The following is a 52760-nucleotide window of genomic DNA, read 5'->3' on the forward strand; positions in this document are numbered from 1 at the left end:
GAGTTAAGGTTTAAGGGTAACATAATGAATCTGTTTAAGTTTGTTAGCAGAGGTTATCGGAAAGAAAAAGCCATAGCGTAGAGGTAAAACAGCTAATAAACCGAAAGAAGAAACTTATAAAAATTATTCAACAGAGCAGCGGATAGTATACCTATATCATACAGATAGTATGCCTGTATCATGCGGGTAGTATGCCCGCATCATACGGATAGCATGCCCATATCATGGTGATAATATGCCCATACGATATGGATAGTATTGGTGTACGATACGGGCGGCATGGGGGCAGATAGGGGGTGCCACCCACCCCCGTATGTCAGGCTAGAAAGTGTCCAAAATCAGCCAAAAACCGGTTGAATCCCAATTTATTTGACTTTCAGCCCGGCTTTATATACAAAAACAGGGTGAAATTAAGTGATTTTAGAGGATAAGTGGAAGTTAACATATTTCAAAAAGGAAGATAACATTTCACTTTTATGGGACGCAAACTCGCTTTTGTCATTCTTTCGGACGATGAACTGAAGGAATTAAAAGAATTGATGAGGGATTTGGCGCTCAAGAAAAAGTTCCGCATGCGCCTGCGTTGCAATGCTCTATTCATGTCCAACCAGTGTAAAACTGTCCGGCAGATTTCACATGAGTTAAACCGTTCAACCAGAACTGTTTACCAGTGGCTCAAGCGCTATCGCCAAAAAGGCATTGCCGGAATCATGCCCCGGGACTATTCCAGAAAGCTGAACAGGGAACAGTTGCATGAATTATTAAAGGAAAGCCTTTGGTATTTGGTCGGCGCGCATACCAAGGAATTCCATAAGCGCTGGACTTTTCGCGAGATGTCCGAATGGGTTTACAAAAGATGGGATATCACCCTCTCCCCCAACCGCATGAGGCAGATAGTCCGTGAGGCATTGGAAAATGCCGATATGCCGAAAGTGGATAAGAACAGGCATGGCTAAAATAATATCAAAAGTAATTATTTTTGCCTCGGAATTCCGGGAACTGCCCCACTGGCTGACGGATAAACTCCGTTCGTGGAAACCCGAGGCACGCGATAATTTTTTTAACCGTATTCTGCCGCTGGTGGGATACAAGCACGCCGGCAAAGGGATTGCCGGCTTGGGCGCGATGTGGCTATGCGGGGAGAAAGTTGCCGCGACATACCTCAGGGAAAACGACCGACTCATCAAAGGCGGATCTGTCCAAATCACTTCACTGGATAATAAAATGGTTTTTAAGAGCCTTATCAGGAATAAGATTGTTGAATACGGCACGAAGATACTGGATAGCACCTATGACCCGGCAATAATCTCCGAAGGCTCTTATAAACTTAATGAAGCGGTAAACCAATATCTCCTGCCGGAATTTGCGCCTTTCAAAACCGACGGGGAGTCACATATTGATTTTATTACGGAAAAACTACCATCCCCCGCCCAACCTGATAATGCCATCCAATCCTTAGGGCTGGATATTCAGGTTAGCAGGATATAACACGTGTCTCGCGGGAGACTCTGCCCAGCGCCCCCGGCGTAAAGTCTGGTCTCTACTTCGTTTCGTTTATCAGATATTAGGAAGCAATTTTCCCTGGTTTACTTAAGTTAATCAACGATGCAGAATAAATTTTATTTAGCCTTTAACGCTCGCCTTTACCGCGCCCCGGTAATAACCAGCCGGAAGGCTCATTCTTAATTCCACGCATAAAAAACCCGGCTTTACCTTTCGATAAAACCGGGTTTATGGTTTCAGGAGTTAGGGTTATATTTTGCTTCTAAGAGCAAGCACCTTTTTCCACGCCCGTTTTCTCAGGGATTTAAAGAGCACCTCAAACAGCCCAATCAGCATGAGCAACACAATCAGCTTCTCGATAAGGCTGCTCTGGAGCATAAATCCGGCAAACCAGATAAAGGGAGACAGGAACACCCTGGTAACGCCCTTTAAAGTGCTGTTGCCGGCAATCACCGAGGCGACTGACGGGCTATAAAAATAATAAGCATTGACGAACGCCCTGCCTAGGGAATTAGTCTTAAGGTAGTTATCACGGAAGCTCCTTAAGGTGACGAGTTCCTTTGACATCGGCGTTCCATAAGCGGCTGTGGCGATGAAGCATCTTAAGTCGTTATCACTGTCATCTTCATCCAGCCAATCAAGTCCTAGCCCCGGAGCAGAACTTCCGGAAGCGGCTGTCCCGGCGGCGCCAAAGACGCTGAAGCCCGGTGTATCCGCCACGATAATATTGGCATCCGGCACGACTACCTGACTTAAAAGGAGTTCCCATTTTGCGTCTGTTGCGTCGTAACGGTATAGCTTAAGGGTTTCTTCCTCAATAGTAGTGCCATCAACCGTCCCGTCATTATTAGTATCAGCATAATAATAAATAATTTGGGCAGGCTTTAAGAGCGTATAACCGCCGCTTAAGGTTATTTCATGGTATGTGGAAAGGAAAGTTAAACCACCGGCAGAAGGAGCAGCGGCCGGCACCCCAACAGTCACTATAACATCAGTCAGAACCCCGCCATAGGGAATCGTTAAAGTAACTAGTTTATTCCGATTAAGTTTAGCAGTTAAAGACGAACTTATTGGGTTAGTCTGGTAATTGGTGGTTTCTTCTGTTTCCGGCGTTGTCGCTTCAATATAGATGAACACCCTCTTATTTGTCTGCGAGGCATTCCAATCGTCATAGGTAACCACCCCATCGTAATTGGCAAGTGCGACGATTTCGTACCAATGCGCGGCCGTAAGCTGGGTAGCATCTAATTTGGTAATGAAGCCTTCTGCGCCGGCATCCGCCGTGGCAAACGAGGTTATGGCAAGAGCGGTTGTCACCCATTCCGCATTGTTAGGGGCGGTAAGAGCCGGGAGTCCGGTATCCGGCAGCACAATGGCGCCGAGATCACGGTATTTTAGATGTAATGTCGTCGTCAAGGATGTAGGTACGCTGGTTACCTTGACGGTAATATTGCCTTTAACAGTTCTTCTTAAGCCATCCTTATTGCTTCCCGGCACGCCCGGCTGGATAATCGCGACTTTAGGCGTGGGAGAGGCCGTCACGTTTATGGTAACCGTGTCTTCGCCGACCAATCCGGAAACGTCTTCCGTGACGCGGAAGGTTGCGGTATACGAACCTGCGGTTAAATATGTAAATGAGGTGGTCGTTACGACAGGAGAACCGAAATCAAACACGCCATCGCCTTCAAAATCCCATTCGTATTTGGAAATCGTGCCACTCTCGGCAACGGCGCCGGTTCCGCCAAAACTGACCCCTTCCCCAACTTTGATATTCTGGGTGGCCGCCGGGATGGTTATATTGGCGGTCGGTGCGGTGGATAACGGAGCCTGCGCGGTTATGGTAACGCTTGATTTAGTGACCAATCCTGCGCTATCCTGCACCATGACTGTGGCAACATAGGTGCCCGCTTTCGGATAGATATAAATCGCGGTGTTTGTTATCGCAGAAACTGCGGAAACATAGTCATTGACTCCATCAGTATTATAATCCCACAAATATGCTTCAATTTGTCCGGCGCTTGCCGTGGCCGTGGCCACGAAAGTGACAGTAACCGGGGCCGTATCGGTCGGGCTATATGCGCTTAAACCGCTGATGGTCGGAACGCCGGCCGCAGCGGCAACGGTAATAGTAATATCCTTGGTTATCGTTGAACCGTCCGCATAGGTAATCTTCAGCCTGGCGGTATAAGTCCCGGCTGTATCGTATGTGAAGGTGGTATCACCGCTTATATTACTGACAAAATCCGGCCGGAACGTGGTTCCATCATAATTAAAGTCCCATTCAAACTGGACGATCGCACTGCCCGTGCCTAATTGGGCGGTGAAATCAACGCTCAGAGGGCTGGTACCTGTCGTAACGTTTGCGGCCGGTTCGACTATGGTTTTGGCTCCGCCGGCAACGGGGGCACCAGATGGAGTAATCGCCCGTGTGCTCAAAGCGCCGAGAATCGTGACATCGGCATTGGCGGACACCTGGGAGGAGAAAGTTTCGCCGGTTGAGGCACTGCCATTCAGGTTATAAACCACCAGCCAGTTTTCGCTTCCGGCAATCGCAATGGTGCGCGGAGAGCCAAGGGTCATGGTAATTGCGGTATTATCGGTTGCAAAGGTACTTGAGACCAGGATGGTATCACCGGTATCCGATATTCCGTTATCATTGGCGTCCAAGACGAGCCTGACTGCGGCGATATCAGTATTATCATTGGCCGTCCCCGAAGGTGTTACCTTTACTGCGCTGATTGTTGCGTTTTCGGTGCCGGTTGTGACAGATATCTTAAGCTGTAACATGGTCAGGTTAGTGGTTGTGGTAACTTCGCTGGAAGCCGCGGGGTTATAGGTGCCGGCGCTCAAGATGACGGTTGCACCGGAAATCGCGGTGGTCGCCGCACCGACAGTATCTTTCTTTGAGGTATCACCACTGGATGTGGCCACCATAATCAATGTTTTAACAGTGCCGTTGGTAATGGTAGCGTCGGGCGTAACCTCAACCCGTATTATTTTTGTGGCTGCCGAGGCCAAAGACGCGGTCGCCCAGCCTGCACCGGTTACATTTGCGGTAATATCGGTTCCCGCGGCTGCGTCATCGTAATATGTCACAAACCAGCCTGAGCCCCCGGCTGTGCCGGTCAGTGTGAAAACGTCGTTAAAGTTGCCGTCGTTTTCTATGGTGATAAGATAGGTAACAATCTGTGTATTATTGACATTCTGGCTCTTGGTCTGGTTTGTTCCGTCAAGGTTATAGATGCCATTCCCGATATAAGCGCCGTCAGTGCTATTCTTAACCTGCGAATCGACGGAATAAGCGGCATTTACCGTAGTGGTTGCCTTGACCAAATCTTTCTGCGTTAAGCCTGTTTCGGAGGTGGCGCAAATTTCCAGGGTGTTGGATCCGCCTCCGGCAACCGTGCCATCGGGTGTGACTTCGACCCTGATTTCTTTTGAGGCATTCATGGCTAAAGATGCGGTTGCCCAGCCAGCGCCGACGACATTAACGGTTATGTTATTGCCTCCGGCAACGTCATCATAATATGTAATAAACCAGCCGCCGCCTGAAGCCGTGCCGGTAATAGCAAAGGTATCACTGAGATTGCCGTCATTTTGCACCTTGATAAAATACGTTACAACCGCATTATTGTTTACGTTTTGTGCTTCGGTCTGGCTTGCACCGGTCAGGTTATAAACGCCATCACCTGTATAAGTCGCGCCGATAGAGGTCTTAATCTGCGAATCAGGCTTATATACGTTATTTACGGTGGTCGTAGCTTTTACGACGTCCATTTTTGTGGCGTTATCAAAGGAAGTCGCCCAGACAAATGAATTCAGCATCGTAGCGCCGGCTAACGTAAGGTCCGGGGTTATTTCGACGATAATTTCCTTAGAAGCGGTCATTGCCAATGAACCGGTAGACCATCCTGTCCCGACGAAAGCGTTGGTAAGATTGGTGTAGGTAGGTGAATCGTAATAAGTTATATACCAACCCGACCCGCTGGCTGTTCCGGTTAGCGTAAAGGCATCCGAAACATTGCCATCATTTTGAATCTTGACATAATAGGTAACGGTCGCCATATTATCCAGCGCTTGCGCCTTGGTTTGGCCGGTGCCATCAAGATTGTAAATATCATCACCGATATAAGACGGGTCACCATCGTTTTTAATCTGGAGATCTGTTTTATTAGTTTCATTTACCGTTGTGGTTGCTTTTAGAACATCTTTCTTACTGGTATCCCCCAAAGAGGTTAACCACATTAAGGTGTCCAAAGAAGTTCCGCCGGCAACGGTTAAGTCCGGGGTTACTTCCACCCTAACTTCTTTTGAGTTATCACGCGCCACCGGGCCGAAATTCCAGCCTAATCCGATTACGCTTGCGGTAATATCATTCCCGCCGGTTGTTGCGTCGTAATACGTAATCCACCATCCCGCACCACTTGCGGGACCTGTTATGGTGAATCCATCAGCGGTATTCCCGTCATTTTCCATTTTTAGCAAATAAGTTACAATCTCGTTGCGCTCAACCGCCTGGGCTTTGGTTTGTCCGGTTCCATCCAGGTTATAGAGATTGTCACCCGCATAGGCAGGGTCACCTATCTCACCATCAACCTTATACATATTGTTAACGGTTGTGGTGGCAACGACCATATCGCAAATATTTGTCGCAGTGCTTGCGCATGACCACACTGAAATAGCTTTTAAATCTCCACCGGCTACCGTGGTTATAGGTTCCACTTCCGCCCTGATTTCCAAAGCCTGGCCCTTTGCAATAAGATTATACCATCCGCCGGCAATTATATCAGCCGTAATGGGATTGCCATTAGTTTTGGCATCATAATAAGTCACCCACCATCCCGCACTGCTGGCAGTCCCGGTTACGCTGTAGCCATAATCACCATTACCGTCATTTTCGATTTTTATATGGTATGTAACAATCTCGTTATTATCGACACTCTGCGCAACGCTTTGAGAACCGTCAGTAGTATAATCATCATCACCGACATAGCCCGGTGCTGATTTCTTTTCAATTTGATTATCAACGGTGCTTAGTGCATTTACTGTGGTGGTACAGACGACTACATCGCTAAAATTTGTGGAAGTACTTGCCGTGGTCCAGATTGTAATGACCTTTTCTTGTCCTCCCATCAAGGTGCTGTCAGGAGTAACTTCAGCCCTTATTTCCATATAACCGCCTGCTCGCGTAATAATTTCATAAAGCCCGATACCGGTTATTTCAGCCGTAATATCGGTCCCTGTCGGGGCGTTATAGTATGTAATCCACCAACCATCACTGCCATCACCCGTTGTTCCGGTAACACTGTAGGCATAATCTCCGTTGCTGTCGCTTTCGACTTTAAAGTAGTATGTAACTATGTCGTTATTGTCTACTCCCTGGGTCGTCGTCTGTGATGTTCCGGTAGTATTATAAGTTCCATCACCCGTATATGAAGGATCACCGCTGTTTTTAATCTGGGCATCCGGTTTTACCACGGTGTTTGCGGTTGTAGTTGCGATAACCCAATCACAAATATTTGTGTCAGTTGTTACCATAGCCCAAAATATAATATCTTTTTCTTCACCACCAAGAACTGTTATATCATGAGTAACTCCGACAGTAACTGTGATTGAACTGCCCTGGGCAATAGACGGAGTTAACCAACCGCTGGGATTGTTGATATTTGAAGTAATATCTCCCGTGCCTGCTTCATAATAAGTAATCCACCAGCCGCTGCCGCTGGCCGCAGAACTGCTAACACTGTATTGATAGTCACCGGTTATGCCATCATTTTGAATTACTATGTTATACGTTACCACGCCATTATAATCCCCACTTCCGGTTACGGATTGTTCAGTCGGATAGGTTTGCCCATCGCCGACAGGACCGGGAAAAGCAGCGTCTTCTATTTGCAAGTCAACATCAGCCGCCCAAACATTTCCGGCAAAGGCGCCTGTTATTAATAGTATTATTGCGATGCCTACCGCAGTGCCCAGCGTCTGTTTCGTACGTGTTAAAATCATAATACTCCTCCTTTTAAGCATATATTAAAACTGAGTAAATTGCATTATCAATATATGCTGATTATAAAAATGTGTCAAATAAAAACAAATAATGTTTAGCTTTTTTGTGCTATACAACCACTTGAAATTATAGTGAGTAAGAAATGACCAGGAAGAATTTATATAAAAGAAACATGCTATTTTTGTTCGCCGGCGAGTATTTTAAAATAGCGCTCCAGCCATTCCTGGTATTCAATGGTAAAATCCTGCGATTTGGACAGCAAAATAGCGTCACGAACTTTGGGAGGCAGAGTCCCCCAGCGGTCAGTTTCCCCGCCGACGTGTTGCCCGACTCCGGGAGGAGGCGCACTTGCTTCATACGGCTGTGTGGCCGGGTTGGATGCCTTCGGCTGCGGTTTATTCTGTTGCTGTTGTTGCTGTTTCTTTTGCTGTTGCTGGCTGGATTGGCTTTGCTGCTGCATTTCACGAGCCAGCTTAATGAGTTTGGTGATATCATCTATCGCATTTTTCTGTTTGGTTTGGATTCCCTTAAGCATTTTCTCAAGATTCTCAACTGCTTCCTTTTGTTTTTTGATTATTTCATCAACAGTTAGTTTGGCTTCTTCCTGTTTTTCAATTGCTTTCCAGTCGCTTGTTGTTGAAAGACCATCTGCCGCATCAAGCATTTTATCCTGTATTTTTTTCAATATATCAAGAACATCGGCTTCTTCCGACAATGTTTCCGGTTTAAGCTGGTTGTTGAGTTCGTCAATATTTTCATCAATTTCCTTCTTTTTGGTTTCAATATCGCTCTCAGCAAAGACGATTCCGGCTGACATGCATAAAATCAGTAGAATCGTGAAGCGTGTTTTTAACATATTTATTCTCCTTCTTCTTCCTTCGGCATTTCGCGTTTTTCTTCCTCGGCGGCTTTAATAAGCCGTTCGGTAAAGCCTTTGGTTAATTCATATAGATGTAACTGTTCGGCGCTCAGGCGCTGGGCAAGTTTTTTCTGAAGTATATCAAATTCCTTTGTCCCTTCTTTGACGTTTTTCCCGTAAAAATCCCTAGTCCTGTTCAAAAGATGCTCTTCCATAGTCCTGAGCATTTTAAGTTCGGCGACATCCGGCAAAAGCTTCGGCTTACCGCCGCCTCCTCCACCGCCGCCCCCGCCGCCCGATTTCATCTTGGATTTTTCCGATTTCAGGGCATCAATCAGTTCTTTTAATTTATTTACAATGTCCTGTTCAATTCCCTGGGTATATTCATCGGTGCGTTGCTCATTATCCAATAATGTTTTAACCGTGGACATGTCGTCGACGACCGTCTTTAAAACCCAAGAAAATACCGCCGAATCTTCCTTTAGCAGCTTTTCGATTACCTCCGATGTTTCTTTAACCAGCTCATCCTGGCTTTGGGCTACTTTTTTGAGGTTGATTAATTCGGCTCTTGATAATTCCTTCTCCTTTGTTTTAACATCCTCCAGTCGGATTGTTTCCGCGTTGATTTCTTCCTGTTTGCTGATAATCCGCCCGAGCATCTGGTCTATTTTTTCAAGGAGTTGTTGTTTTTGCTGCTGGGCAAGCGCTTCTTTTTTACGCGCTAATTCTTCATACATTCTTTCCAGTTCTTCAATAGCTTCCTGCTCTTCTGACTGCGCCTGTTGGGGAGAACTTTTGGACATGCTTTCGGATGCAGATTTCATTTGCTCGGAAGCTTTTTTAGCCTGCTCGCTTGCCTTTGGCTCATTTTTGGATTTGGCATCCTCGGCAAGTTTCTTGGTTTGCTCTTCAATTTCCTGCTGGCGGCGTTTTAGTCTTTCAAGCTGGCGTTTTTCCTCGTCGGTTAAGGTGCGATTTTTAAGTTTTTCCAGTTCATCCTTGGCTTTGGCAAGTTCGTTTTCGGCGTTTTTCTGGTTTTCCTGGGCTTCTTGTTTTTGCTCCCGGCTTGATTCCGGTGATTTAGAGCCCTGCTTCAAGCTATCCGAAGCCTTTGACATCTGCGACGATGCATTCTGTGAATTTTCGGAAGCCTTGCTCATTCCCTGTTTAGTCTGCTGGCTTGCATTAGGCTGGTTTGAAAGCTTCTGAAGCTGTTTAGAAAGCGCATCAGCCTGTTCGGACAGCTCTTTTTGCGTTTGGGCCAACTCGTCAAGCTTTTTCGTATCATCAAGCTTATCAAGTTCTTTAAGGAGCTCCTCCAATGATTTCTCCGCATTTTTTAACGAATCAATAGATTTTTCCTGTTGATTATTTGCCTGATTGGTGTTATTTTGAGAAAGGCTTTGTTTTGCCTGGCTCATTTCCTGCGACGCCTGGTTAGTCTGCTGTGCGGCATTTTGAGACGATTCCTGTGTTTTGGGCGGATAAAATGGGGATGATTGCATCTGCTCGGAAATCTTTTTTAGGTCATCATGCAAACCATTTGCCTGGTCATTGAGTTTTTCCTGTTTGTCGGCGACATTCTGGAATTTTTCATGTTCCGGATTGGCCAGTTGTGTTCTCAAAGCATCCAGCGTTTCTTTGGCATCTTTCAAGTCATTCAAAGCTTTGACTTGTTCCGGTTCGGCGGTTTTGGAATCGTCCGCCTTAAACTTTTGCTGGGCGCTATTCATGTTTTGCGCAGCTGAACCGGTTTGTGCCGAAGATTTCGTCAACGCCTGTTTCATAGCCGGTTGTCCGGAAGATTGCCCGCTTGATTTCATTTCCTGGGATAATTTATTCGTTTCTTCCTGAAGTTTATTCTGTATTTCGGCCAGGCGTCCTGACTGGTCTTCTGTGTTTTTAGCCAGTTCCTCAGACATTTTTTGCATGGCATCGCGCACTTTTTCCATGTTTTTTAAGGCGTCACCCTGATTTTGCATTGCCTGATCGTATGATTCATCATTCAAGTTTTGCGCAGCCGAATCGGTGTTTTCCAGGCTTTTATTCATCGATTCAATTGCTTTGTTCTTATCTTCCTTGGGCAAAGGAAGCTTGTTAATTAGTGAACTGATTTTATCGGCATGCTTTGTTATATTTTTCTGCTGTTCGGTTAATTCTTCAGGCTTTGCTTTGTTTGGATTGCCGGAAGCCTTTTCGGTTTCATTCATTAGTGATTTTTGTGCCTGCATAAGGTTATTTAACTGTTTCAGCGCATCATCAAGCCCATGTTCGGTTTGTTGCAACGCCTTGTTTTCATTGAGTGCCGCAGCCTGTTGGTTGACAAGTTTATCAAGTTTATTTATAAAATTGGTCAATTCTTTCAAGTCGCCCTGTTCTATGTTTTTAGTTTCATCAAGAAGTTTTTCCTGTTCCTTTATTAAATCAGCGATTTTCTGTTTGGCTTTTTCAATATCCTTCTTGTTGTCTGAAAGCGTTGGCTGGAGGACTTCCTGCCTTAATTTTTTTTGCTCCGCCATCAAGCGCTCGATATTCTGAATTGCATCGTTTATCTGCTGATCCTCCGCCGGATTAGTTTTTTTTGTATCATCAAGTATTTTTTGTTCTTCGCTTTTCAGGCGGTCCGTTTCTTTCATCAAAGATTCAAGCGCTTTGATTTTTTCCTCAATATCCTTCGCGCCCATTTTATCTTCCAGGAAACCAAGTAATATTTCCAGTTCACCGGTCACTTCCTCGCCTTTTGAAATGGCCTTGCCGACCAATTTATTTTCCAGCAAGGTGAGTATTTCGTTAACATCATCAGCGACAAGGTCTTTTTTGAGTATCTCGATTGCCTGAAGCAGTTTTTCTGCATAGTATGGCTGAATTTCTTTCAATTTGTCCGCAATCCGGCGCATCTTGGCTTCAAGGTTACGTAAATCATCAGCGGCCTCCTTTTGCCGGTCAATAGCGCTTTTAAGTTTGCCTTCAGGGGACTGCGCATAAAGCAGCGGGCTCAAAAGGAGCAGAATCAAAAGACAGGTGATTTTCTTCATAAATAAGTCCTTTTCATTCTTTTAATTCCTGGATGATTTTATTTTGTTTCTGAAGTAATTCTCGAACTACCCGTACTACTTCCTGGTAATCTTCCCATTCCTCCATTTTGGCAAGAGCTTCCCCCAAGTTTTGGATAACTTGTGACTGGAAATCGAGCACGCCGTTGTAGATAGTTTCGCGACGTGAAGGATCCGGCAAATTCGCCAGTTTGCTGATTGCATCGGAAGCCTGGGTGGATTTGTTTTCACCGGCATCTTTGATAAGCCCGTTTATTAATTTCAGCTTATCTGAAGTAGTCGTATCCCATAATTTATTTATGACTATATCGCTGATAATTTCGTCAAATTCCTTGCCAACCCGATCCAGGATTTGGACAATTCTGCGTTGTTCGGTCTGGTTTTTCTGAAGGCAGCGTTTTTCAGGCTGGCTAAATGCTTCGTTATCAAGCAAGGTGTCTTTGCTTTTAACAAACTCATCTTTTATTTCTGTCTGGAGCTGCAGCGTTTTTTTGACCTCTTCTTTAATCCGCAACTCGATTTCCTCTATTCTTTTCTGCAATTGGGCGGCGTCGACAATCATGAACTTGAATTCGCGCGTACGCGTGATATTTGTGGCGGATATGGCGCAATTATCTTCCGCTTCAATCTGATAACCGATAACATCCCCTTCTTTAACACCCGTTTCGACGATATTGAAAATATAATTAGATTCGATTCTCGGCGAACCGTAGGGCACACCATTATGCCTATCGGTTAGGAGTACGGATTTTTCTTCGGGAGCCTCGCGGTTCTGTATTTTATAGAATAAGGAAATCCGGTTGACGCCGTAATCATCCGTCGTCAATAATATTACCGGCACTTCAGCATTAGACGTAACCTGTTTGGCGTCTTTTTTAGGCTCAATGATTTTAATCGTTGGGGCTGTATCGGCAATCGCCTTAATAGGATAGCGAACAGATTCCAGGTTTTCCAGTCCATTCTGCGCCTTCAGGGAAATAATATATTCGGCAGCACTGCCCACCTTCAATGCCATTGACATTTTTTTAGGTTCATTCAGGATGTCGTTTTCGATGGCAATTTCCCTAAGGTCGCTTTCACCCAATAGCAATTTTGCCGAAGTCAAAGGGATATTCGCGAAGGCAATAAGTTTTACATCGGTTCCGTATGGGGCATGTATTAATCCGCCTTCTTCCGGCTGGCTAGCCGGGGTGTTCGACAGTTTAGTATATGGGGGATAATCATACCAAGCCTGGATTTTTTCCAGGCGTGGCGGCGTCAATACCTGGATTGTTTTAGGGTCGGTTCGATCATCGCCACCTTGGACATAAAACGTAAAACTATTATGCACCTGCCGGAAATCGTAAGTGAATTTTTTATCGTCATTCTCATCGGCGCCCATTCTTTCCCATCCGGATTCCCCTGTTTCAAATTCATAATAAACGTATACTTTTTTCGGAGACCCCTTACGTGCTAAGACGGTCAGATTAAAATCCTGCCCTTTTGCAATAACCTCACTTTTGATGCTTACTTCCAACATGGTTTTTTTAGGCCAGCGGGCATCGCCGATTAACATGCGGTTAAACCAGATATTTGCATACGAAGGATAAAAACTGCAGTATAAAACAATTATCACCAGGAGCGATCCGGCAACGGCAAAAAGTTTCGCCATCTGCTGCGTGCTTATTATTTTACTGAAATCCAATGGTGTGGCAACCTCATTTGCTTCAGTGACTAAAAGGCGGATTAATTCAGGGGAATTGCACCCATGGGGATTTTCCAGTGTTTTGCCCAATTGAAGAGAGCTAATCAGGCGCTCTTTAAGTTCAGGGTAAAATCTCTCCACGCATATCGCAATGTCTTCGTCTGTTATCGGTTTCCTCAAAGGGTATGCCAAATACTTGAACACAAAATAAACCAAGGTGATAAATCCGATAACAAGGAATGAAATTCTTACGCCTTTCGGCAGGTCTGGAACAGACCAATCAATGATAAATGTTGCAATGCTAAAAACCGCCAGGAAAATGACGGAATGTATCAAACCGTTTATCCAAAAAACGCGCCTGATGCGGTTTCGAACTTGTCCAAGCCGTTCAGATATTGCCGGTAATAACATGTCAGTTTTTCTCCTTCACCTCAAATGCCAATGGCGCTGATTCTATAACGCCCTGCCAGATTTTCATCTTGGAAACTTCTGCAGTATTTGGTGCAGCCGCTCCGTAGATTACCCTTAAAACATATTTTCCGGGTAGAGTAAATATATTTCCGCCCTGGCATTCAAACGCATATGGCGAATCTTTCGGAAACGTAAACCAGCCATTCCGTGACTGCAACCCACACGGTTCACCGATGGAATCCTTTAAGATATTCAAGCGGCTATAAAACACTTTGCCGTTCGGGGCAGTAACATTCAACAGTAGATAAGATGTATCAGCAGCAAAAGAGGTAAACCACATATCCTTATTTCTATTTAAAACCTGGATCTTTAATTTCAAATCATCCCCTGCCGTATATGTGATTTTATCCGGAATAATCATAATTACCGGATTACAAACATTTTTATCATTTCCTGATAATTTATTAAGGGTTAAGATATTCTTTGGTATCGGCTGGAGCGGTGCGCGGTTTAAACCCGCAAGGGTTTGGAAGCCTGCGGTGACCTCAACCGTTCCGTTCTCATTCCCGAATTCAACTACGCCCTCTGTTACCTCAAGCAAGGTCGTTTCGGAAGCAACCTTAATATAAAATTTCGTCCCGGTTACTTTGACCGAAGCGAACGGGGTTTTTACGAAGAAACCATCGGGTCTTTTCTCGTTTATTTCAATTTCCATCTCGCCGATTGCCACTTCCAGTATATTTTTAGCGACAAACTTGAACTGGTTATATCCCATAATCTTGACGCTGCCAAAACCCAGGCGAAGCGCCGCAACCGTCCCTTCGCTGGAAACTAACTCCTGCTTTACCTTAACACTGATATTATTGCCAAAATCAATCCCGCCGCTTTTTATCATTCCTTTTTCAATGCTTGAAATTGCCGCGACTGCGTCATTATTGCTTACGGGGAATTGCAATGTGAAGTAAGAAACGATACCCACTAACACGAGCGCCGCTATACTGCCGGCCACTAACAATCTATATTTGAACCGTACACCTTTGGATGCCGATAGGCATGAAGAAGAATCATTAATCCTATCTAAAACGGTTTGCCATACATCGCCAGACACAGCGAACTTATCCGAAAATTCATAATCAGACAATAATTCAGGAATATCTTTATATTTTTTCATACACACTGTTCTTGTATGATTAAACCGCTGAGGTTCTGAATAGTATATAGATATTTTCGTATTTATTTTTTTATTTCGGTGTGTTTATTCCACCAATCATTCCAAAGCCCATTAACCATCTCGGGATCCTGTTTTTCTTTTGGGCGGTTTCCGATAACAACCGCAATTTCCTGCTTTTTCCCTTCCCGAACTAATGTTAAGTTAACTCTCGTTCCGGGGGATGTGGATTTCAACGTTTCCGCCCAATCATTTATACTTTCAAACCCTTTATCATTCAAGGCAATTATTATATCATTTGCTTTTATGCCATACTTTTCAGCCGGCTGATCCGGAATCAAGCTGCTGACCATTATGCCGCAACCTTCTTTTATATGTTCGGTAACAGCAGGGGCATTTATTTCCAACTGGTTCATATAAATCCCAAGCCAACCGGTTTGTTGAATCAAGAAAGAAGGCACTATTTCCGAAAGTATGTAACGCAAACGCATTTTCACTTCCGCATCACTGGTATTGAGGATTTTCAAAGCCTCCGGCACGACGATTTTCCCCATCCGGACAAGCTTTTTAGTGGCATTTTCCCTTTTTTCCCAATCATCATCGGCAAGTTGCGCCAATAATTCCGGAACATATTTCGCAATATCGTTGAATTCCGCTTCCAACCCGGATTTTGTTATTACAACTCCGGTAAGCGGCGTGCTGCTTATCGGGCTTATTTTCTCGCCATCAATCGGCGCATTGATTGTATAACTCACCTTAAGCTTCTTTCCAAATGCATCAACAGAATGGATTTTAACCTCATAGCCGGTGCTCGTACATTCCCCTCCGGTTACGATTAAAACCTCATCTATCGCAAAATCAACATTCGGTTTATTTTCCAGGTTATTATCTTTGCAAAAAGCATCCCATTTTTCACTATCGCGGATTACAATCTTTTCGACTTTTTTATATACCGATTGCTCCGTGGAAAACCCGCCTTTGATTTCCACGGATTTAGCGTTTTGCGCCTCCCCATTTGTGCTGCTAAAGACACAAAACAAAAGGCAGGCGATGAAAATAATACGTTTCATATTACTTCTCCCAACACCACCGTATCAACGATACAAAAAAATTGTATTACTGTCAACGAATAGGCAGATGGATTCAGCATATCGTTTCCAACAACTTTTTAATCGTAACTTTAAATAATGGATGCCTTAATCCGGGTGCGATTTGGGCAAGCGGCTGTAAAACAAACGCCCTTTCGTGCATTCTCGGGTGCGGTATGGTCAGGCCGCGCATTTTTACGATTCTCTTGCCGTATAAAAGGACATCGATATCTATTATCCTTGGCCCCCATCTATGTACTCGAACCCGCCCCATTCGTTTTTCTATGCCCTTAAGCAGTTTCAATAATTGTTCCGGGGAAAACACCGTCCGGATTTTGACCGCGGCATTGATAAAATCCGGCTGGTTAATAAATCCCACAGGCTTGGTTTTATAAAAGCGTGATCGGCGCAAAATCTGGATGCCGGCTTCTTCCATCAAACGGATTGCCTTTGAGATGTTGTATTTTTTTCTTCCCAGATTGCTGCCTAAACCAAGATACGCCGTGTTTTCAAGCATAACGCTAATGAGATTCCGGCTCCCCGGTCAGTTTCGGCTGGGTCCGGTATTTCGGGAAGAGACGAACTAAAAATGTGAACGGCCCGCTTAACGTATAGACCAAAAACGCCACTATCAGCGTTTCTTCCGTCCTGAAATACATAAGCAAAACCACCAGCGTTATCTGGACCAGTTGCATAAAGCGGTGTTTGGATTTAATCAACCGGTTTAAAGGATGCATATACCGCATCCGGCTGACCATGAGAAATGCCAGGATAAGCGTGACAAACGGCAGCAAAAGCGGGATTATTTCACTGCGATAAACATTATATGGCAAATCAGGCTCTTCATGGAAAATAATTATTGCCATAAGCATTCCGGCAGCGCCGGGCGTCGGCAATCCCGCAAAATATTCATGCGCGTCAAAACCCTTGCCTGTTTCCACGTTGTAGCGCGCCAAACGCAAAGCGGCGCATGCAACATAAAATGCGCAAATGACAAAAGTAAATTTATATGATATGAAATGGGTGCCGGTCCTGTGGATGATTGAATAAGCTAAAAATGCCGGTGCAATCCCGAAGGTTACGACATCGGCTAGCGAATCCAGTTGTGCGCCGAATTGGCTTGCGGATTTCGTAGCGCGCGCAATCAAGCCGTCCAGCCCGTCAAATACCACCATCCCGACAAAGACAAGCTGTGCCGCTTGCAGGTAATTCCCCTTAACCGCATAAGTCAGCGCACCGAATCCGCACAGGAGATTTCCCAGCGTAAAAAGCGTAGGTAAAATCGCCACGCGGCTCAACTTTTTAGGCTTAAATTTCATAATCAGATACTTCTGACACTTGGTTTGATTTCAGGCTGCGGCGGCATCTGGATAAGCATCTCCGGCCTTCCGGCAAGACCGCAATATCCCTGATCATTATACGGCGCCTGCGTCTTGAAAGGATACGCCCATCTCCACATCATGCAGCTTTCACCGAGGCAGTTTGTATCGTCCTTCTTTGAAAGCATCGGGCATATTTTTCCGGATATTTCTCTTTTGTGCACTATCATATCTCAGTTCCCCTTCACTTTAGCCATAATAGTTTTAGCTCCCTTGACCTTATCCTTAACTTTAACCACTACGGATTCGACATTCTTCTTGGGTATAAAAAGCTCGGTTCGCGAGCCGAACTTAATCATTCCGATTCTTTGCCCTTTTCGAACGGCGTCACCCGGTTTAACGGCGCAAACAATGCGGCGGGCGAGAATCCCGGAAACCTGCCTGACCAGCATTCTAACCGAACCGGCAACCATTCCGATGGCGTTGCTTTCGTTTTCCGAAGAAGCCTCCGGCACGGATGCCACCAGGAATTTTCCCTTACGGTAATCGGTCCATTCCACCTTGCCTTCCAGCGGAGCTCGGTTAATATGGACGTTAAAGACGGAAAGGAATATGGCAATCTAACGCATATTCATGGACGCCGCCGAAAACTACTCGTTTTTCTTCTATACCGCCCTTTTGTTCCTGGTCATGGTGTTTCTCCTGACGACCACATTGACCGCGCACCTCAAAAACAGCAAGATGGAAAATTATTATCAGGGACTTGTTGATGAAACCAAGCAGATTAAGGAAGATTGCACCCGTCTTGAGAAAGAAAAGCGCGCGATATTATCCGACCCCTTCTATTTAGAGATGTATATCAGGCGGACACTCCGTATGCAGGGCGATGGGGAAATCATCCTCAAGTCTAAATAAATTAATCGCATTAACCAAAACATGCGTAATAATCGGGGTAAGCAAACTGCCTGTTAATTCATAAAACCAACCCAGCATAAATCCCATCCCGACGGCAAATACTGTCCAGATGATATATACCCGCTTTACCGGGAAGTGAAGCATCCCGAAAATTACCGAGGTGATAGCTAGACCGAGATACGGCTGGAGCAACCCGCGGAAAAGGACTTCCTCGGCAATGCCGCTTGAAAGCGCCACGACAATAATCTCAAAGCTCGAAAGCCTGCCCAATATTAATGTGAATTCCTGTTGCAGGTCTTTTACGCGCTTAAAAAGGTATGCGCTTATTATGGAAACCGCAACCACCCCGCAACCCCCGCCTAAACCAAGCCCTATTATTATATATGTATCAGGATAGATATGAAAAGCGTCCAGGAGATACGCTAATCCTTTAAAATAGTAAATACCTAGAAGGCTGATAATAAGTACGATTGAATAAATTACGGCCATCGGGAAGACGATGCGGCTCTCGCCTCGCCAAAGGCGGAGAATCAAGCAAGGGGATTTCGGCGGAGCATGGCGGAAAAGCATAAATCAATGGCTTTTCTTGCCTATCATGCGCTTTTTTTCGTAGGCATCTACAATGGATTGGACCAAGGGATGGCGCACGATATCTGCTCGAGTGAGATATGAAAACGCAATACCTTCGACATTCCCCAAAACGCTCTGTGCTTCGACCAATCCCGAAACCTTCCCCAAAGGCAGGTCTATCTGGGTAATATCGCCGGTCACCACGATTTTAGAGCGCTCCCCCATACGGGTCAGGAACATCTTCATTTGCTCGGAGGTGGTATTTTGCCCTTCATCCAGAATCATAAAAGCATGATCGAGGTTTCTCCCGCGCATGTAAGCAAGCGGAACGACCTCGATAATCTCGTTATCAATTAATCGCTTGGTCTGCTGGAACGGCAGAAAGCTGTTCAAAGCATCATAAAGCGGACGCAAATACGGATTGACCTTTTCCTGGTAATCTCCCGGCAGGAATCCCAACCTTTCGCCGGCCTCAACCGCTGGGCGCGCCAGGATAATCTTATTAACGGTGTTAGTGCGCAGGCAATGAAGAGCGCGCGTTACTGCCAGGTAGGTCTTGCCTGTCCCGGCCGGGCCGATAGACACCACAATGTCATTAACTTCCATCAATTCAATATAACGGCGTTGCCCCTCACTGCGCGGCTTGACCATTTCCGATTGTGTTTGAGGAACGGGCGAATATCCTTTACGAACAGGCGGTTTGCCGCTGATGATATCGTTTAGCGCGTCTTGGCTTAATTCATCTTCAGATGAGCGCAGGCGTTCCGAAATTTTCCGTAAGGCTTCATATGCCTTTTCCACGTCGCCCCGTTCTCCCGTAATTTTCAGGAAATTGCCTTTGAGGTAAACCTTAACCCCGCAACTATGGCTCACCTCGCGCAAATAGCGGTCATACGTCCCGCAAAAGCGCACGGCTTCATCCTGTCCGGATAACTGTATCACCCGTTCTGTTTTCATAATAAATATAAAACGTATTTAGCGAAAAATAAAGCAAGACCTGAAAAAATAATTGAGTCAATCAAATCAAGAACTCCCCCCAATCCGGGAATAAATCCCGAATCTTTAACGCCGCAATGCCGTTTAATCGCGGATTCCACCAAATCACCGACTTGTCCAAAAAACGCAACAACGCATCCCAGCACTAAAGCACTCAAGGATGTTTTTAATATTAATGAAGAGTTAAGTATGTCAAGAGGGCTAAGCAGCCTGAAAACGATTGAAGCCAATGCCCCAAAAATAAGAGCAACTATAAATCCCTCCCATGTTTTGTTCGGGCTTATGTTAGGAGCGAGCTTTCGTTTGCCGAAAAACTTTCCGCCGAAATATGCGGCGCTGTCGGCAACTTTATTGACGACAATCAGGTATAAAATAAAATCATCAAGATATATGACTGTCAACGGCAAGATTATATAAATCACGCTCGACATAACTGCGTAATTAGCGGGAATTTTTTGATATTTTCCTGACAAAACAGTTATAATCAACTGGTGCGTTAATAAAACGAAAACCCCGATAAAAAGCAAATTACCCGCAAAATCAGCCGTCGGTTTGATACTGAACAGCACCCTTTCAAAGCCAAATAATATTACAAACAGCGCAATTGGTATTATCTTATTAAATTTTCCATAAATATTCTCATGCATCTTGTAGAATTCATACAGCGCCAGAACCCCGGCGACCAGGATTAAACTAAATACGCCCCAATTAGATTCCGTCGCATAATCTATATAAAACAACCCGGCCACCAGCGCAACCAGGATGATTCCCACAATCACTCTCGTTTTTAACATATCATTCCTCTTCGTTCCTCAGTGGCTATATGCCTCCAAACCGTCTTTCTCTTTTAGCATAATCCTTTAACGCCTTATGCAATTCTTCCTTATTGAAATCCGGCCATAAAACCGGCGTGATATATAATTCCGTATAAGATAGCTCCCACAAAAGGAAATTGCTGATTCTCATTTCACCACCCGTCCTGATAAGCAAATCCGGATCGGGCATTTCTGGCTTATAAAGATACTTACCGAAAGTTTTTTCATCTATTTCATCCAAATTAAGCTTCCTCTCCTTAACCTCACGGCAGATTTTCTTAACTGCGTCTATTATTTCCAGCTTGCCGCCGTAATTCAGGGCTAAAGAAAATATCATGCCGGTATTGACCGCCGTGATCTTTTCTGTTTTCTCCAGCTCATCCTGCGCAAATTTAGGCAGTGCTTCGAGTTTTCCGATGGCGGTAAACCGGATATTGTTCTTCATGAGTTCCGGCCATTCCTGAATCAGGTATTTCTTGAGGAGGCGCATCAGGAAATTGATTTCGTAAGAAGGCCGTTTCCAGTTCTCGCTGGAGAATGCATATAATGTAAGCCATTTGATGCCGGTTTGGGCGCATTCGGTAACGATATCCCTGACCAGTTTTGCGCCGGCTTCATGCCCGCGGATGCGCGAAAGGCCTTGTTTCTTTGCCCAGCGGCCGTTGCCGTCCATGATGATAGCAATATGGCCGGGCAGCTTTTGGGGAATCTCTTTACTCATCTTTTATCTATCGTTTGGGTGCGTTCCGGCCCAATGGAGATTATTTTTATAGGCACGCCAAGCTTTTTTTCTATGTATTCAAGATATCGGCGCGTGTTCAAAGGGAAATCGCGGTATTTGCGGATGCCGCGCAATGAAGACTGCCACCCGGGTAATGTCCGGTAAACCGGTTCGCAATTCTTTAAGGTATTCAAATCAGCCGGGAAATCGCGATAGACCCGGCCTTTATATTTATAGGCAACCGCCACCTTAATTGATTTCAAGATGCTCAGGACATCCAGCTTGGTGATGACGATTTGGCTGACGCCGTTAAGCTCAACAGCATACTTGGCGGCGACCATATCCAGCCATCCGCAACGCCTGGGGCGTCCGGTGGTCGCTCCGAACTCCCCGCCTTCTTTACGTAGGCATTCGCCTATTGGGTTATCCTGCTCGGTCGGGAAAGGGCCTTCGCCCACCCGGGTTGTGTAAGCCTTTAATATCCCGATAACATTGGTAATCGAACTCGGCGGAATGCCCGAACCGGCGCTGATGCCGGTGGCGTCCGAATGGGATGATGTCACAAAAGGATATGTCCCGTGGTCGATATTAAGGAGCGTCCCCTGCGCGCCTTCAAAGAGCACCCTTATTTTGGCGTCCATCATCCGCCTGATGAATAAACGGGTATCGGTAACGTATGGTTTAAGCCTGCGCGCATAGAAAAGAGATTCTTTATATATCGCGCCGGAATCAATTCCTGTCTTCGAATGCAACGCCCTAAAATAAATATTCTTTTCGGCAAGGTTGATTTTTACCTTTTCGAGCAATCTTTTCGGCTCGTATAAATCCATTAACCGGATGCCGGTCCGGTTATATTTATCAACGTAAGCGGGTCCGATTCCACGTCCGGTCGTCCCGATTTTTGATTTGCCCAGGCTCTTTTCCGAAAGCGTATCCAACCACTTATGGTATTGGAATACCAGGTGGCAGCGCTCGCTGATAAAAAGCCTCCCCTTTATCTTAATCCCGCGCTTGGTAAGCTCATCCATCTCTTTTAGAAGCAACATCGGATCCAGGACCACACCGTTTCCGATAACGCATTTGACTTTGGGGTGCAGTATCCCGGAAGGTATGAGATGGAGGACGAATTTCTCATCACCGATAATTACGGTATGCCCGGCATTGCTCCCGCCCTGGTAGCGCACGACTATATCGCATTCCGAGGAAAGCAAATCAACGATTTTCCCTTTGCCTTCATCCCCCCACTGCATGCCGATTACAGACGCTATACTCATAATTACATAAATTCTTTTGTAAGCTGATTTAGCTGATTAAACGGATAAGATTTAAATCTGTTTAATCCGCTCAATCCGCCCATTCTAAACTCCATATTATTGGGCGTACTGATAACTACTTATCCTTCATTATGGAATAGACGCAGATTTCGCCGCACATGGAACAGGCTTCTTCATCTTTCTTGGGCTTGCGCTTGGCGCGGTAAGCGCCGGCCTTTTTCGGGTCAAGCGCGTATTTAATCTGGTTATCCCAATCCTGGTTCCTGCGGTATCCGGAAAACCTGCGGTCTTCATCCATGGCGCCTTTGATGCCCTTGGCGATATCCGCGGCATGGGCGGCAATCCGGCTGGCAATCACGCCTTCACGGACATGCTCTTCCTTGGGTAGTCCCAAATGCTCCATAGGCGTCACATAGCACAGGAAATCCGCCCCTGCCCAGGCAGCCAAAGCCCCGCCGATTGCCGAGGTTATATGGTCGTATCCGGGCGCGATATCCGTCACCAACGGCCCCAGGACATAAAACGGCGCGCCGTCGCATAATTGCTTTTCCAATAATACCTGAGCCTGAATCTGGTTTAAAGGGACATGCCCGGGACCTTCTATCATTACCTGGACATCCGCCTTCCTTGCTTCCTTGGCAAGCCTGCTTAAAACCATCAGTTCCTTTATTTGGGCTTTATCAAAGGAATCCGCAATGGCGCCTGGACGCAGGCCGTCGCCCAGGCTTAAGGTGACATCATACTCGCGCGCGATATCAATCACGCGGTCAAACTTTTCATAAAGAGGGTTTTCTTCCCCGTTCGCCTTCATCCATGCGGTGAGTATCGCCCCGCCGCGGCTGACCACTCCGCCCACGCGCGGTTCTTTATCAAGATGGCTGACCACGTCACGAGTCACGCCGGAGTGTATGGTGATAAAATCAACCCCGTCTTTGGCATGCTGTTCTATGGTCTTGAATAATATATCATCATCCCAGTCGCAGACAGTTTTATGCGCCTTACGGGATGGAAGGACAGCCTCATAAATCGGAACCGTACCGAACGAAACAGTTGCTTTAGCGAGCAATGCCTGCCTGATTTTCGTAATATCGCCTCCGGTGGATAAATCCATCACGGCATCAGCTCCAGATTCTTCGGCAGCACGGAGTTTCTTAAGTTCAACCTTTATATCCGCATAATCGGAAGAGGTGCCCAGGTTCGCGTTGACCTTGGTCTTTAGACCCTTCCCTATGCCGCAAACTGCTTTGGCCGGTATCTTACGCCCGGCGGATAACTTCTTCCAGCGGTTGGTGTTTGAAGGGAGGACGATATGGCCTGCCTTGATTCCTTCAAGGATATAAGAAACTTTAACACCCTCTGCCTTGGCAACCAGTTCCATCTGGGGTGTTATTTTATTGGCGCGCGCCGCTTTTAATTGCGTCATTAAATTCTCTCTTGATTTAATCTTGCCACGAAGACTCTAAGACACAAAGAAAAATTTAGTGGCTTTGTGCCTTGGTGGCTAATCACTAACAAGAAAAGTATAACAAGCTAATAACGGATAGTCAAGAAATGATTATTAGGATTAAAAACAATCCAATCACTCCCCCAACACCTGCGGCAAGAGCCAGGCATGCACCAGCGGCAGATAGACAATCTGGGTTGGTGCGATTTCCTCCCATCCGGCGTAATCACGGGTCAAGACAATAATTTTTTTCGCCTTTATGCGCCTGCCGAAATTTACCAGCGCCCATCTGCCGGATTTCTCCAGCGGGAAATCATATCGCGCGCCGACTAAGTGCCTGACCAATCCGCGCTTCAGGCAGTAGCCGGTAACGTCGCTCGTCTCACCCATCCAGTATTTTATCTCTTTTATCCACGGGATGAAACGCAATTCGTTATAAACTAAATTATCAATCAGCGCTTTCCGGTCGGGGCGGGTATCAACCGGCTGGAACGAATCTATCAGCATATTCCTTAAACCGTTGTCGTTAAAATATAAAATCGGCGCGTCCTTGGCGATATTGGTTTTCTCAGGATACGGATAAACCTTATTAATGTAATAATTAGATTCAAGTGTATCTACAAAAGCCGAAACCGTTTTCCAGTTCGCCTTGGTCTCCTGCGACAATTTGGTAACGTTTAAGACCGTGCCGTGCGTGCGGGCTAATTCGTCCAGTATCTTCCTTTGCTGGGTTTGTTGCAGCCTTTCTTGCTTAGATTTGGGTTGATGGTCAAACTGTGTCTGGTAAATCTTCCGCAAAATAGCCGGACGCTTGGAAATGGTGTATTCCTTGACCGCTTCGGCATATCCGCCGTAACGCAGGTATCCATCCAGGACTGGACTGAACGGTTTTAAATAACTGACACTGGTTAAATCCTTGATTTTATCAGGCAATTTCAGCTTGGGGCGCCTGTCTTTCCCGTCAGGCAAATAGATGTTGTTTGGATTCAGCATCCGGTTCATATATTCCGTGTAGGAAGCCAAGCCGAGTTCGAGATTTACCGCGCTGTCATAGTGATATGCCCTGGCAGAACTTGTCATAATCAACTTTGTATTATCCAATACCTTTTCTAATTCCTGAATCATATCGAAATCGATATTCTGGGCTTCGTCAAGCAAAATCAAGAGCCGTGTTTTCTTATCCGGGCTGAAGCCGTTAATAAACCTGGCGACATCATCCGCGCCGGTAAAGCATTCGCGCGTCAGGACATCATCGAGATTGAAATAAAATATGGCGGATGGGGAAACGCCCTTATCTTTTATGAGGTGCCTGATAGCCAGTTGGAGGAGAGTGGTTTTCCCAGCCCCGCGCGGGCCGGAAAGCAGAATAGGCGTGTTGCCTTTAAGCGCTTCCTGTAATTGGGGCAATAAGGAACGGTCGAATGTCCAGCTCATCAGTTTGGAGGCGTCATCGCGCCAGGGGTTTTGTTGTAAGAAATTTTCTACATTAAACATTGCTCCTCCTTGTCAAATATGAACACGAATATTTCGAATTAAGCCGAATAATCACGAATGAATTCGTGGGATTAGTTCTATTCGTGCTATTCGTGTTAACTCTTTTTAGGAGTTTTGTCAACTCAAATCTTCCACTTTGTCAACCCAAACCTTCCATTTATCCCATAAAACTCAATATAATCAACAGCCATATTCAATATAATGAGTTTATTATAAGTCTTATATTGAAAATGTATCTTTTTATACTCCTCTGTGCCCTCTGTGGTCGTATTTTACCCCAAAAAAGTCGGTTAATCCGCCCTCATCGGGAGATAAAAGGGGGGTTTTATTTCCGCACTTTTAATATTTATCGGCTAAAATTATCTGATTCTTGATTATATTGAGTATTAGGCACAAAAAACTCGGTTAATCCGCCTTAGCATGGAGATGAGGGTGGAGGTATCCTACCCCTACACCCCCCTAACCATACCTCTATACCTCTGTAGCCATAGGTATACTCCATGGTGGCCATACCTCTACTCTACTATAGCCATTACTATACTCCGGTATAACCATACCGCTACTCCATTATAACCATACCGATACTCTACCCTAACCATACCTCTATCCCCTTGTAACCATATCTATACTCTATAGCAGCCATACCCATACTCCATGGCAGCTCTACCTATACTCTATGCTAGCCATACCCCTATATACCGACAACCACTCCTCTACTCCCGGATAGGAATAGATGTACTTACAGACGGCACTATTAACCTTCCCTACTAACACCTCTTCTAAATTACGTGTTATTTATTCGGATTTGGGTTAGGCGGAGTCGGCGTCTGCGGAAAAGGATTTTGCGGCGCAGGCGGTTGAGGAGGATTCATCATCCTTTTCCGGTTTTCCTCATTTGCTTTCATTATATCCTGAGCATGGTTTTCTTGGTTAATATCTATTAGAACGGGCTTATTTTTAGGTTTGGTTTTTATTTTTTCCAGTCTGGCAATTTCTTTATCCCTGGCTTTTTCCAGATCCGTTGTATCTATCCCTTTTGCCTTTGCTTTCTCTATGCACTCTTTTATATATTTTAAGCTCCATTCCGTATCATCTCTCTCAAAATTAAAATATAACTCTTTTGCCTTATTAAAATACTTCTCCTTATTTGCTATATCGTTTAGTCCCGCATAAATATTTGCCAGCCCCAGGCAGACTTCTGAATTAAGCGGATTGAGCTCCAATGCCTTTTTCAAATCCCTTATTGCATGGTCAGTTTGCTTTTCCCTTGTAGAATAATTTCCTCTCGCTTCAAACATGTTTGAGACAACCTCTTTTTTGGACAACGTTCGTAGGAAAACACCCAACCGTATTTCATCTTTTGATATAAGAAAATCTTCGGCATATTGTCCATCAGTGTTTATTCCCGCTTTACCGGTCACTTCAATATTAGAACGGTATTTACCGTCGTCATATCTAAGAAAGAAATGGCTTGGCGCATTTACTCCATGAATGGCAATGCCTGCCCTATCTGCCAGGCAAAGGTATAATAAAGGCATGGTAAAACAAGCGCCTTTTTTCTCATCCATAATAACGTTAAGGAAAAAATTAGTGTTTGTCTGCCCTAAACAATCATTGAAATCATACTCATATTTTTGTTTAAAGTAGTAGAAGCTGTTTATAGCGCTTATTTTATATTCGGGGTCGTATATGTTTCCTTTTGCCGCATACATAAGCCATTTTATTTCATCCACCATGTTGTCGAGTTGTTTAAGGTATGCCGGGATATCAAGATTCGGATAAACCTCTTTTGCGATGAGCAGGGCGGCTTTGCCGAGATCTATTTCGCTATCCGGCCCGGCAAGCATCTTATCCAGCTCGGATTGGGGATTTGCGGGAAGGGCAAAAAATATGATTGCTGAAATGAGGATAATAATAAAAATGATGCCAAAAGTAAATCTTAAGAAATGTTTTGGCTTACAAATTGTTTTAACCTGCTGGTTTTTATCTGACCGCCCATTTAAGCTATTTCTTTTTCTCAATAATTTCTTCTTTCATTGGGTTATCAAAATCAAATAATTCATCAGGCGTGCTAATTCTAAAATATTTCTTCCTGCTCCCTCCTAAATAAAACTCATATCGTTGCAACACACCGCTCTCGTCAATTTTATATATCGGCCCCCCATTATCATTACCCTGTAATGATGGAGTATCAGCTAAACATAAGTAAGACTTTTCATCTGCCCAAACAACTATACTGAAAACCTTAAGCCCATTTAGCATTTCGACAATATCTTTTGTTAGGTATCCCTTTTCCAGCTCATCCCGCATGCCGTAACGCTTATTAGCATTAAAAAATGTCTGCTGGCTATTGTGAACGGAAAAAAGTATTCTAAATACCTTGGGGACTTCATTTGCTTTATGGTTAGAATGCATGGGAGGAAGAATCAATGCCGCTAAAATAGCCGCCAACGACAGAACACTGACAATAATAACAAATACCTTTTGCCATTTTTTCATCATGATTTCTCTTTTACATTACTATGCTATATGTTAGCGTTGAGGTTCATCCCTATAATCATAATGTTCAGGGCATTTTTCTTTCGTTATCTTCCTCAAGGTTGGTTTTTCATAGGCTTCAGGTGAGATAATTGTAGCCAGTTCCGGGCATGGTTTTATTGGATCAAGCGCTAAATGAAAATAATTATTAACACAACGGTTCATAAGATTTCCCCCACAACCGCAGTCTGGATTAATTCCACCAAGCTCTGGCGTTCCCGCGCATACCGAATGCATAAATTCATGTATTATAGTGTGTGGAGTATAGTCGCTCGCAGGTGCTCCTTGATCAATAGTTTTTCCTGTGCATATATGAATAGTACCTCCGCCACCAATCGGATTATGATAACCGAATGCACCAAATAATTTACATTTCCAGTTATCGCTACAAGTTATTTCCGCTCCCCCACTTAGATTAGTCAATCTGTTTTCCATGTTTTTTATCATGCCATCAAGTATATTTTGTGGGGTTTTTGGACAAAGAACTTTTGCGTTATCGCGCATACACTTTGTTATCTCTAACCATTTTAGTAAAACATCAGACACAGCCTGATTGATTATTTTTTTATGCTTTTCCGAACACCCAACAACCTTGGGACCGGGAACGACAACGGGAGCACCTGACTCAAAAAGCCCCATAGGATCAGTTTTATTAACCGGATCGTTTTTAACATAGGTGTATAAATTGACGTTAAGCCTTCCGTTATCATCCGTATATTCAATTGGGTCGCGCTTTGTGAATCGCCCGGTTGTCGGGTCATAGTCGCGGGCAAACGCAGAGGTTGAAACCACGCCGATTAATACTATTATGCCTAAGGCTATGTCGAGCAGTCTAAATTGTTTCATACAGATCCTTTCTTTTTATAAGTTATTGTATTTTCGCCAATCAAGTAATGTTAAAAATATACACCAATAATATAGTTTTGTCAACAGATTTTTCCATTTTCCCGGAAAATTTCGTTCGGGATCATATCTTACACTTATAATTTGGATTACCTCTTGTTTTTAACCGCCTACGCACAAGCAAAAACGGTTACGCAGCAATAATGTTTTCGTAAAACTTATCGCGGTAATTACAAGTGCATATTAAACTTCATTTCCATAACAGGATAAACAAATATCATAAATGTCAAGCATAATATGGCAAACACTACTGATTTTACAACTTAATCCCAGCCGGCAGTCCGAGCGCGGATATGAGTTTTTTGTCGTTTTGGACAGTGCGGACCCATTCGTAATAAAGGCTTTTAATAGATATAACATTTACGTCTTTAGTTTTCATGCGCTCGATACCAAGCTTGTGAGCATTGCCGGGAGAAGCCACCGCCTCCTCCGGCACAACCACCTTAAAACCAAGCCCCAAAAGCCCGATTGCGGATTGGTATATGCAGACATCGGTTTCCAGCCCCACGAGTATAGCCGTCTTACGGTGAGTCTTTCCAATCGCGGACATAATTTTCTTATCAGCCGCCAGGCCGAAGGACATTTTATTATAAACCTTTGCATTGGGAGGAAGCTTCTTTTTAAGCGACGGGGCAACTCCGCCTGAATTCGGGATATCCTCCGCGGTAACAACCAGCGGAATATTTAATCGCTTTGCAAGTTCAACCAGCCAGCCAATCCGGTCAATCAGGACTTTACCGTCTTTTTCAGCCAGCTTCTTTATGAAGTGCTCCTGGACATCTATGATTATTAGAATTGAATCCGCGGCGCTTATCAAATAATTATTCTTACTTTTTCTGTTTTTCATATATCCAAGCAATCAAGCCCCTATTTACCCATATAATACTTTCTTTTTGATTCCGGGAATTTTTCTATGGCGCATCGAACCAAAGGTTCGGAAATCAATTATACATATAAAAACGGGATGCGCGCGGCATAATAATGCGGCGCAAATATTATTTTTGCCCTGCTATAGGCCAATTCTCCGAATAAATTGTCATTTAAAACTATCGCCGTCCGGCATTCCGGATATTGCCGAATGAATTGCTTTATGCCGGCGGGGATTTCCAAAGCCGTCATCTTTGATTTTACTTCCACGGCAATCGGAACCCGATCCTGAACCAGGATAAAATCAACCTCGTTTTTTTCCCGCGTCCGCCAGTAATAAATCTCCTGGGAGACCCGCAGTGTTTTCTGCATCTCGTGCAAGACAAAAGATTCTAAAAGCATCCCCTTATCAATCCGCTGGTCGAGCCCCCTGAAATCACGCAGGATGGCATTCCTTATTCCGCTGTCAAAATAATATATTTTATTGACCTGCTTCAATTCCCTGCCCCGATTGGTAAAATACGGCTTCAATGTATCCAGCAGAAACATTTGGCTTAATATCGCAATATCTTTGCGCACCTGACGCAGTGAATAATTCAAGCCTTGCGAAAGGCTGTTTTCGCTTAAAAGGCCGCCTTCCTGCCGGGCCAATAAAACAAGCAGCCGGTTAAATGAAAGGATATCTTCTTCCCTTAAAAGCGCTTTGATATCTTTTTGGATATAGGTGGAAACCAAATCCAGCAAAAGTCGTTTTTTGGCCTCCGCCGTCTTTTCGTGGACCAATCCCGGCATCCCGCCGAAGACAATAAATTCGTTAAGATACTTTCTTAATTTAGCGTGTGTTTTGGGGCTGATTCCGGAATTCATTGTTTCGGGCATTTTTATTACCGCTGATTTAGCCGGCAGCCATTCCGCAAATGACAGCGGAAATAAACGGTAAAGGCGTCGCCGCCCTGCCAAGCTTTCTTTTAAGTGGCGGTGCATTTCAATCGCCGAAGAGCCGGAAGCATAAATCTTTATCGCTTTGAATCCGTCATAGATTGCCTTAAACAGCCGGGTGGCATTGGGCAAATAATGGAATTCATCTATTAAAACGGTTTGTTTCTTGCGGCCGAGCCCTGAAAGAATAGATTGGAAATCACGGGCGAAGTAATTCGCGTCAGCCGGCATTTCCAGATTGAAATACCGGTAATCGGCCGTAGCCTGGCGGCAATAACGGGCGATTTCCTTAAGCAGAAAAGTCTTGCCGACCTGCCGAGGACCGATGATTATCCCGATTTCATGTCGCTTAAAATCGCTGATTATCTCGCGATACGCAATCCGGCTTAATTTCATATAATTGACATTCTATACACTAGCGTATAATTTGTCAAGAAAAACCTTGGCCGCCTGAACGGGCATTTAATAGCCGGATAACCCGGGCGATAAAAAATCGCCCCGCCTTAATCAACCTGTTCACTAATTCACCGGTTAACTAATTGACCCCTCGGGGAGTTTTTCGTATCTGTCCGAAGGGTCTCCCGGAACCTTCGTTACTTCGCTCCTCAGGAGGACGACTCGGAAACTCCCCGACCCCTCAACTAATTAACTCTTAAGCTATTTCCCCATATAATGCTTCCGCTTGGATTCAGGGAATTTTTCTATGGCATACCTAAGCATGGTGCGCGGCATGATATTGGCATATTTTCTGAGGAATATCTCTTCCGAATTAATCGAACAGCGCTTGCCCACTTCCCTCAGCATCCACCCCACCGCCTTGTGTATCAGGTCTTCTTTATCCTTTAAAAGCACCCGGGCGATGCGCAGGGCATGGTCTGAACAGCCCTTGCTGATGGAGTAAAACGTGGCGAGTATCGCAATCCGGCGCTCCCACAAAGATTTGGAACGGGCAAGCTTAAATAAAACACCCTTGTCCTTATCCTCCAGATACGTGCCGACAATACGGGGAGCGGTCAAATCCACCAGGTCCCAGTTGTTTATGTATTTGGTGTTTTTGAGATAGACTTGGTAAACGCGTTGGGGATATTCTTTAGCCTTTTCGACCAGGATTAAAAGCGCGGCGAGGCGCACCTCGTGCACTTTATGGCGCATGAGTTTTTCTACCTCGGTAAACCCGAGCGATTTGTATTTGGAGACGACATCGCGAGTTTGCGGCACCTTTAAGCCCCAGAAGATATCGCCCTCGCCGTATTCGCCCTTACCGGTTTTAAAGAAACGCTGTAAGAGCATGGCTTGCTTTTTATCCGCTAAGCGTTTCAAGTCGTTTATGAGATTATTTTTAGACAACATGTTTCTACAGCCGAATTAAACAGATTAAGCGGATTAAAAATAAATCCGGTAAATCAGTTGAATCCTGTTGTTAAAAGAGTTTTATCTTAAAGCAAACGGACGAGTTTGCGGATAACCCATTCGGCAGTGATGGCAAAGATGAATAGGAGGAAGAACAAGGGTGAATCCCATAAATCGTCTTCCTTTGCTTCGGTCAGGACAATCTTTCCGGTCGGCTTTATGAGTTTAGGGAGGTTTTCGATATCATAAAGCTGGACGAATGCGCCGTTGGTTTTCTGCGCTATCTGTTCCAGGACAAAGGTGTTAATGGCGGATTTTTCAAACTCGCGCATGGGCAGTGTCACCAGGAACGATGTATAAGACCTTTCCTTTTCCTCGCCGATTCCCGCCGGTCCGGCCCAAATCCAGTGGTTGCCGGTATCGGTTGCCTTGATAGTGCCTTCATAAGTCCCGCGGCTGTTAGGAGCGAGTTTAAGTTCGATATCCTGTTTCAAACCGGTGGATAATTCCAGGTGGGCGTTAAAGGTCGGCTCTTCGAGGGGTTTGAAATCCTCGTTGTAGATACGTGCGGATATGATTATTTTATCACCCAGCGCGTAGGACGCCTTATCCACCTTGATATTATAGCGTTTGCTTCCCATGAGGCGTCCGCCCCGCAGGTCGCGTATCACCTCGCCCCAGAAAGAGTAGAAATATTTGTCTCCGATAAACGAGCGCCAGCGCCAGGTTTCGTCCGTGGCGGAGAAAAAGACCCGGCCGCTGCCGTACCATTGCGTGACAAATATCGGGTACGGACCGTATTTATTTTTTAAGGTCGGATGTTCAGCCAGCACCTCGGCGCCCGGTTTTGACTGCTTGACCGGGCAGAACCACCAGAATTCCGCAAGGCCGTCGCCTTTTTTATCGTCATCGCTCCAGAGTTCCATGTTGGCGGCGTTATCCGGCAGGAGGCGGGTAATCATGCTGTCTTTGCCCTTGGGGGTAAGGCGCGGGCGGAACGAATCTATGAAAGTAGAATCACCCGTGCCGAGAGAATAATCCTCATCCAAAACGATGGGCAATAGTTCGGCAAACGGCGTATCCTTAAAACTGCGCGGGTTAAAACGTGTTCCGGAAACGAAGGCAATGCCGCCGCCCATATCGGAGACAAAAGTCGTCATATTTTCCATGACCTTTGTCCAATCCGTAAACGCAGAGCCGGTCGTGGTCGGGTCGGCCAGATGGCGCGGGGAAACGTCTCCGAGGATAATTACATCGTAGTTAAAGAGGTCTTTTTTATCCAGCGAAAGCTGCTTCAAAGGTTCCACCCCCGGAGAGCTTTCCTGGACGAATTCCGGGTCGGAATCTATAAGCCAGCAGGAAGCCTTGATGGTATGGTCGCGAATCAGGGCGTTTTTTATGGCGCGGTATTCCCAGCGCGGATAGGTTTCTATATAGAGAACTTTTATTTTCTCGTCTATTATCCTCAAGTGGTGTGAAACGGTATTGTTTTCCTCGACGATTTCTCCCTTCTGGAATGGGACATTCACCTGGCAGAGATGTTCGCCGGGCTCCATGGGCTTATATTTCAAAACTATTTCCTGCTCGCGGCCTTTGCCGGTCAGGGTTATTTTTTCCTCGGCGACTACATTTTTATCCTCTTTAAGGTAGGCCGTAACGGTTTCGTTATCAAATCCGGAACTCCTGACGGTGAACTTGAATTCCACGAAGTCCTTGGCAACTGCCACGGGCAATGCCTGGAGTTTCAAAACCTCGATATCCTTGGATTCCTGGGTGCTGCCGGCGGCAATGGTCCAGACCGGCGCCATGTTCCCGTGCTCGACCAGCGACTGCACCGCATTCAAGGGATCGCTTCCCAAATTATTCTGTCCGTCGCTTATAAGAACGACTCCGGCAAGCGGTTCGGCGGAAAGGATATTCACCAGGCTGGTCATGCTGTCGCCTATGGATGTGCCTTTACCGACCGGGTCGACTTTCGTAATATCCGCCAATTCACGGTTGGTAAGCTGGTTGGAAAAAGTATAGAATTTTATTTTGTATTTCTCGTCCAGCTTGCCTAAGATACTGGGGTATGTATTGGTAAGCACCTTGGAAACCAGGTCCAAGCGGCTTATTTTATCAAGGATAGCCTCTTTTTCCGGAGTGGGCTTTTCACCTTTCGCATATAGGCCCATAAGAGAGCCCAATTTGGCGCGCTCGCCGGCATCGGTGAATTTGGAATCAAAGCTCATGCTCAATGATTCGTCCATCATGATAACAAGGTTAGATTGCCGTTCCAGGACAGTCTCCACCAGAAGGACAGGCTCAAAGATAATCACCAGGAGCAGGAAAATAAGGATACATCTCAACATAACGAGGAAAATCCTTACGGGAAGCGGAATGGGAGTATGTTCCTTGTGGTAGAAATAATAAGTCAGGACCAAAACACCCGGGATAATAACGAGTATTAGGAGCCAGGTTAAAGGCGGATTGCGCCAGAAGATGCTCCAATCGCCTTTGCCCATTGCCACACGGTCTATCCCAAGCAAGGTATCAATTATCCATTGCATATATTAAAATAATCCTTTCGGGAAACGGGCTTTTTTGCCCAGCGTTTCCTGAATGCGCATAAGCTGGTTATATTTGGATACCCTGTCTGTGCGCGAAGCCGAGCCGGTTTTTATCATGCCCGCATTGGTTGCCACGGCAAGGTCGGCAATAAAGGTATCCTCAGTTTCGCCGGAACGGTGCGAAATCATGGAGTGGTAACCGGCTTTCTTTGCCATATTAATCGCTTCCATAGTTTCGGTCAGGGTGCCGATTTGATTTACCTTTATCAAGATTGCGTTAGCCACTTTATTCTTTATGCCGTCTTTAAGGCGTTTGGAATTGGTGACAAAGACGTCGTCGCCGACCAGCTGGATTTTTTTGCCGAGTTCCTTGGTGAGTAGTTTCCAGCCTTCCCAATCGTCCTGCGCCATGCCGTCTTCGATGGAGATGATGGGATACGCCTTTATCCAGCGGCTGTATAAGGCGACTAATTCGGCAGAAGTCCTTTTGGTCTTATCTGATTTATTGAAAGTGTAAAACCCGTCAGAGAAAAACTCGCTCGAAGCAACATCTATCCCGAGAGCAATCTCTTTGCCCGGTTTATAACCGGCTTTTCCGATTGCCGTAAGAATGGTTTCAAAGGCTTCCTCGTGTGATTTAAGGCGCGGGGCAAAACCGCCCTCGTCGCCCACCGAGGTGACGTAATTCTTGGAAGCGAGAACTTTTTTAAGCGCATGGAAAGTCTCCGCGCCCATGCGCACCGCGTGCCGTGCGCATTCCGCGCCGATCGGCGCAATCATGAATTCCTGGACATCCAGGTTGTTATCCGCATGCGCCCCGCCGTTTATGATATTCATGAACGGAATGGGCAGAAGACAGGCTTTATTGCCGCCCAGATAGCGGTAGAGCGGCTGGCAGGTCGCCTGTGCAGCCGCGCGCGCCAGGGCCATGGAAACAGCCGTGGTTGCATTTGCGCCCAAGCGGCTTTTATTCGGCGTCCCATCCACTTTAATCATCAGTCTATCGAGCTTTTCCTGCTCGGTTACATCCTTGCCTTTCAATGCCGATGCGATTATCTTATTGATATTATCAGCGGCTTTCCGGACGCCTTTGCCGTTAAAGCGCCTTTCGTCCTTATCGCGCAGCTCAAGCGCCTCATGTTCTCCGGTTGAAGCGCCGGAAGGAGCGGCCGCCCTGCCCAGCGTGCCGTCCGCCAAAAGGACATCCGCCTCAACGGTCGGGTTGCCGCGGGAATCTATGATTTCACGCCCGTAAATACAATCAATTTTTCTGCTCATAAAAACCTCCATTCGTGCCGATAGAATTATACAATTAAACGTATTAGTAGCAAGAATTTTCAAAGTTATTCTGATTTTTTCTTGACATTTTTTACCGGTAATATTTATTAAGTATTATAAAACAGCGAACAAGGAAGGGTGAACTTGATGAAAAAGCATAGGCCGACCGATATAAAATATTCGAGCACGCATACCTGGGTGAGGATGGAAACCGATAAGGATGCGATTATTGGCGTGACCGATACGCCGTTTAAAGGATGGTCGGAAGTCAAATCCATCGACCTGCCTAAAAAAGGGATAAAAGTAAAACAGGATATGACCCTTGCCAAGATAGAATCCGAAGACAGCTTGCAATCCGTGATTTCACCCTTGAGCGGTAAGATACTTTTAATCAATCCGGAACTCGCCAAAAATCCAAGCTTGATAACGGAAGAGCCTTATGACGACGGGTGGCTTATGAAAATCCGGATAGAAGACCCTTCAGAACTGACCGCGTTAATGGAACGGAAAGATTACGAAGAGCTGGTAAAAGAGGAAGAAGAAGAGGCGGAAGCAGGCAAGGAAATCTTTGAAGAAATCATTGAAGAAGATGATGAGTAAGCTCTTAATCAGGTTTTCATTATCCACCAATATCCCTTAACACCACAAACCAGGCAGTAACAACCCTTCAGTATCTTACCTTCAAGTTTAACCAGAAGCGGCTCAGATTCCCTGATTAAATCATACCTGCCCTTATCGTATATCTTGACCGAACCGCGCCCGCGCGAGATTTTACCCTGGTAAGTAAGGTAAACAATCCGGTGAGGCGGAAACTCTTTGGATGGTGAAATGCCCCCGGATTTGCGCAAGGGAGAAACATCATTTATTGACCAGGTAAGCAGTGCCCCGTTCTTTTCGAGCATTAAATCGTAGTGGCAAGTATTCCGCTTCCTATGTTCCTGAATAACAAAGTGAGGCATTAGATTTTAAGATGGTGCCGCTTGATATACTGCTGTTCGGCCACGCTCAACAAAGTCTGGATGAACCAGTAAAGAGTGAGTCCGGACGGCGCATTATAGAAAAAGAACAGGAATATCAAAGGCATAAAGGTAAATATTTTCTGCTGCTGGCGCGCCTGCGGGTCTGGTGATTTAGGCTGTGTTAAAGACTGCACCAGCCATGACGCGGTCATCAACAGCGGCAAAAGATGAAGCTTGGTGGCGCCGAGGATTGTGAAAGGCAGGTCGCATAATTTATCCGGCTGGGAAAGGTCGTTTATCCAGAACATGAAAGGCGCATGCCGCAACTCAATCGCCCAATAAAGAGCCTGGTAAAGCCCGATAAAAACCGGTAACTGGAAAAGAATCGGCAGGCATCCGCCGACCGGATTCACCCCGTGCTCCTTAAAAAGCTTCATCTGTTCAATGCCCAGTTTCTGCTTATCACCTTTGTATTTTTCCTGAAGCGCCTTGATTTTGGGCTGTAGCTGCTGCATCTTATACATGGAAACCTGCCCCTTGCGCGTCATCGGGAAAAGCAGTAATTTAATGAGGATGGTTAAGGCAATTATCGCCCAGCCGTAATTGCCGAAAAGGGAATAAAATAATCCCAGTATTCCCAGGAGTATCACGCTGATGAAGCCGAACCACCCGTAAGAAATCAGTTTTTCAAGACCTTTCCCGGCAAGAGGCGACAGGGTGCTTTCGGCTTTTGGCCCGATATACGCGATAAAATCATAATCGGCCTTTGCACCCGGTGCAAGGTTAATCTCCGCGGATTTCGCGTAAAAAGATATATTACGCATTCCTGTCTTCAGTTCTGCCTCAAGCTTCTGGTCAACCACATCGCCCCGTTCCTTGCGACGCTTGATTTCTTCCAGAACGCAGATATTATCGTTCAAGACGCCGAAACCGTAATCAACCAGCATTTTCTCGGTAAAGGGGTTTGCCGGAATTAAAACGGCCGTGAAATATTTATTTACCATGCCCGTCCATGCAACATTTTCCTTTTGGGCGGCGTTATCGCCTCTTTGCAAGACATACGGATTTCCCTCTGTTTCCCTTTTTACCAACGCGGCGATATCCATCTCTTCTTTGACCACCCATTTATTTTCCGATTCCCGGTAACCGCGGACGGTCTTGATATCTATCCGCGCGGCATCTTCAGAACTGATGCCGGCAAAACCGTCGAAACGGATGGTTGCGGTAATTGGTGTGGAATCCGTGTTCTCTGCCGACACGCGATAATTTATGGTATAAGTATCCGTGGCGGCCGAAAATTGCTTGATGAGGGTCAATCCGGCTCCGGTCCGGCAGCGGAAGGTTATCGACTTATCGCTGACTGGCTCATCCACGTGCCAGTTAATATTATTAAAATCCAGGTTGGATTCCGCCAACCCCAGGGAATACCTTCCGGTTTCGTAATCGTTAAGCAATGACATCAAGCCGTCGCGCGATGCGGATTGGTATTGCAAAAGTGTGAGCGATTTAAGCCTGGCTCCTTTATTGGTAAAAACCGCTTTGAAATATTTATTGCCGATGGTATAATCCGGTTTCAGGTCGGCTTCGTCTATCCCGATGGTGTCGGGACTGACCGGTTTTACAACCGCTTCAGCAGTCGGCGTAAGCACTTTTGACGGTTCGGAAGCAACCTTATCCGGCGGCTGTAAGGTGCTTTCGGCAGGCGTCTGTTTCTTGGGTGGCTTTACAAACAACGGCACCACAAACTGGACGTAAATTATCCAGACAAAAATTGAAATCACTAAAAATAAAATCGTCCGCCTGTCCATTGTTAAATCTTCCCGTTTACGGTGAACCCGTATTTTATTTCACTATGGCATTCAGTGCAGCTGATGACCCCGGTTTCTTCGTTCCAGTCCCTCTGTTTTCCGCATTTCGGGCAGGGACGCCCGGCTTTATCAATAAGCATAATCGGGATATCATTCTGGACCGGATATTCAAGAGCGCATTCGGGCCTCTGGCATTTAATGACATTACCTTTACCATCCGGCTTAACTTCGGATTTGCAAAAAGGGCAAACCAGGATATCCAACAAGTCTTTTGATATCATTTCCTCGATCCTTCCAAATCCAGTAAATGCTTTTTAAGCCCGACGCCGCTTAATGCGGAAAACCTGCCGATAGACCCGTTGCTTTTTATCACCCGGTGGCAGGGAATAACCAGGGGCAAGGGATTCTTTGCCATGGCATTGCCCACAGCCCGGGCCGCGTAAGGCATCCCGATATTTTCAGCCAGTTTCCCGTAAGTGGTTATCGCGCCATACGGTATTTTCCGCAACGCCTGATACACTTTTTTCTCGAACCCAGAACACCCGGCCAGGTCAATCTTTAAATCAAACTTCTTCAGGCAGCCCTCAAAATATTTCCTGACTAATCCGGCAGCCTTGCGTAATTCACCGGTAATTCTCTTTTCTGCTTCCGGGCAGCTGCGTCTTATTTTATCAAGAATTTTCCTTTTGTTTTCCGCCGGCAAGACTATCATCTTTACGCCGGAGGCTGAAGTTACTACACCGGCCCAGCCGCGGGGTGTTTTAAAGATACAATAATTCATCTGATTTAGCTAACATTTTAGCGATAATCCGAAATAAAGCAAGAAAATCATTACCTTTATAACCACAAGAAAACCTGCTTTATTTAGAAGGCGGGCATGTTTCAAACGGGATTATCCATAATTCGGGATATGAACCTGCATCACGCTTTCCGGGAACGGTATTCCATCCGGCTAAATAGCCGCCGGAGGGCATATCATCCAATTTACTATCCCTGGCCAGCCACAACTTGAGTAAACGGTTTTTATATCGCACGGACTTGTTTTCACCCGTAAGATAATTCATCATAAAATTATTCAAATCCGTAAATTCACCACCTTCCGGGTTGATTTCCTTAACCTCTCCCCCGCTGATTTTACCCAAGTACCTGCAACCGCCCCGGGTCATGATAAAACAATCATCCAAAACAGTTTCGGACTCGTTTATTATCTTATATTTATAGCCGTTCTCCGCAAGCCGGCAATCGATTCTTCCCATCAGCCCGTTTTTCCGTACAGTATTCCTGCCTAAAACCATGGAAGCCCCGGCTTGCCTTTTTTGGGTGATGGCGGTCTTTCCATCGGCATAGCTGACGGCAAGCGTTGAAGCATTAAGGATATTGATATTTTCATAAAGAGGCTTGTAAAACTCACCGCCTGTTTCGACGGTTAGTTCATTAAACCCGGACGGATGAACCGCCATGAAGTCATCGTCGATAACGATGTCCTGCGCCGGGACAAATTCCAAGAGATGCAGGCGTTCCGTAATAAAATCCGGTGGTGCCACGCCGAGCGCGCCAATCAACCCGAAAGAAAGCAGGTTTAATACGGCAACACATATTACAATGATCAAATAATACTTTTTCTTTTGGCAAGCCCATGCACCGATTATCCCGATTATCAGGATAAAGAGGACGTATAACAGGCTAAACCTTAAAAAACCTTTTTCAGTAGCAGGGAACCAGCGCGGTTTTTCAAAAAGGCCGCTAATTTCCGGGGAAATGAGAAGATGACGGTTGTATTTCCGGGTAAAGCGGGCAATCATGTTTAAATCTATATCAGAATCTTTTACTACCATTAGATTTCCCTTGCGCCCGCCCTGCCACAAATCAAAGGCGGGTTTTAAGCGCTGCTCGCAGTAGGTGCCGTAGGAAATCACAAGCAAATCGACCGGCTCGAAATAATTATATTCATGCGGCAAATCATCGGGAAGGAAGGTGAAAAATTCCGAATGGCGGGCCGCTTCCGTAAAACGTCCGAATTCCGCCATGAAAACATTATATAATCTTTTTTCGACTCCAATAAGGAATTTCCCCTGTTCAACAGGTTTTATGGGGATTAACCCCTCTTTAACCGGCGTTTCGCTGCCGGAAGCAATAAGCCTGTGTTTTATAGTTGTCGAGGATGAATAAATGAGTATGGGAAATGAAATATCTTTTTGTGCGTGCGGAGGTATTTCCAACGGCTTTTTATAAATTGCCTGCCCGCTGTCTATTTCCAGATAACCGTTAAATGGATTGCCGCCGGAGCTGATTTTAAGCCTTACCGGACACCAGGACCCTGGACGGTAATACCCATCCAGCCCGGCATCGAGCCTGATTACTTCCAAAGACTCCGCCTGCGCTAAATTACCATAGAGGAAAAGGCAAAACAGCGCAAAGCACATGCACAAAATATTACGCATCTCGTTACCCCAATATCCCGGCAAGAAGCCAGAACGGATTAAAATACAATAAGGCGCTTATCCTGGCGCCGTAAAATTCGGCGAATAAATAATAGCACAAAGGCAATCCGGTGCTGACAGTAAAAACGGACAGGTAATACCACCGGATACGGCTCCCTGACAAATCGCCGCTAATTAGCGCCATCATCACGAGCCAGATGAAAAGTATCAGTAAATGCACGGCCATAACTGCGCCGAAAGAGTATGAACCGAGCAAAGCACCGGCTAGGCTCAGCGGCATGAATATAAAGATAAACAGGGCAAAGCCGGAAAGCCAGTTTAAAACGGCCGAGAAGCCAAAAACGGCATTGCGCTCGGTTTCAAACACGAAGAGCGGAATAATTATAAGCAACAAAAAGAGCTTGAGCTCCTCGACTATCAGTAAAATCGCCTTCTGCGAAACGAAGTCAAAATAATTACTCCCCGCGCACAGCATATACACCACTAAACCCGCCAGGCATGCCGATATTAAATAAACAAACAAATGTCGCCATTTCACAATATTTACGTTATACTTAAAATATTCTTGACATGCGAATTATTTTAGCATAAAATTTAGTAGTCTAATCAGTAATTTAAATAAAGGAGATGTGCCATGGCAGAAACACTGGTAGTCGTCAGCAAGGTGAAGAAAATGGCAAAGGAAGCAGGTATGCGCACAGGCGCGGATGCCATTGAAAAATTAAGCCTGATGGTTGCAGATAAAGTCAAAGCCGGGATGGAAAAAGCAAAGGCTTCAGGCAAAAAGACCGTTCAAGCTATTGACTTGGAATAAGAGAAAAGAACCATCACCCGGATTAACATCCCTGATTTCGCTGTAAAGCGGCCGGGTGGAAACTCTCACCGCCTTTCCGTTCCCCCACCGCAAAAGCTGGTTCCCTCTCGGAAAAAAGACGCTAACAAAAGACATCGCCGGTTCGTATTTGCTTTATGATTGCTCTTTTTTATACCGATAACTACATATATATACTTAAGTAAACAACCACATATTTAAGAGGTGCAATATGATTCAAAGACAAAATTACGATAAGATACTCTATTTTCTCATCATGGCATGGCTGGTGCTAAACCCGTGTGTTTACGCCCAGAGCGGCGAACTTGAAGCGCTCAAAAAGGAACGGGATGACCTGAAAAAACAAAACGAGGCGCTGGAACAAAAAGTAATGGAGATGGAAATCAAAATCTTGAACCAAGGACCTGCCTCCGGCGACCAAGCCGCCCAGTTAAAGCAGCTGGTTGAAAAACTGCAGGCGCTGATTCAAGACAACCTGACCGTCACCATCCGCCAGGAAAACGGGCTTGACCAAAGGATTGCGGAGCTTAACAACGCCCTTATCAAGGAAACCATAGAAAAAAATCTGGTTGAAATCCAGCTTAAAGAGTCCAAAACACAGAATAATGCGTTTAATGCGGAAAAAGCCAATCTGCAAAATAAAATTTCTGCGCTTGAGAAAGAGCTCAACGAATTGAAACTGGCGAACAAGGACGTTATTATCCTGCTGGACCAGGCGAAATCACTCAAAGAAGCTAACGACACCATCAGCCTGCGGAACGCCCAGATGCAGGCGACAATCCAGACGTTCTTTTCGGAAAAAACCGTATATGATTCCAAAATAGACGACTTGCAGCAGAACCTCCGCAAAGAAATAACGGAAAAATCCGAATATGCCAGGCAACTGAAGCTTGCCGGAGATAAACTTAACGCCCTGACCGTGGAAAACACCGAGCTTAAAATTAAATACGCCTCGATTTCCAAGGAACTATCCGGCATAAAGGAAACGCTTTCCAAAGAAACCTCCGACCGCTTACAGGCTGCAGACAAACTAAATGAAGCAAATACACAAATAACTAATCTTACCAAGGAAGGAACTTCTTTAAAGGCGGATAATGAAAACCTAAAACAACAGCTTGCCCGGGACGAAGATAAAATCGCCGGGAATATCTTAGCGCTTTCGGAATATGAAAAGCAGGTAACCGCTTTGACCAAGGAAATAAGGGAACTCTCCCAAAACGTGAGCCAACTGAAAGGGGAAAACGCCCGGCTGGCATCCGGAGAAAATGATACGATTAACCAGCTTAACCGCAAAGTTTCCGAATTAAACGGTAACGTCCAAAGGCTAACCCAGGAAAAACACGATTACATAAACCAGCTTAAGCTTTCCAATGACCGCATTAATTCACTTTCCAACGAAGTAAACCGCCTGGAGGAACGCACAAAAACCTCGGAAAACGAGCTGAGAGCCACGCAGGCCGACCTGACACGGCAGACCAATGATAAAAACCAGTATTTTAACCAGTTGACAAATGCCAATGCCCAGGTTAACCAACTTTCAAAGGAAAAATCCAGCCTGACCGATACACTAGCGAAGGAAACCAAGGAAAAAACATTTTACAGCGAGCAATGCAAAACTCTCAAAGAAGCTAACGATTCCTTAACCGGCCAGGTTAACCAGCTCATCGGGACAAAAACCCAGCTTGAAAAAAAACTTACGGAGCTTAATCTGACGCTCCAGGAAACGACCGGTGATAAAGAAAAATACCGGGGTGAGGCGTCTAACCTTGAGAGGCAAATCGGCATCCTGCAAAACGAACTGGCGCTCGTAAACACGGAAAACGCTTCGCTCAAAAACAGCGCACTGCTGGAAGCGGACGAAATAAAAAAGCGCCTGCTGCAATCTGAAAAAGAGAAAGCCTCTTACCGGGAGCAGTTCTCCGCGGCACAGGCGAATATTACCGAGCTTGCCGCGGAAACAAATGACCTAAAAACCAAGTGCAAGCTTGGGGAAGATGAAATCTCCACCCTAAAACTGGAACACAACCGAAGCATGGAAGAAAAGAACAAATATTCAACGGAGTTAAACAATGCCAAATCTAAAATAGCCGAACTGGAAAACGAAATAACGGCATTGAATAAGGAAGTGAACGGCTTAACCGAAAAAGAAACCTTGCTAAACAACTCACTGGATGAACTTACCAAAGCGAATAACAGCCTGAAAACCGAACTTGATGAAAGCAATAAATACCGGCTACAAATCGAAGAAACCACCCGGAGCAACATGAAAATACTGGAAGAGGAACTGTCCGAGCTAAGAAAAAAGAACACCGCCATAAAAGAAGAACTAAGTGAAAATAACCGCCAGATAAAGGTCCGAGAAGCCGAATTAAAAGAACAAATCGTCAGGATGGAAGGCGAAAAAAACATCTTAACACTGCAGTTTTCTGCCCTGAAAGAAAAGGCGGATTCATTCAATAAAACCGAAATGGACCTTCGGCGCCGAATCAGCGAGGTGGAATCCAAGGACGAAACCGCCCCATTAAAACAGCAACTCTTATCACAGGAAATAGACTTGCGCGGCCGGCTTGCGCAGGCCTACCTGGAAAATAAGAAGCCGTATGAAGCGCTCCACCAATATGAGCTTTTGCTCAAAGCAAAGCCTGATGACCCAATAACCGTCTATAATATCGGTTCGGTCTACCATAAAGACCTTAATAACAAGGCCAAGGCAATCGAGTATTACCAGGAATATTTGAGGCTGGTACCCGCAACTAACCTGAATCCTCCGATAAGCAGGCAGCTGGTGGAAAAGCTGATAAAAGAACTGCGTTAATCCCGCAGGTTAATGCATTATTGCCAGGGAACCCATCGGATCCCAGGGCTTAAGCACAATCGGCTTTTGTTTTAATATGGCGTTGAGCCTTGGCGGAAGATACTTTTTGGGCACGACCACCTGATACATGTATTCATCAAACCACTCGTCGCTCATTACATAAAAACCCTTATCCCCGCCTTTATCACCCCAGCTGTTTTCCACCTTCCATTTGGTCGGCTTGTTATTGACGAGGTTAACCCCGGTAAAGACCATGGCATGGGTCATCCGGCTCTCCCCATAATCCACCCGGCCGGCTTTATCCAGGTTGAACGATGTGCCAAGGAGCTTATCATATTCATACATCCGCTTATCCATGATGCCACCGTCGCGGTGAAGCATCTTGCCGACATCACAGCCGAACCAGACCGGCTGGTTATCTTTTAATACCTTTACGGCAATCTCCTTCAATATTTTGATATCAATATTAAGATACCGGACAATCTCCCCGCCCACGACATTACCCAGGTATTGCAGTGTATACATCCGCTGATACGGCTTGTCTTTGGTCGGGCAATTTATAAGGCTGACCATTTCGTCCAACGGATAATCCACGTATTTCTTAAAGAATGACTGCGGAGTCAGGGTGCCGGAATCGCGGCGAAAACGGTGCTTTTTATCCCGGTATTGCCAGTTGAATTCGCGCGGAGGCTCACCCATGTAAATGGCAAGTAATTTGTAGATATCCGCCATCATGTCTTCTTTCTTGCGGCGTAGTTCCGTAATGCCTTTACCCTTTTTATGCATCTCGCGGAGGAGCATGGCATCCTCGCGCAGTTTAAGGGTAAGGAAATGGTTGAGATACTGTGAATTACTGCTGTTAAAGGTTTCCGGCATGACGGATTTTGGGACGACTCCGTAACGGCGGATGAGGTTGGCAAACATATCCCACTGTCCCCCATCACTCATAGGTCCGGAAAGAAGCCACATCATGATACGGCTGTAGATATCCTCATTACGCGTTTCTATGGCGGTTTCCAGGAAGTAATTAGCGCGCTCCAGCTTATCCCAGAAAAAGGAATAGCTCTGGGAAAGCTCGAATGTATCCAGGTTCATCTTTCTAATAGCGGCAAGGCGCAGGGTATTAAGCCCGGCGAACATCCAGCAGCGGCCGCTTTTTTCCTGGTTGGTGATAAGTCCGGTTTTAATATCATGGGAGAAGGTGAAATCGGTTTTGGCGACAACTTCGCGGTTCATCGCGATATCCGGTATGGCCGTCCGGGTAACCGCGTTTAAAGCCACGCGATTGGCAGGCTGGCTGTGGAAGGCCTTCTGGTATTTAGCGATTAAATCATCTCTTAAAACCCCGCCGTTAATCATAGAATAAACTCCTTAATAACTATAGAGGAAAAATAATATCAAAAATTATTAAATAAGTCAAACAAAGATTTAATATCTTATAAGTAAAAAAAGGCATACTGTTAAGGTAACGTGATTTAGCCTAAACACCTTACTTTTTAATTGAGAACAGGAGAATTATCCGGTGTATTTACTGCAGAAAGAATCATATCAATCTGAACCATATAAACTTTGGAACGGCTAAAGACTTTGCACCCCCATGGTGAACTGAAAATACCCCCCTACCCCCACCATACCCTCCCCCCGGCCAAATTATTTAGCCTGGACGGTGAAATGATTTGATTTAGGAGCCAAAAGCGTTTAATTAACCAAACTTATGAAATTTAGGCTACTTGAGGCAAATCTTTACCCCACCCCTACCCACCATACCCCCACCCCCCTATAATTCTTTAATCCGGCACTCCAAATCAGTGGAAATGGGGTGCCCGACGGAAAAGTATAAAAAGCAAGTGTGGAGTTCAGGAGTGAGTCCCGTAAAACGAATATAACGCATCTAATAACGAATTGGACAGCAGGACAGAGGGACACATCCCACCGCCTGTATCCCTTTATTTTCCACGCTTACGAGTCTTTTAACACAGGCTTACCCCATGCATCATCTTGGCAAATGATTCTTCTTTAGCCGGTCTGGCAAGCAGGTGAACATGATTAGTCATCAGACAGTAAACCATTATAGAAATATCCCATTTGGCGGCATATTCTTTCAGTAAATCCAAATATTTAGTGTATGTTTCCTGAGCAAAGAAAACCTTTTGTCTGTTATTACCGCGCTGAATAATGTGGTGAGGATAATCAACAACTACGGCTCTGGCGATTCTCGGCATAACGACGATTTTAATAAAACTACGCCTTATATGTCAAGAAAATCGGAGGTTATAACCGGTGGGATGTGTCCCCTATGTCTCCGTGTCCCCTATGTCTCCATGTCTTTTGTGTTCTTTTAAGATATAAATTCATTTTAGCTGCCACTATTTTACCTACTTTAATAGATTTTTGAATATTGGTTGCATGTTTTGCATAGTAATATTTCTTTCTTTTTCCCTCATTAAAACCAAGTAGCCCTTCTAATATCAAAATATTACATATGGTGACTTCATGTAAAGATAATCGTAATATTAAAGGTGTTATACGTTTATTTATACCTTTTCTTAATATCGCGACTAAATTGTCATCTGGCTCTATCCCCATGTGATTTAGTGTTTTCCTGCCATATGCACCAGCTTTGACAGCATTTTTAATGTACGGATTTATCCAAGTATTCATGATTTTAACTTCTACGTTGTAGCAGTTGTTATATTCAAACAATATAGGATGTGAAACATCTTTTCGTCGCATTCTTAGAATGCCTTCTACTAATACATCTGCAAAAGCATTTACATCATGAGGTGTTAATCGTAACAATAAATTTACCGATTTTTTATTATTTTCCATGATGTTTTTCTCCATCAGGTTTAATATTTTCATGACTATTTGTCTTTGGATCTGTAACATCCCAATGAGTTCCATCCTTACTTAAAACCCATATCTTTCCTTTTTCATCTACAAAACCTTTGCCATGAGGATTCTTTTTAAAGTCTTTGTCCGGATCAACGCCTTTCTCGTTAGGTGCTCTATATGGATTGCTACCTCCTGTTGGTAATTTATCCGCAGGATGTTTTAGCCCAGGGCGAGGAACTCCTTCGTTACTCCCCGACTCCTCTGGCGGTTGTGTATCCTCTGGTGTTGTTTCTTCCGGGGTTACTTCTGGCGTTTCCGGCGGGGTAGGAACTTCTTCATCTGATGTTACTTCTACCAGAATAATAATCGCAGCCGCCAGGACAGCTGCTTGTTTAATTAATGCTTTTTTCTTGGTCGTATCCGCATCCTTTAGTTCGGCTATTGCTTTTTGTATCTTTTCCAATGCCTCTATCGTTTCTTTCAATTTATCAATGCCAACATCAGGTTTTAAAGCCCCTGTTTCCTTCCCCAATAGGCCCGTTACAATGCCTGTCAGCTTTTTCACCAGTTCTTCTTGCTGTTTTCTTGGATCATCTTTCGGCTGCACTATCGCTGGTATAGGTTTTATTATCATGGGCGGGGGTTGCACTATTGCTGGCAATGGTTGTTTAGCGCTCCCCGATGAACCTCCAAATTGTTTTTTGAACCATCTCCAAAAGCTTTCCGCAGGCGACTCTCCATACTCTTCATCATACATACCTGAAGAATCTGTCCGATTAATTGGATTGTTACAAACATAGGTATATAAATTTACTCCTCCACCATAACCGATAGGGTCTCTTGTGTTAAAGCGGCCTGTGTATGGATTGTAATGTCTTGCCCCGTAATCGTATTCACCGTTTTCTGTGTTGTACTCCTGCCCCGTAAATCTGTATCTATTGTTCACTTGTTCAGTAGTTGATAAGCTCGCACCAAACGCATAATACGAATAAGCATTACGGGTTATCTGTGAGCTATCATTAATATCCGTCACGCTCCCCAGTCCATCATGGAAATAATAATATGTCGCGGAGTTTGTTACGACTAATAGATTGTGGTTCAACCCCGGCGTAACATATTTCGCCGTGAGGTTGTTACCGCTGTCATAATCCACTATCACATTAGCACCATCATAGACGAATTTCTCAACGTTCCCGTTGGCAGTCTTTTGTATCCTCCTGCCATACGCGTCATGGACGTATAAACCTGTGTTTCCCGAAAGGCTTTCATAATATGAAACGACCTTATTTTCATAACTATGCGACCAGTTCCAGATGTTCGTCCCGTCCGATTTGCTTACGACATTGCCATTCGCATCCAATGCGTAGGTATACGTGGTGGTAGACGTGCTTTCCTGCGTAAGCTGATTGTTGTTATTGTGCGTATAGTTTGTCGTGGTGATATAACTTTCCACTTGCGTCTTTCTATTACCTACCAAATCATACGTCCAAGTATTTGTGTAACTAATACTACCACTCCGGCTCTCGCTTGTCAACTGGTAAATGCTGTCATAACCATAGCTAATGGAATCGCCTCCATTCAAATTCATAGCCGTCCGATTGCCGACTAAATCATGAGTATAAACAAAGGATGAGATTAAGGTTGAGGTTTGATTATGATTCTTCATGCCATTTTAACCGTTTTCCCCCCGTTCAGATGTCCATCACAGGTACAGGTGTCCCTCCGAACTCGCCCCGCACCCTCCCGCATATATATTACGTAAACCAAAAAATATACCAATAATCATCTAATTTTTCTGCTCTGTATATTCCAGCTCCAAAAAGCGGCACAATAGATTTAAGCTTTATAGTATTTATTATTTCGCCAGTCGGGTCATAAACAATTCCACACCAATGGTCTAATGTCCCGCTTTGTAGATGAAATGCAACTCTTAGGGGGGGGCCTTCGTCTATAATAATTCTATCATTTTTTGCCGTGTTTCTTTGGCCTGAATATATTTCAAAAACAATCCGCTCATAATAAGTTCTTTTGATCTCAAATCTAATTTTAATAGTAAGCCATGACCCGTAAATCACGAGTAATACGACTAACAAGATATATATTACTGAATAACCAAGTGATATGAGAAAAGTCTTATATCTCCATAAACGAAGTGCACTAGTAACAAAAACAACGAAAATGACCAAGCTTATTAATAACCAGAGTATTAATAAAGGGAAAACAATAATAATTTTGAAGGCATAAAGAAAGTCTTGAATTGGGTTATAAGTAAACATGAATATTAGAAAACTAACCAGCACCCAGATGTAGGGAAGAAGCAATATATGTGTTTTAATCGGATTAGTTGTACTTATACTTGTTGTTTCGGTAGTCATTATGGTTAAAAGCTTCTTGGTTTACTTTCCTTCCCCATATTTTAATGAACATGTAGAACAATTTGTTGGATCAAAACCTGCTTCCGCTACTTCTCCTTTCCTGAGTTTTTTTATACTCGACCCAGTCATTTCTGCACAAAGCAAGTCTTCAGAAATACCACCCCAGTTATTCACAAATAATCTTATCCCGATATTGATAGCTTCGGTATCACGTGCCGTATCTTTGCCAGGCGTAATAGTTTTTTGTGCCTTAGCAGCTCGAGCATGTAGTATAGATGGATCTATTCCTCCAAAGACACCCATATACCCAAAATGAATGTTTCCTGGAACGTCATAAAAGACGCATTGATCACAAAGCGTTACTGTTTTTTTGCAGTTAGAAGAGGGGCATTTCTCTGACTCACAGGATTCTGTAAATTGTTCACTGTTTTTGAAATCCCAAATTCCGCCTTCTTGGACTTTCATTTTGAACTCTTCAAGCCCTTGCAAATGCGTCAACGGTCCACCACGTAACTTTTGTATAGTTGAATCTTGTTTATGCTGATGAATCATATTAACTAACCAAGCTGTTACATCTGGCCCACACTTCTTTGGTTCTGTGTGAGATTTTTTACTGCATTGAAATTTCCCACTAAGCATCTTATATATATCATGTTTCAGGAAACTCATAAATAACTCCCATGGGTCTGGCATACGAAACGCCCAATGTGGGTCTGGTGGAAGCGAAAAAGGAGCCGCGAATAATCCACTGGGATCTATTCTATTAACCGAATTATTTTGAACATAAGTGTATAAATTTAATCCGGTTCCATATCCACTTGGATCCCTTTGTGTAAATCTCCCCGTAAAAGGATTATATTTTCGTGTGCGATAGTCGTATAATTGGCTTTCTGAATCCCATTCCCTTGCGGTAAATTTATACCTCTGCGGAACATTTTCTGTCTGGGATAAGATTTCGCCAAAGGCGTAATAGTCATATGTATTCTGGACTACTTCCGATGTGTTTATGAGATTCCTCACCGAGCCTAACCCGTCGTGCATGTAATAGTAAGTACTGCCACTACGTGAAATCGTCAAGTTTTGGTCTAAGAACGGAGTAATATACTGGGCAGTGAGCGCATTACTCCCGTCGTAATCCGCAATAATGTTCATACCATCGTACGTATAGTTTTCAGTTGTTCCATTGACCGTCTTGCTGATGCGCCGGCCCATCGCGTCCCAAGCGTAAGTCGAGTTGTTGGTCGTTATCGGGTCGTAATATGAAATAACAAGATTATTGTAGTTATACACCCAGCTCGTCACATTCGCGCCCTGTGTTTTCGTAATCATATTCCCGTTCGCATCGTAATCATACATATTCGTCAAGCTGTTTACCGTATCACTGATTAACTGGCAGGCATTGTTATACTCATAATAAGTCACCACCCCGCCGCGCGTCTGCGTCTCACGGTTTCCGACTTCATCATAGGTAAAGGTGTTCTGGTATATCGTGTTATTCAGACTATCTTTTTTATGCTCGCTTGTCAACTGATAAATATTGTCATAATCATAATCCACGTAATCCCCGTTTGTAAGCGTCATCTTCGTCCGGTTGCCCACTTTATCCAGGACATAAGTAAACGATGAAACCGTTGCCGTGGAGGTATGGTTCTCCACTACGGTCAGCCACCTGGTCGGCACGGCGCTGTCATATGTATAATGCGTGTGCGAGCCGGATTTATTCGCCCCGAAATAGAGCTCCGTCCTCTGCCCGAGCTTATTATAATCATAATCCGCTATCTGCGTCCCATCGCGCTTGACCGTATCCAGCCGCTTTGCCATATCATAAGTATACTCTATCTTATCCGTGGTGCCGGATTCCGGGCCGTCCATGCTCTTTCTTGTGCCGTCTTCCCAATAGGTATAATCTATCACCTTTGCCGGAGAATACTTGTTATCCGTTACTTTCGTCAGGCGATTCAGGTAATCGTATTCATTATCCGTATCGGTATTGGCGTCGGTTACATTCAATACATTGCTATTGGCATCCAGGGTATACTGGACAGTTTCAGTGTTACATTGTTTCATTGTTAAACGGTTGTTCTTGTCATAGGTAAAGGTTTTGGTCTGCCCCATGGCATCTACTGTGCTGGTCGGGTTGCCGTTGGCATCGTAGTAGTTCGTGGAGGTATTGGTGCCGGTGAAACCTGAATAACTCGTGGTTTCCAGGAGATGGTTATCATAATAAGCGTAAGTGGTATCCACCTTGTTGGAATCACGGTAATAGGAAAGTTTGGTGCGCAATCCGTCCGCGTTGTATTCGTATTCGGTGTAATCGCCCAGTGCGTTGGTGACACGGGTCAGGCGTCCGCCCTTATCATAGGTATTTTCCGTGTAATAGGGAGTTCCGGCGTTCAAGCCTTCGGCGTCGTAGATGCGCAAAACCTGCCCGCGCTTATTGTAGGTATACTCTGTGGCATAAGTATCGTTATTGGCAAAGGGACGTTTCTTGGTCAGCCAACCGGCATTATTATAGACGAAGTAAGTGGATGTTTCCAACGCATCGCCATAAGCCGCCTGTATACGGGTCTGCCGGCCGAGATTATCATAGGTAAAATATGTCTGTTCGTTCAAGCCGGAGGGGTCTAAAGCGGTCTTTTCCAAGCGTCCGCCTTCATCGTAATAATTAACGACGGTCAGATAAACGCCGGTATCCACCAACGACCTTGTTGAGTGGATGGTCTTATCGCCCGACATATCGGCATAGTAATACTCGACGTTGGCGTGTTCCGCGCCGCCCGCCTCCTTGACATAAGTCTCGGTTACGCGCCCGGCATTATTATATTGCAGATAGATAAATAGGTATCTCATATTAGTTAATATCACGGCGTTCTAAATGGGTTTATCAATAGCACAGTATTTTATTTTTCCGTACCCCTTATTTCTAATCTTTCACCCTATTACCCCCTAC

42 protein-coding genes and 1 pseudogene are annotated in these 52760 nt (G+C 45.0%); 6 read left to right on the plus strand and 37 right to left on the minus strand.

The window, feature by feature from the left end; all coding sequences use genetic code 11:
* Positions 1-476: 476 nt before the first annotated feature.
* Both HY811_10985 and HY811_10990 read left to right on the plus strand, forming a co-directional pair.
* A complete protein-coding gene (locus HY811_10985) occupies positions 477-956 on the plus strand; it encodes a helix-turn-helix domain-containing protein (GenBank protein ID MBI4835323.1) in 480 nt (159 codons plus the stop codon).
* Complete coding sequence (locus HY811_10990; protein MBI4835324.1) at positions 949-1488, plus strand: hypothetical protein; 540 nt, start codon at positions 949-951, stop codon at positions 1486-1488. Before HY811_10985 ends, HY811_10990 begins: the two co-directional genes overlap by 8 nt.
* A 264-nt stretch (positions 1489-1752) precedes the next feature.
* Here HY811_10990 and HY811_10995 read toward each other — a convergent pair whose 3' ends face one another.
* The 10 genes from HY811_10995 to HY811_11040 form a co-directional block, all read right to left on the minus strand.
* Complete coding sequence (locus tag HY811_10995) at positions 1753-7509, minus strand: PKD domain-containing protein (protein MBI4835325.1); 5757 nt, start codon at positions 7507-7509, stop codon at positions 1753-1755.
* Between the two features lie 176 nt (positions 7510-7685).
* Entirely contained in the window at positions 7686-8366 is a 681-nt protein-coding gene (locus HY811_11000) for a hypothetical protein (protein MBI4835326.1), read from the minus strand.
* A gap of 2 nt (positions 8367-8368) precedes the next feature.
* Entirely contained in the window at positions 8369-11404 is a 3036-nt protein-coding gene (locus HY811_11005) for a hypothetical protein (GenBank protein ID MBI4835327.1), read from the minus strand.
* A 13-nt stretch (positions 11405-11417) separates the two neighbouring features.
* Positions 11418-13517, minus strand: a complete 2100-nt coding sequence (locus tag HY811_11010; GenBank protein ID MBI4835328.1) for a hypothetical protein — start codon at positions 13515-13517, stop codon at positions 11418-11420.
* 1 nt (position 13518) lies between these two features.
* Positions 13519-14688: a FecR domain-containing protein gene (locus HY811_11015; GenBank protein MBI4835329.1), complete on the minus strand. Its 1170-nt coding sequence runs from the start codon at positions 14686-14688 to the stop codon at positions 13519-13521.
* A gap of 62 nt (positions 14689-14750) precedes the next feature.
* Entirely contained in the window at positions 14751-15755 is a 1005-nt protein-coding gene (locus HY811_11020) for a PDZ domain-containing protein (GenBank protein MBI4835330.1), read from the minus strand.
* Positions 15756-15828: 73 nt separating this feature from the next.
* Positions 15829-16290: a 2-amino-4-hydroxy-6-hydroxymethyldihydropteridine diphosphokinase gene (gene folK / locus HY811_11025; GenBank protein MBI4835331.1), complete on the minus strand. Its 462-nt coding sequence runs from the start codon at positions 16288-16290 to the stop codon at positions 15829-15831.
* Between the two features lie 4 nt (positions 16291-16294).
* A complete protein-coding gene (pssA, locus tag HY811_11030; protein ID MBI4835332.1) occupies positions 16295-17092 on the minus strand; it encodes a CDP-diacylglycerol--serine O-phosphatidyltransferase in 798 nt (265 codons plus the stop codon).
* Positions 17093-17094: 2 nt separating this feature from the next.
* Positions 17095-17322 (minus strand): hypothetical protein, encoded by a 228-nt coding sequence (locus tag HY811_11035; GenBank protein ID MBI4835333.1) that lies wholly within the window; start codon positions 17320-17322, stop codon positions 17095-17097.
* A gap of 3 nt (positions 17323-17325) precedes the next feature.
* On the minus strand, positions 17326-17712 hold the full coding sequence (locus HY811_11040) for a phosphatidylserine decarboxylase (protein ID MBI4835334.1): 387 nt from the start codon (positions 17710-17712) through the stop codon (positions 17326-17328).
* A gap of 13 nt (positions 17713-17725) precedes the next feature.
* Between HY811_11040 and HY811_11045 the strand changes: the two genes are divergently transcribed.
* Complete coding sequence (locus HY811_11045; protein ID MBI4835335.1) at positions 17726-18007, plus strand: hypothetical protein; 282 nt, start codon at positions 17726-17728, stop codon at positions 18005-18007.
* Here HY811_11045 and HY811_11050 read toward each other — a convergent pair.
* The 15 genes from HY811_11050 to eno all read right to left on the minus strand — a co-directional run bounded on the left by HY811_11050 (position 17939) and on the right by eno (position 35745).
* On the minus strand, positions 17939-18577 hold the full coding sequence (locus HY811_11050) for a CPBP family intramembrane metalloprotease (protein MBI4835336.1): 639 nt from the start codon (positions 18575-18577) through the stop codon (positions 17939-17941). The two genes, HY811_11045 and HY811_11050, sit on opposite strands and share 69 nt — an antisense overlap.
* A gap of 3 nt (positions 18578-18580) precedes the next feature.
* Positions 18581-19534: a PhoH family protein gene (locus HY811_11055; protein MBI4835337.1), complete on the minus strand. Its 954-nt coding sequence runs from the start codon at positions 19532-19534 to the stop codon at positions 18581-18583.
* Positions 19531-20367, minus strand: coding sequence for a phosphatidate cytidylyltransferase (locus tag HY811_11060; GenBank protein ID MBI4835338.1), 837 nt, complete (start codon positions 20365-20367; stop codon positions 19531-19533). Before HY811_11060 ends, HY811_11055 begins: the two co-directional genes overlap by 4 nt.
* A gap of 25 nt (positions 20368-20392) precedes the next feature.
* Positions 20393-21109 carry an isoprenyl transferase gene (locus HY811_11065; GenBank protein MBI4835339.1) on the minus strand — a complete coding sequence of 239 codons (717 nt, stop codon included), beginning with the start codon at positions 21107-21109 and terminating at the stop codon, positions 20393-20395.
* Complete coding sequence (locus HY811_11070; GenBank protein ID MBI4835340.1) at positions 21106-22383, minus strand: adenylosuccinate synthase; 1278 nt, start codon at positions 22381-22383, stop codon at positions 21106-21108. The genes HY811_11065 and HY811_11070 overlap by 4 nt, the downstream gene beginning before the upstream one ends.
* Before the next feature lie 115 nt (positions 22384-22498).
* Positions 22499-23806 carry a phosphomethylpyrimidine synthase ThiC gene (thiC, locus tag HY811_11075; GenBank protein ID MBI4835341.1) on the minus strand — a complete coding sequence of 436 codons (1308 nt, stop codon included), beginning with the start codon at positions 23804-23806 and terminating at the stop codon, positions 22499-22501.
* Between the two features lie 156 nt (positions 23807-23962).
* The gene (locus HY811_11080; protein MBI4835342.1) at positions 23963-25321 is read right to left on the minus strand and encodes an ATP-binding protein; all 1359 of its coding nucleotides are present in this window, start codon (positions 25319-25321) and stop codon (positions 23963-23965) included.
* Between the two features lie 791 nt (positions 25322-26112).
* The gene (locus HY811_11085) at positions 26113-27342 is read right to left on the minus strand and encodes a hypothetical protein (protein MBI4835343.1); all 1230 of its coding nucleotides are present in this window, start codon (positions 27340-27342) and stop codon (positions 26113-26115) included.
* A complete protein-coding gene (locus tag HY811_11090) occupies positions 27326-27823 on the minus strand; it encodes a hypothetical protein (protein MBI4835344.1) in 498 nt (165 codons plus the stop codon). Before HY811_11090 ends, HY811_11085 begins: the two co-directional genes overlap by 17 nt.
* 30 nt (positions 27824-27853) lie before the next feature.
* Positions 27854-28705, minus strand: a complete 852-nt coding sequence (locus HY811_11095; GenBank protein ID MBI4835345.1) for a hypothetical protein — start codon at positions 28703-28705, stop codon at positions 27854-27856.
* Between the two features lie 313 nt (positions 28706-29018).
* The gene (locus tag HY811_11100; GenBank protein ID MBI4835346.1) at positions 29019-29609 is read right to left on the minus strand and encodes an isochorismatase family protein; all 591 of its coding nucleotides are present in this window, start codon (positions 29607-29609) and stop codon (positions 29019-29021) included.
* Positions 29610-29707: 98 nt separating this feature from the next.
* Positions 29708-30964, minus strand: coding sequence for an ATP-binding protein (locus HY811_11105; GenBank protein ID MBI4835347.1), 1257 nt, complete (start codon positions 30962-30964; stop codon positions 29708-29710).
* 261 nt (positions 30965-31225) lie between these two features.
* Positions 31226-31918 carry a DNA alkylation repair protein gene (locus HY811_11110; GenBank protein MBI4835348.1) on the minus strand — a complete coding sequence of 231 codons (693 nt, stop codon included), beginning with the start codon at positions 31916-31918 and terminating at the stop codon, positions 31226-31228.
* Between the two features lie 86 nt (positions 31919-32004).
* Positions 32005-34467 (minus strand): hypothetical protein, encoded by a 2463-nt coding sequence (locus HY811_11115; GenBank protein MBI4835349.1) that lies wholly within the window; start codon positions 34465-34467, stop codon positions 32005-32007.
* Positions 34468-34470: 3 nt separating this feature from the next.
* Positions 34471-35745, minus strand: a complete 1275-nt coding sequence (gene eno / locus HY811_11120) for a phosphopyruvate hydratase (protein ID MBI4835350.1) — start codon at positions 35743-35745, stop codon at positions 34471-34473.
* Between the two features lie 147 nt (positions 35746-35892).
* Here eno and HY811_11125 point away from each other — a divergent pair, with 147 nt between their 5' ends.
* Positions 35893-36345 (plus strand): glycine cleavage system protein H, encoded by a 453-nt coding sequence (locus HY811_11125; protein ID MBI4835351.1) that lies wholly within the window; start codon positions 35893-35895, stop codon positions 36343-36345.
* Between the two features lie 8 nt (positions 36346-36353).
* Here the strand turns inward: HY811_11125 and HY811_11130 are convergent, their stop codons facing one another.
* The 6 genes and pseudogenes from HY811_11130 to HY811_11155 all read right to left on the minus strand — a co-directional run bounded on the left by HY811_11130 (position 36354) and on the right by HY811_11155 (position 41491).
* Positions 36354-36647, minus strand: coding sequence for a hypothetical protein (locus HY811_11130; GenBank protein ID MBI4835352.1), 294 nt, complete (start codon positions 36645-36647; stop codon positions 36354-36356).
* 56 nt (positions 36648-36703) lie between these two features.
* The gene (gene yidC / locus HY811_11135; protein MBI4835353.1) at positions 36704-38485 is read right to left on the minus strand and encodes a membrane protein insertase YidC; all 1782 of its coding nucleotides are present in this window, start codon (positions 38483-38485) and stop codon (positions 36704-36706) included.
* 149 nt (positions 38486-38634) lie between these two features.
* A pseudogene (locus HY811_11140) lies at positions 38635-38793 on the minus strand (Trm112 family protein).
* Positions 38790-39293, minus strand: a complete 504-nt coding sequence (locus HY811_11145) for a methylated-DNA--[protein]-cysteine S-methyltransferase (GenBank protein ID MBI4835354.1) — start codon at positions 39291-39293, stop codon at positions 38790-38792. Before HY811_11145 ends, HY811_11140 begins: the two are co-directional and overlap by 4 nt.
* Positions 39294-39372: 79 nt before the next feature.
* Entirely contained in the window at positions 39373-40953 is a 1581-nt protein-coding gene (locus HY811_11150; protein MBI4835355.1) for a hypothetical protein, read from the minus strand.
* Positions 40954-40957: 4 nt separating this feature from the next.
* Positions 40958-41491, minus strand: a complete 534-nt coding sequence (locus tag HY811_11155) for a hypothetical protein (protein ID MBI4835356.1) — start codon at positions 41489-41491, stop codon at positions 40958-40960.
* A 96-nt stretch (positions 41492-41587) separates the two neighbouring features.
* Between HY811_11155 and HY811_11160 the strand changes: the two genes are divergently transcribed.
* Together HY811_11160 and HY811_11165 are read left to right on the plus strand one after the other, a co-directional pair.
* Positions 41588-41767 carry a hypothetical protein gene (locus HY811_11160; GenBank protein ID MBI4835357.1) on the plus strand — a complete coding sequence of 60 codons (180 nt, stop codon included), beginning with the start codon at positions 41588-41590 and terminating at the stop codon, positions 41765-41767.
* 229 nt (positions 41768-41996) lie between these two features.
* Complete coding sequence (locus HY811_11165; GenBank protein ID MBI4835358.1) at positions 41997-44600, plus strand: hypothetical protein; 2604 nt, start codon at positions 41997-41999, stop codon at positions 44598-44600.
* Between the two features lie 9 nt (positions 44601-44609).
* Here HY811_11165 and HY811_11170 read toward each other — a convergent pair whose 3' ends face one another.
* The 6 genes from HY811_11170 to HY811_11195 all read right to left on the minus strand — a co-directional run bounded on the left by HY811_11170 (position 44610) and on the right by HY811_11195 (position 52660).
* Positions 44610-45959, minus strand: coding sequence for a C1 family peptidase (locus HY811_11170; protein ID MBI4835359.1), 1350 nt, complete (start codon positions 45957-45959; stop codon positions 44610-44612).
* A 611-nt stretch (positions 45960-46570) separates the two neighbouring features.
* Positions 46571-46822 (minus strand): transposase, encoded by a 252-nt coding sequence (locus HY811_11175; protein ID MBI4835360.1) that lies wholly within the window; start codon positions 46820-46822, stop codon positions 46571-46573.
* Positions 46823-46871: 49 nt separating this feature from the next.
* Positions 46872-47429, minus strand: coding sequence for a hypothetical protein (locus tag HY811_11180; protein MBI4835361.1), 558 nt, complete (start codon positions 47427-47429; stop codon positions 46872-46874).
* Positions 47419-49101, minus strand: coding sequence for an RHS repeat-associated core domain-containing protein (locus HY811_11185; GenBank protein ID MBI4835362.1), 1683 nt, complete (start codon positions 49099-49101; stop codon positions 47419-47421). The genes HY811_11180 and HY811_11185 overlap by 11 nt, the downstream gene beginning before the upstream one ends.
* A gap of 88 nt (positions 49102-49189) precedes the next feature.
* Positions 49190-49810 (minus strand): hypothetical protein, encoded by a 621-nt coding sequence (locus HY811_11190; GenBank protein MBI4835363.1) that lies wholly within the window; start codon positions 49808-49810, stop codon positions 49190-49192.
* Between the two features lie 21 nt (positions 49811-49831).
* Complete coding sequence (locus HY811_11195) at positions 49832-52660, minus strand: hypothetical protein (protein MBI4835364.1); 2829 nt, start codon at positions 52658-52660, stop codon at positions 49832-49834.
* Positions 52661-52760 lie beyond the last annotated feature (100 nt).

This window comes from Planctomycetota bacterium (assembly GCA_016207825.1).
Taxonomy (GTDB): domain Bacteria; phylum Planctomycetota; class MHYJ01; order JACQXL01; family JACQZI01; genus JACQZI01.

What these genes read in the sequence shown, in the direction of transcription:
- HY811_10985 (MBI4835323.1), top strand. Translation starts at nt 477, where the DNA reads ATGGGACGCAAACTCGCTTTTGTCATTCTTTCGGACGATGAACTGAAG.
- HY811_10990 (MBI4835324.1), top strand. Translation starts at nt 949, where the DNA reads ATGGCTAAAATAATATCAAAAGTAATTATTTTTGCCTCGGAATTCCGG.
- HY811_10995 (MBI4835325.1), bottom strand. Translation starts at nt 7,509, where the DNA reads ATGATTTTAACACGTACGAAACAGACGCTGGGCACTGCGGTAGGCATC.
- HY811_11000 (MBI4835326.1), bottom strand. Translation starts at nt 8,366, where the DNA reads ATGTTAAAAACACGCTTCACGATTCTACTGATTTTATGCATGTCAGCC.
- HY811_11005 (MBI4835327.1), bottom strand. Translation starts at nt 11,404, where the DNA reads ATGAAGAAAATCACCTGTCTTTTGATTCTGCTCCTTTTGAGCCCGCTG.
- HY811_11010 (MBI4835328.1), bottom strand. Translation starts at nt 13,517, where the DNA reads ATGTTATTACCGGCAATATCTGAACGGCTTGGACAAGTTCGAAACCGC.
- HY811_11015 (MBI4835329.1), bottom strand. Translation starts at nt 14,688, where the DNA reads ATGAAAAAATATAAAGATATTCCTGAATTATTGTCTGATTATGAATTT.
- HY811_11020 (MBI4835330.1), bottom strand. Translation starts at nt 15,755, where the DNA reads ATGAAACGTATTATTTTCATCGCCTGCCTTTTGTTTTGTGTCTTTAGC.
- folK (MBI4835331.1), bottom strand. Translation starts at nt 16,290, where the DNA reads ATGCTTGAAAACACGGCGTATCTTGGTTTAGGCAGCAATCTGGGAAGA.
- pssA (MBI4835332.1), bottom strand. Translation starts at nt 17,092, where the DNA reads ATGAAATTTAAGCCTAAAAAGTTGAGCCGCGTGGCGATTTTACCTACG.
- HY811_11035 (MBI4835333.1), bottom strand. Translation starts at nt 17,322, where the DNA reads ATGATAGTGCACAAAAGAGAAATATCCGGAAAAATATGCCCGATGCTT.
- HY811_11045 (MBI4835335.1), top strand. Translation starts at nt 17,726, where the DNA reads ATGGACGCCGCCGAAAACTACTCGTTTTTCTTCTATACCGCCCTTTTG.
- HY811_11050 (MBI4835336.1), bottom strand. Translation starts at nt 18,577, where the DNA reads ATGCTTTTCCGCCATGCTCCGCCGAAATCCCCTTGCTTGATTCTCCGC.
- HY811_11055 (MBI4835337.1), bottom strand. Translation starts at nt 19,534, where the DNA reads ATGAAAACAGAACGGGTGATACAGTTATCCGGACAGGATGAAGCCGTG.
- HY811_11060 (MBI4835338.1), bottom strand. Translation starts at nt 20,367, where the DNA reads ATGTTAAAAACGAGAGTGATTGTGGGAATCATCCTGGTTGCGCTGGTG.
- HY811_11065 (MBI4835339.1), bottom strand. Translation starts at nt 21,109, where the DNA reads ATGAGTAAAGAGATTCCCCAAAAGCTGCCCGGCCATATTGCTATCATC.
- HY811_11070 (MBI4835340.1), bottom strand. Translation starts at nt 22,383, where the DNA reads ATGAGTATAGCGTCTGTAATCGGCATGCAGTGGGGGGATGAAGGCAAA.
- thiC (MBI4835341.1), bottom strand. Translation starts at nt 23,806, where the DNA reads ATGACGCAATTAAAAGCGGCGCGCGCCAATAAAATAACACCCCAGATG.
- HY811_11080 (MBI4835342.1), bottom strand. Translation starts at nt 25,321, where the DNA reads ATGTTTAATGTAGAAAATTTCTTACAACAAAACCCCTGGCGCGATGAC.
- HY811_11090 (MBI4835344.1), bottom strand. Translation starts at nt 27,823, where the DNA reads ATGATGAAAAAATGGCAAAAGGTATTTGTTATTATTGTCAGTGTTCTG.
- HY811_11095 (MBI4835345.1), bottom strand. Translation starts at nt 28,705, where the DNA reads ATGAAACAATTTAGACTGCTCGACATAGCCTTAGGCATAATAGTATTA.
- HY811_11100 (MBI4835346.1), bottom strand. Translation starts at nt 29,609, where the DNA reads ATGAAAAACAGAAAAAGTAAGAATAATTATTTGATAAGCGCCGCGGAT.
- HY811_11105 (MBI4835347.1), bottom strand. Translation starts at nt 30,964, where the DNA reads ATGAAATTAAGCCGGATTGCGTATCGCGAGATAATCAGCGATTTTAAG.
- HY811_11110 (MBI4835348.1), bottom strand. Translation starts at nt 31,918, where the DNA reads ATGTTGTCTAAAAATAATCTCATAAACGACTTGAAACGCTTAGCGGAT.
- HY811_11115 (MBI4835349.1), bottom strand. Translation starts at nt 34,467, where the DNA reads ATGCAATGGATAATTGATACCTTGCTTGGGATAGACCGTGTGGCAATG.
- eno (MBI4835350.1), bottom strand. Translation starts at nt 35,745, where the DNA reads ATGAGCAGAAAAATTGATTGTATTTACGGGCGTGAAATCATAGATTCC.
- HY811_11125 (MBI4835351.1), top strand. Translation starts at nt 35,893, where the DNA reads ATGAAAAAGCATAGGCCGACCGATATAAAATATTCGAGCACGCATACC.
- HY811_11130 (MBI4835352.1), bottom strand. Translation starts at nt 36,647, where the DNA reads ATGCTCGAAAAGAACGGGGCACTGCTTACCTGGTCAATAAATGATGTT.
- HY811_11145 (MBI4835354.1), bottom strand. Translation starts at nt 39,293, where the DNA reads ATGAATTATTGTATCTTTAAAACACCCCGCGGCTGGGCCGGTGTAGTA.
- HY811_11150 (MBI4835355.1), bottom strand. Translation starts at nt 40,953, where the DNA reads ATGCGTAATATTTTGTGCATGTGCTTTGCGCTGTTTTGCCTTTTCCTC.
- HY811_11160 (MBI4835357.1), top strand. Translation starts at nt 41,588, where the DNA reads ATGGCAGAAACACTGGTAGTCGTCAGCAAGGTGAAGAAAATGGCAAAG.
- HY811_11165 (MBI4835358.1), top strand. Translation starts at nt 41,997, where the DNA reads ATGATTCAAAGACAAAATTACGATAAGATACTCTATTTTCTCATCATG.
- HY811_11170 (MBI4835359.1), bottom strand. Translation starts at nt 45,959, where the DNA reads ATGATTAACGGCGGGGTTTTAAGAGATGATTTAATCGCTAAATACCAG.
- HY811_11175 (MBI4835360.1), bottom strand. Translation starts at nt 46,822, where the DNA reads ATGCCGAGAATCGCCAGAGCCGTAGTTGTTGATTATCCTCACCACATT.
- HY811_11180 (MBI4835361.1), bottom strand. Translation starts at nt 47,429, where the DNA reads ATGGAAAATAATAAAAAATCGGTAAATTTATTGTTACGATTAACACCT.
- HY811_11185 (MBI4835362.1), bottom strand. Translation starts at nt 49,101, where the DNA reads ATGAAGAATCATAATCAAACCTCAACCTTAATCTCATCCTTTGTTTAT.
- HY811_11190 (MBI4835363.1), bottom strand. Translation starts at nt 49,810, where the DNA reads ATGACTACCGAAACAACAAGTATAAGTACAACTAATCCGATTAAAACA.
- HY811_11195 (MBI4835364.1), bottom strand. Translation starts at nt 52,660, where the DNA reads ATGAGATACCTATTTATCTATCTGCAATATAATAATGCCGGGCGCGTA.